51 protein-coding genes and 1 riboswitch (1 of these 52 running past the window's edge) are annotated in these 57,671 nt (G+C 35.3%); of the genes, 42 read left to right on the top strand and 9 right to left on the bottom strand.

Annotated elements, in window-relative coordinates:
- The 15 genes from IWX83_RS10900 to metF all read left to right on the top strand — a co-directional run.
- Positions 1-273, top strand: the 3' portion of a protein-coding gene (locus IWX83_RS10900; protein WP_196829657.1) for an OsmC family protein. The gene continues 153 nt to the left of window position 1, outside the view; 273 of the gene's 426 nt are visible here — the last part of the coding sequence; the start codon falls outside the window, past its left edge; it ends in the stop codon at positions 271-273.
- Between the two features lie 66 nt (positions 274-339).
- A complete protein-coding gene (locus IWX83_RS10895) occupies positions 340-1,512 on the top strand; it encodes a PLP-dependent aspartate aminotransferase family protein (protein WP_196829655.1) in 1,173 nt (390 codons plus the stop codon).
- A gap of 184 nt (positions 1,513-1,696) precedes the next feature.
- Positions 1,697-2,107: an Rrf2 family transcriptional regulator gene (locus IWX83_RS10890; protein ID WP_073355066.1), complete on the top strand. Its 411-nt coding sequence runs from the start codon at positions 1,697-1,699 to the stop codon at positions 2,105-2,107.
- A 117-nt stretch (positions 2,108-2,224) separates the two neighbouring features.
- A complete protein-coding gene (locus tag IWX83_RS10885) occupies positions 2,225-3,127 on the top strand; it encodes a sulfite exporter TauE/SafE family protein (protein ID WP_196829653.1) in 903 nt (300 codons plus the stop codon).
- Positions 3,127-3,828 (top strand): phosphoadenylyl-sulfate reductase, encoded by a 702-nt coding sequence (locus IWX83_RS10880; protein WP_196829651.1) that lies wholly within the window; start codon positions 3,127-3,129, stop codon positions 3,826-3,828. The genes IWX83_RS10885 and IWX83_RS10880 overlap by 1 nt, the downstream gene beginning before the upstream one ends.
- Positions 3,829-3,895: 67 nt before the next feature.
- Positions 3,896-4,795, top strand: coding sequence for a sulfate adenylyltransferase subunit CysD (cysD, locus tag IWX83_RS10875; protein WP_196829649.1), 900 nt, complete (start codon positions 3,896-3,898; stop codon positions 4,793-4,795).
- Positions 4,796-4,891: 96 nt separating this feature from the next.
- Positions 4,892-6,136 (top strand): sulfate adenylyltransferase subunit 1, encoded by a 1,245-nt coding sequence (locus IWX83_RS10870; RefSeq protein ID WP_196829647.1) that lies wholly within the window; start codon positions 4,892-4,894, stop codon positions 6,134-6,136.
- Between the two features lie 29 nt (positions 6,137-6,165).
- Positions 6,166-8,259 carry a HEPN domain-containing protein gene (locus tag IWX83_RS10865; protein ID WP_196829645.1) on the top strand — a complete coding sequence of 698 codons (2,094 nt, stop codon included), beginning with the start codon at positions 6,166-6,168 and terminating at the stop codon, positions 8,257-8,259.
- Complete coding sequence (gene cobA, locus IWX83_RS10860; protein WP_196829643.1) at positions 8,249-9,043, top strand: uroporphyrinogen-III C-methyltransferase; 795 nt, start codon at positions 8,249-8,251, stop codon at positions 9,041-9,043. Before IWX83_RS10865 ends, cobA begins: the two co-directional genes overlap by 11 nt.
- Complete coding sequence (locus IWX83_RS10855; RefSeq protein ID WP_196829642.1) at positions 9,030-9,632, top strand: bifunctional precorrin-2 dehydrogenase/sirohydrochlorin ferrochelatase; 603 nt, start codon at positions 9,030-9,032, stop codon at positions 9,630-9,632. The genes cobA and IWX83_RS10855 overlap by 14 nt, the downstream gene beginning before the upstream one ends.
- Positions 9,633-9,824: 192 nt before the next feature.
- The gene (locus tag IWX83_RS10850; protein ID WP_073355078.1) at positions 9,825-10,877 is read left to right on the top strand and encodes an NAD(P)/FAD-dependent oxidoreductase; all 1,053 of its coding nucleotides are present in this window, start codon (positions 9,825-9,827) and stop codon (positions 10,875-10,877) included.
- A 169-nt stretch (positions 10,878-11,046) separates the two neighbouring features.
- Positions 11,047-11,166, top strand: a riboswitch (SAM riboswitch).
- A gap of 296 nt (positions 11,167-11,462) precedes the next feature.
- Complete coding sequence (locus tag IWX83_RS10845; protein ID WP_196829640.1) at positions 11,463-12,512, top strand: homocysteine S-methyltransferase family protein; 1,050 nt, start codon at positions 11,463-11,465, stop codon at positions 12,510-12,512.
- A 130-nt stretch (positions 12,513-12,642) separates the two neighbouring features.
- Positions 12,643-13,305, top strand: a complete 663-nt coding sequence (locus IWX83_RS10840; protein ID WP_132066479.1) for a hypothetical protein — start codon at positions 12,643-12,645, stop codon at positions 13,303-13,305.
- Between the two features lie 404 nt (positions 13,306-13,709).
- Complete coding sequence (locus tag IWX83_RS10835; RefSeq protein ID WP_196829638.1) at positions 13,710-16,817, top strand: vitamin B12 dependent-methionine synthase activation domain-containing protein; 3,108 nt, start codon at positions 13,710-13,712, stop codon at positions 16,815-16,817.
- Between the two features lie 80 nt (positions 16,818-16,897).
- Positions 16,898-17,854, top strand: a complete 957-nt coding sequence (gene metF, locus IWX83_RS10830) for a methylenetetrahydrofolate reductase [NAD(P)H] (protein ID WP_196829636.1) — start codon at positions 16,898-16,900, stop codon at positions 17,852-17,854.
- A 190-nt stretch (positions 17,855-18,044) separates the two neighbouring features.
- On the opposite strand, the gene gldA is transcribed toward metF, so the two are convergent.
- Complete coding sequence (gene gldA, locus IWX83_RS10825) at positions 18,045-18,941, bottom strand: gliding motility-associated ABC transporter ATP-binding subunit GldA (RefSeq protein ID WP_196829634.1); 897 nt, start codon at positions 18,939-18,941, stop codon at positions 18,045-18,047.
- 190 nt (positions 18,942-19,131) lie between these two features.
- Here gldA and IWX83_RS10820 point away from each other — a divergent pair, with 190 nt between their 5' ends.
- The 14 genes from IWX83_RS10820 (at position 19,132) to queA (ending at position 33,968) form a co-directional block, all read left to right on the top strand.
- Entirely contained in the window at positions 19,132-20,379 is a 1,248-nt protein-coding gene (locus IWX83_RS10820; RefSeq protein WP_196829632.1) for a dicarboxylate/amino acid:cation symporter, read from the top strand.
- A 492-nt stretch (positions 20,380-20,871) separates the two neighbouring features.
- On the top strand, positions 20,872-21,699 hold the full coding sequence (locus IWX83_RS10815) for a prephenate dehydratase (RefSeq protein ID WP_196829630.1): 828 nt from the start codon (positions 20,872-20,874) through the stop codon (positions 21,697-21,699).
- 58 nt (positions 21,700-21,757) lie between these two features.
- The gene (locus IWX83_RS10810; RefSeq protein WP_196829628.1) at positions 21,758-22,906 is read left to right on the top strand and encodes a pyridoxal phosphate-dependent aminotransferase; all 1,149 of its coding nucleotides are present in this window, start codon (positions 21,758-21,760) and stop codon (positions 22,904-22,906) included.
- Positions 22,907-23,043: 137 nt separating this feature from the next.
- Complete coding sequence (locus tag IWX83_RS10805; protein WP_196829626.1) at positions 23,044-23,901, top strand: prephenate dehydrogenase; 858 nt, start codon at positions 23,044-23,046, stop codon at positions 23,899-23,901.
- A 68-nt stretch (positions 23,902-23,969) separates the two neighbouring features.
- On the top strand, positions 23,970-25,052 hold the full coding sequence (locus tag IWX83_RS10800) for a bifunctional 3-deoxy-7-phosphoheptulonate synthase/chorismate mutase type II (protein ID WP_073354229.1): 1,083 nt from the start codon (positions 23,970-23,972) through the stop codon (positions 25,050-25,052).
- 88 nt (positions 25,053-25,140) lie between these two features.
- A complete protein-coding gene (locus IWX83_RS10795) occupies positions 25,141-25,770 on the top strand; it encodes a hypothetical protein (protein WP_073354228.1) in 630 nt (209 codons plus the stop codon).
- Between the two features lie 124 nt (positions 25,771-25,894).
- The gene (rsgA, locus tag IWX83_RS10790; RefSeq protein ID WP_073354226.1) at positions 25,895-26,872 is read left to right on the top strand and encodes a ribosome small subunit-dependent GTPase A; all 978 of its coding nucleotides are present in this window, start codon (positions 25,895-25,897) and stop codon (positions 26,870-26,872) included.
- Positions 26,873-26,986: 114 nt separating this feature from the next.
- Positions 26,987-27,439 (top strand): D-aminoacyl-tRNA deacylase, encoded by a 453-nt coding sequence (dtd, locus tag IWX83_RS10785; RefSeq protein ID WP_196829624.1) that lies wholly within the window; start codon positions 26,987-26,989, stop codon positions 27,437-27,439.
- 124 nt (positions 27,440-27,563) lie between these two features.
- The gene (locus IWX83_RS10780) at positions 27,564-28,160 is read left to right on the top strand and encodes a Panacea domain-containing protein (protein ID WP_073354244.1); all 597 of its coding nucleotides are present in this window, start codon (positions 27,564-27,566) and stop codon (positions 28,158-28,160) included.
- On the top strand, positions 28,161-28,607 hold the full coding sequence (locus IWX83_RS10775; protein WP_196829622.1) for a hypothetical protein: 447 nt from the start codon (positions 28,161-28,163) through the stop codon (positions 28,605-28,607). It abuts the gene before it with no gap.
- Between the two features lie 78 nt (positions 28,608-28,685).
- Complete coding sequence (locus tag IWX83_RS10770; RefSeq protein WP_196829620.1) at positions 28,686-31,094, top strand: hypothetical protein; 2,409 nt, start codon at positions 28,686-28,688, stop codon at positions 31,092-31,094.
- Positions 31,095-31,118: 24 nt separating this feature from the next.
- The gene (locus IWX83_RS10765) at positions 31,119-31,445 is read left to right on the top strand and encodes a nucleotide pyrophosphohydrolase (RefSeq protein WP_073354219.1); all 327 of its coding nucleotides are present in this window, start codon (positions 31,119-31,121) and stop codon (positions 31,443-31,445) included.
- 100 nt (positions 31,446-31,545) lie between these two features.
- Entirely contained in the window at positions 31,546-32,769 is a 1,224-nt protein-coding gene (aroA, locus tag IWX83_RS10760) for a 3-phosphoshikimate 1-carboxyvinyltransferase (protein ID WP_073354218.1), read from the top strand.
- A gap of 149 nt (positions 32,770-32,918) precedes the next feature.
- Entirely contained in the window at positions 32,919-33,968 is a 1,050-nt protein-coding gene (queA, locus tag IWX83_RS10755) for a tRNA preQ1(34) S-adenosylmethionine ribosyltransferase-isomerase QueA (protein ID WP_073354216.1), read from the top strand.
- A 208-nt stretch (positions 33,969-34,176) separates the two neighbouring features.
- Here the strand turns inward: queA and IWX83_RS10750 are convergent, their stop codons facing one another.
- Positions 34,177-34,911: an SIMPL domain-containing protein gene (locus tag IWX83_RS10750; RefSeq protein ID WP_196829618.1), complete on the bottom strand. Its 735-nt coding sequence runs from the start codon at positions 34,909-34,911 to the stop codon at positions 34,177-34,179.
- A 188-nt stretch (positions 34,912-35,099) separates the two neighbouring features.
- Between IWX83_RS10750 and kynU the strand changes: the two genes are divergently transcribed.
- Together kynU and IWX83_RS10740 are read left to right on the top strand one after the other, a co-directional pair.
- Entirely contained in the window at positions 35,100-36,380 is a 1,281-nt protein-coding gene (gene kynU / locus IWX83_RS10745; RefSeq protein WP_196829616.1) for a kynureninase, read from the top strand.
- A gap of 94 nt (positions 36,381-36,474) precedes the next feature.
- A complete protein-coding gene (locus IWX83_RS10740; RefSeq protein ID WP_196829614.1) occupies positions 36,475-36,909 on the top strand; it encodes a glycine zipper family protein in 435 nt (144 codons plus the stop codon).
- Positions 36,910-36,989: 80 nt separating this feature from the next.
- Here the strand turns inward: IWX83_RS10740 and IWX83_RS10735 are convergent, their stop codons facing one another.
- Positions 36,990-38,522 (bottom strand): cryptochrome/photolyase family protein, encoded by a 1,533-nt coding sequence (locus IWX83_RS10735; RefSeq protein ID WP_196829612.1) that lies wholly within the window; start codon positions 38,520-38,522, stop codon positions 36,990-36,992.
- Positions 38,523-38,525: 3 nt separating this feature from the next.
- Positions 38,526-39,167, bottom strand: coding sequence for a flavin reductase family protein (locus IWX83_RS10730; protein ID WP_196829610.1), 642 nt, complete (start codon positions 39,165-39,167; stop codon positions 38,526-38,528).
- A gap of 168 nt (positions 39,168-39,335) precedes the next feature.
- Here IWX83_RS10730 and IWX83_RS10725 point away from each other — a divergent pair, with 168 nt between their 5' ends.
- Positions 39,336-41,726, top strand: a complete 2,391-nt coding sequence (locus IWX83_RS10725) for a penicillin acylase family protein (RefSeq protein ID WP_196829693.1) — start codon at positions 39,336-39,338, stop codon at positions 41,724-41,726.
- A gap of 61 nt (positions 41,727-41,787) precedes the next feature.
- On the top strand, positions 41,788-43,125 hold the full coding sequence (locus IWX83_RS10720) for an NAD(P)/FAD-dependent oxidoreductase (RefSeq protein ID WP_196829608.1): 1,338 nt from the start codon (positions 41,788-41,790) through the stop codon (positions 43,123-43,125).
- Between the two features lie 37 nt (positions 43,126-43,162).
- On the opposite strand, the gene IWX83_RS10715 is transcribed toward IWX83_RS10720, so the two are convergent.
- The 3 genes from IWX83_RS10715 to IWX83_RS10705 are packed head-to-tail and all read right to left on the bottom strand — an operon-like array spanning position 43,163 to position 46,399.
- Positions 43,163-44,422: an NAD(P)/FAD-dependent oxidoreductase gene (locus IWX83_RS10715; RefSeq protein ID WP_073354203.1), complete on the bottom strand. Its 1,260-nt coding sequence runs from the start codon at positions 44,420-44,422 to the stop codon at positions 43,163-43,165.
- A gap of 44 nt (positions 44,423-44,466) precedes the next feature.
- Entirely contained in the window at positions 44,467-44,829 is a 363-nt protein-coding gene (locus tag IWX83_RS10710) for a cupin domain-containing protein (protein ID WP_196829606.1), read from the bottom strand.
- Between the two features lie 49 nt (positions 44,830-44,878).
- On the bottom strand, positions 44,879-46,399 hold the full coding sequence (locus IWX83_RS10705; RefSeq protein WP_196829604.1) for a helicase HerA-like domain-containing protein: 1,521 nt from the start codon (positions 46,397-46,399) through the stop codon (positions 44,879-44,881).
- A 371-nt stretch (positions 46,400-46,770) separates the two neighbouring features.
- Between IWX83_RS10705 and IWX83_RS10700 the strand changes: the two genes are divergently transcribed.
- The 7 genes from IWX83_RS10700 to IWX83_RS10670 all read left to right on the top strand — a co-directional run bounded on the left by IWX83_RS10700 (position 46,771) and on the right by IWX83_RS10670 (position 53,378).
- Positions 46,771-47,589 carry a MotA/TolQ/ExbB proton channel family protein gene (locus tag IWX83_RS10700; protein ID WP_073354199.1) on the top strand — a complete coding sequence of 273 codons (819 nt, stop codon included), beginning with the start codon at positions 46,771-46,773 and terminating at the stop codon, positions 47,587-47,589.
- 89 nt (positions 47,590-47,678) lie between these two features.
- Positions 47,679-48,278: a biopolymer transporter ExbD gene (locus IWX83_RS10695; RefSeq protein ID WP_231379944.1), complete on the top strand. Its 600-nt coding sequence runs from the start codon at positions 47,679-47,681 to the stop codon at positions 48,276-48,278.
- A gap of 19 nt (positions 48,279-48,297) precedes the next feature.
- On the top strand, positions 48,298-48,846 hold the full coding sequence (locus IWX83_RS10690) for a biopolymer transporter ExbD (protein WP_073354195.1): 549 nt from the start codon (positions 48,298-48,300) through the stop codon (positions 48,844-48,846).
- 38 nt (positions 48,847-48,884) lie between these two features.
- Positions 48,885-49,682, top strand: a complete 798-nt coding sequence (locus IWX83_RS10685) for an energy transducer TonB (protein ID WP_196829602.1) — start codon at positions 48,885-48,887, stop codon at positions 49,680-49,682.
- 233 nt (positions 49,683-49,915) lie between these two features.
- Complete coding sequence (locus IWX83_RS10680) at positions 49,916-50,836, top strand: PstS family phosphate ABC transporter substrate-binding protein (RefSeq protein WP_196829601.1); 921 nt, start codon at positions 49,916-49,918, stop codon at positions 50,834-50,836.
- Positions 50,826-52,526 carry a tetratricopeptide repeat protein gene (locus IWX83_RS10675; RefSeq protein WP_370568413.1) on the top strand — a complete coding sequence of 567 codons (1,701 nt, stop codon included), beginning with the start codon at positions 50,826-50,828 and terminating at the stop codon, positions 52,524-52,526. Before IWX83_RS10680 ends, IWX83_RS10675 begins: the two co-directional genes overlap by 11 nt.
- Positions 52,527-52,745: 219 nt before the next feature.
- Positions 52,746-53,378 (top strand): 7-carboxy-7-deazaguanine synthase QueE, encoded by a 633-nt coding sequence (locus IWX83_RS10670; protein ID WP_073354189.1) that lies wholly within the window; start codon positions 52,746-52,748, stop codon positions 53,376-53,378.
- Positions 53,379-53,525: 147 nt separating this feature from the next.
- Here IWX83_RS10670 and IWX83_RS10665 read toward each other — a convergent pair whose 3' ends face one another.
- Complete coding sequence (locus IWX83_RS10665; protein ID WP_073354241.1) at positions 53,526-54,233, bottom strand: class I SAM-dependent methyltransferase; 708 nt, start codon at positions 54,231-54,233, stop codon at positions 53,526-53,528.
- A gap of 84 nt (positions 54,234-54,317) precedes the next feature.
- Here IWX83_RS10665 and IWX83_RS10660 point away from each other — a divergent pair, with 84 nt between their 5' ends.
- Complete coding sequence (locus IWX83_RS10660) at positions 54,318-54,812, top strand: YkgJ family cysteine cluster protein (protein ID WP_066082878.1); 495 nt, start codon at positions 54,318-54,320, stop codon at positions 54,810-54,812.
- A 62-nt stretch (positions 54,813-54,874) separates the two neighbouring features.
- On the opposite strand, the gene IWX83_RS10655 is transcribed toward IWX83_RS10660, so the two are convergent.
- The gene (locus IWX83_RS10655) at positions 54,875-56,089 is read right to left on the bottom strand and encodes an exo-beta-N-acetylmuramidase NamZ domain-containing protein (protein ID WP_196829599.1); all 1,215 of its coding nucleotides are present in this window, start codon (positions 56,087-56,089) and stop codon (positions 54,875-54,877) included.
- A 6-nt stretch (positions 56,090-56,095) separates the two neighbouring features.
- Between IWX83_RS10655 and IWX83_RS10650 the strand changes: the two genes are divergently transcribed.
- Positions 56,096-57,331: an ABC transporter permease gene (locus IWX83_RS10650; RefSeq protein WP_073354184.1), complete on the top strand. Its 1,236-nt coding sequence runs from the start codon at positions 56,096-56,098 to the stop codon at positions 57,329-57,331.
- Positions 57,332-57,671: the final 340 nt, after the last annotated feature.

Raw genomic sequence — 57,671 nt, 5'->3', positions numbered from 1 at the left:
TGCAGCGCCATTGACATGATTTCGATTTTGAAGAAACAGCGTCAGGAAATCACTTCTTTCAAAGCTGAGGTTGAGGGCGAGCGTGTACAAGTTGGAGAAGCAAAACCTTTTAAAAATATCCATGTGGTTTTTTATTTAGAAGGTGACATCAAGGAAGACAAAGCCGCAAAAGCCGCACAACTTTCTTTTGAAAAATATTGCTCGGTTTCTAAAACATTAGAACCAACCGCAACAATACATTACAAGGTAGTTTTGAATAATAAACCATTGTAGTTTAAGCAAAGTGTTTGGATTTTATGTTCCAACAACTTTAAACCTTAAACTTTAAACTAAAAAAGAATGAACGAAGAAGAATTTGGGTTTGAAACCCAAGCCATCCGCACCCAATTAGAAAGAACACAATTTCAGGAGCATTCTGTTCCATTGTATTTATCATCCAGTTTTGTTTTTGAAGATGCCGAAGACATGCGTGCTTCATTTACGGAAGAAAAAGAAAGAAATATTTACAGCCGTTTTAGTAATCCTAATACAACTGAGTTTGTAGAGAAAATTTGTAAAATGGAAGGCGCCAAAGCGGGATATGCTTTTGCAACCGGAATGGCAGCCGTATATTCTACTTTTGCAGCGTTGTTAAATGCTGGCGATCACATCGTTTCTGCAAGCAGTGTTTTTGGTTCAACGCATGCGTTGTTTAAGACGTATTTTCCAAAGTGGAATATTCAAACTTCCTATTTTGATATTAATAAGCCAGAAACAATAGAGGGTTTGATAAAACCAAACACTAAAATTCTATATGCCGAGTCTCCCACGAATCCTGCAGTGGATATTATTGATTTGGAGTTATTAGGAGCGATTGCTGAAAAACACAATTTAATCCTTGTGATTGACAACTGTTTTGCAACGCCCTATATCCAGCAACCTATAAAGTGGGGAGCCCATCTAGTTATTCATTCTGCCACAAAACTAATTGATGGTCAAGGACGTGTTTTGGGTGGTGTAACCGTTGGACAGGAAGATTTAATTCGTCAAATCTATTTGTTTGCAAGAAATACAGGACCTGCTTTATCGCCTTTTAATGCTTGGGTTTTATCCAAAAGTTTAGAGACGCTCGCAGTTCGCGTTGAGAAGCATTGCGAAAATGCATTGCTAGTAGCCGAATTTTTAGAAAAAAATCTGAATGTGAATAGCGTAAAATATCCGTTCTTGAAATCGCATCCAAAATATGAAATCGCCAAAAAGCAAATGTTACTAGGCGGTAATATTATTGCTTTTGAAATCAAAGGCGGGCTAGAAGCAGGAAGAGCATTTTTGGATAAAATAAAACTCTGTTCCCTTTCGGCAAATATTGGAGATACCAGAACTATTGTTACGCATCCAGCATCCACAACTCATAGCAAATTATCAGTGGATGAACGGTTAGCGGTAAGTATTATTGATGGTTTGGTGCGAGTTTCAGTAGGATTAGAAACCGTGAAAGATGTTATTGCTGATTTGGAACAGGCGCTTTCGTAAGATTTTAGATTGATGATTAGTGATTTTAGATTTCGAGTCGGATAATAATCGTTAATCATCAGTCACTATTCTTCATTCAAAAAGTATATTTTTGTTGTTACAATATTAAATACGTTTTGATTTCAAATTAATTTTCAATCTGAAATTAAAAAATCGTTAATCTTCAATCTTATATTTTTTTAACATGCTTTCAAAGAAAACAAAATACGGAATAAAAGCGTTGACTTTTTTGGCTCGCCAAGAAGATCAAACCCCAGTAGCAATTGCTGATATTGCCAAAAGTGAAACTATTTCGTTGAAATTTTTAGAAAGCATATTGTTGTTACTGCGTCACTCCGGATTTTTGGGTGCTAAGAAAGGAAAAGGGGGTGGCTATTACTTGATAAAAGAACCAAAGGATATCAATATGGCTCATGTCTATCGAATTCTCGAAGGGCCAATTGCACTACTTCCATGCGCTAGCCACAATTTTTATGAGCCTTGTGCTGACTGCTCCGATGAAACCACTTGCGCGGTGCGTAAGCTAATGACTGAAGTGCGTGACAATACGCTCTTGATATTGGAAAACAATACGCTGGCTGATATTGCTTTTTAGATAAATATCACAAAATAAATTTTGTAGTTAAGTTTAAATCTTTACTTTTGCAATATAATCTACTATTCCGATGGGGTAATAGATTAAAATAATAAAAAACAGTTGAATTTGAGAAGCATGAGCAAAGAGAATAAAGAGAATACTGTTGCCGTAAAAATCGAAACATCCTTCAAAGAGCGTCTGTGGGTTGTGATTCCGGTAGTTTTATTAGTTGGATTAATTGCTACACTGGTTTATAATCATCATGCTGAATTTTCTTGGAATGGATTTGTTGCTGGATTCGATACAGATTTTTTAATCTTTTTTTGTATCGGTGTTTTTGCACAATTAGTGGATGGGACATTAGGAATGGGTTATGGAGCGACTTCCACTTCTTTTTTATTGGCGTACGGCGTTCCGCCTGTAGTAAGTAGCACTGGAGTACATGTTGCCGAAATGTTTACTACGGGAGTATCGGCTATTTCGCATCATAAATTTGGAAATATCAATAAAAAATTAGTAAGACACTTGCTGATACCAGGTGTTTTAGGGTCAATCACGGGAGCCTATTTATTGTCAGATGTGATTGATGGGGATGTGATTAAGCCGTTTATTGCTGTTTACATGATTGTATTGGCTTGTATCATTATTAGAAAAGCAATGCAAAAAAATATTATAAAAAAGAAAACCAAACGTTTGGGTATTTTGGCCTCTTTTGGGGGATTTATGGATGCTGTGGGCGGGGGAGGTTGGGGTCCAATTGTGACTTCAACCTTATTAGGACGAGGCAGAAATCCGAGGTACACCATAGGTTCTGTGAATGCCGCTGAATTTGCCGTTTCATTCGCTAGCGGAATCACTTTCATGATTTTTGGGGGAATTGAAGGATGGCAAGTGATAATAGGACTGATTTTAGGAGGCGTTATAGCGGCGCCAATAGCAGCTTTATTAGTCAACAAAATCAAAAGACAACCGATGATGATTTTGGTTGGAATTTTAATTATTGTTTTGAGTTTACGAACATTATCTAAATTATTATAATGAATATAGCAAGTTTAAAGACTTTGTTAAATAGAACTGCAACTTTTTCACTAGAAGAAACACTTGCTTTTTTAGCGAGTGAATGTGAGGATAAAGTAGTTTTTTCCACTTCTTTTGGGCAAGAAGATCAAGTGATTACGGCTATAATTGCGAAGCAAAATTTGCCAATCACCATCTTTACATTAGATACAGGAAGGTTGTTTCAAGAAACATATGATGTTTTTCACAAAACAATGACCAAGTATAAAATAGATATTAAAACCTATTTTCCAGAAGCAACTGCAGTAGAAGAATTATTAAATGAAAAAGGTCCAAACAGTTTTTATGAATCCGTGGAGAATAGAAAAGAATGTTGCTTCATTCGAAAAGTAGCTCCATTGACTAAAGCCTTGAAAGGAAATTCAGTTTGGATCACAGGTTTAAGAGCCGAACAATCCGAAAACAGAAATGATTTAGATCTTTTTGAATACGACAGTAAGTTTGACATAATCAAATTCAACCCTTTGTTAAAATGGACTTTGAAAGAAGTTGAAGATTATTTAGAAGCGAATAATGTACCGCAAAACACCTTACACAAAAAAGGATTTTTTAGTATAGGTTGCGCGCCTTGTACCAGAGCAATAGCTGATGACGAAGATATTAGAGCAGGAAGATGGTGGTGGGAATCCAGTCATAAAGAATGCGGATTGCATCAGAAGTAATTATAAATTATAAATGGTTGTTGAAATCTTTTAATTTTTCAATCCTTTAAATCTTTAAATAAAAAAAATGAGTTCAATAGTAAAAACAAACGCTTTAGAAAGCGAAGCGATATATATATTTAGAGAAGTGATATCTCAATTTGACAAACCAGTATTGCTTTTTTCTGGTGGTAAAGATTCAATTACATTGGTGCGTTTAGCACAAAAAGCATTTTTTCCTGCTAAAATTCCTTTTCCATTGTTGCACGTAGATACGGGACATAATTTTCCTGAAACTGTTGAATTCCGAGACCGATTGGTAAAAGAATTGGGATTAGAGTTAATTGTTCGTAACGTACAAGACGCTATTGACGAAGGGAAAGTGGTAGAAGAATCAGGAAAATATTCTAGCAGAAATAGTTTGCAAACCACAACACTTTTAGATGCTATCGAAGAATTTAAGTTTGATGCGTGTATAGGTGGTGCGCGTCGTGATGAGGAGAAAGCAAGAGCTAAAGAACGTATTTTTTCTGTTCGTGATGATTTTGGTCAATGGGATGAAAAAAACCAACGTCCGGAATTGTTTGATATTTTGAACGGTAAAATTGAAAATGGTCAAAACGTTCGTGTTTTCCCAATTTCGAACTGGACTGAGCTTGATGTTTGGAGTTATATTGAGCAAGAGCAAATCGAAATTCCATCGATTTACTTTTCACACAAACGTAAAGTATTCTTGAGAGACGGTATGATTTGGTCGCATTCTCCATTTGTTTACCAAGAGGAAGACGAAGAAATCGAAGAGCGAATCGTTCGTTTTAGAACCGTTGGAGATATGAGTTGTACTGCAGCAGTCGATTCGTATGCAGCAACGATTCAAGAAGTAGTTGGAGAGATTCGTTCTTCGACTATTTCAGAAAGAGGAGCTAGAATTGATGACAAGCGTTCTGAAGCTGCGATGGAGAAAAGAAAACAACAAGGATACTTTTAGAGAACAGCAATTGAAAGATTTAAGGATTTAAAAATTAAAAGATTTAAGTAACGAAGTTAAACAACTTTAAACCTTAAACTTTAAACCAATAGTAGAATGGAAGTTTTAAAAATAGCAACAGCAGGAAGTGTAGATGACGGAAAGAGTACCTTAATCGGGAGATTATTGTACGATACAAAATCGTTGACTACTGATAAAATTGAAGCAATAGAAAAAAGCAGCAAGCAAAAAGGATACGATTATCTTGATTTTTCATTGGCTACCGACGGTTTGGTTGCAGAGAGAGAACAGGGAATCACGATTGATGTGGCGCATATTTATTTTTCGACAACCAAGAAAAGTTACATTATTGCAGATACTCCAGGTCACGTTGAATATACACGTAACATGGTTACGGGAGCTTCGACTTCGCAGGTTTCAATTATTTTGATTGATGCCCGTAAAGGGGTAATTGAGCAAACGTACCGTCACTTTTTTATCAATAATTTATTGAGAGTAAAAGAAGTGATTGTTGCAGTAAACAAAATGGATTTAGTTGATTATTCAGAAGAGGTATACAACAAAATCAAAGCTGATTTTCAGGCATTGAACAGCAAAAGTTCATTCAAAGAGCAAAACGTAAGTTACATTCCGTTGAGTGCTATCAATGGAGGGAACGTTGCAGATAAATCAGAAAACATGCCTTGGTATAACGGACAAACGGTTTTGGAACATTTAGAAGCTTTAGAACCAGAAGATGTTTTTGAAACAGGAAAAGCACGTTTCCCAGTGCAAACCGTTATCCGACCAAAAACAGAAGAGTATCATGACTTTAGAGGATATGCCGGAAAATTATACGGTAACAATATTAAAGTTGGCGATGCCGTAACGGTTCTTCCTTCTTTAACAGAATCTAAAGTGACCAAGATTCACTTTTTTGACAAACAATTTGATGAAGCGACTGCAGGTTCTTCGATTACTTTGGAACTGGAAAATGATATCAATGTAACAAGAGGTGATATGATTGTAAAATCAGATGAGTTGCCTAAAATTGAAAAAGAAATCAATACAACGATTTGCTGGATGGATAGCAAAAAGTTAGTTGCAGGTACAAAATATTTGGTACAACACAATACCAACAGAGTTTTGGTGAAAATTGAAAGCGTGAAAAACGTAATCGCAACCGATTATTCAGGAGTGACTCCAGCGACTCAATTGAGCATTAATGAAATAGGCGAAGTTACTATTAAATTAAGCAAAGCCTTGTATTTTGATGCTTACAATGACAATAAATCAAACGGCGCTTTTATTTTAATAGACGTTGCTACTAATACCACAGCAGGAGTTGGATTTATAAACTAAATATAACTTTTGCCAAAAACAACACACAGATGGAAAGTTTTAGAACCGAAATAGAAGACCCGATTGTCCAAAAAGACATTATCGATTTAGAAAGAAAAATTGCTTTATTCCGTGATGGAAAAATTGATGATGAGCGTTTCCGTAGCCTTCGTTTGGCTAGAGGAGTGTACGGTCAGCGTCAGGAAGGCGTACAAATGATTCGTATCAAATTGCCTTTTGGTAAAGTGACCAGCGAGCAATTGACGCGTATTACTAAAGTCTCTGACGAATATTCAACAGGACGTTTACACATTACAACGCGTCAGGATATCCAGATTCACTATGTAAGTTTGGACAGAACGCCACAACTTTGGGCTGAACTAGAAAAAGATGATGTTACACTTCGTGAAGCTTGTGGAAACACCGTAAGAAATATTACGGCTAGCGAAACAGCAGGAATCGATTCAGAAGAACTTTTTGATGTGTCGCCTTATGCGCACGCTATGTTTCAGTTTTTCTTGAGAAATCCGGTTTGTCAGGAAATGGGACGTAAATTCAAAATTTCATTTTCGTCTTCTGATAAAGATACGGCATTAAGTTATTTACATGATTTAGGATTTATTCCAAGAATTATAAATGGGGAAAGAGGATTCAAAGTAATGTTAGGTGGAGGATTAGGTTCTCAACCAAGCCATGCCGAATTATTGTCAGAATTTATTCCGGTGAACCAAATTATCCCAACAACTGAAGGTGTCTTGAGAATTTTTGACCGCTTTGGCGAAAGAGCTAAAAGGTTGAAAGCACGTATGAAATTCTTAATCAAAGATATTGGTCGTGATGAATTTTTACGTTTAGTCGATGAAGAGAAACTTGCCTTGTCACACCAAGTAGTTGAAATAGACACAACAGCTTTTGATGGTGCAATTCCAGCTCCTTTATTGGAAGCGCCAAAAGTAGCAATTGAAGACACAGTAGCTTTCGAAGCGTGGAAAAAATCAAATGTAATCGCGCAAAAACAAGAAGGATATTATGCCATTGGAATCAAAGTTTTACTAGGGGATTTTTATACCGATAAAGCTAGAGCATTGGCAGAACTAATAAAAAATTATGCAGCTAATGAGTTGCGTTTTTCTTTGAGACAAGATATTTTGATTCGTCACGTAAAAGAAGAAAATTTACCTTTTTTCTACCAAGAATTAGCCAAATTAGATTTTGTGGCTTTGGGTTATAATACCATTTCAGACATTACAGCTTGTCCGGGTACCGATACCTGTAATTTAGGAATTGCAAGCAGCACCGGAATCGCAGTAGAACTAGAAAGAGTTTTAAAAACAGAATATCCACAATACAGCAACAATCAGGAAATCACGATTAAAATCAGTGGTTGTATGAATGCTTGTGGGCAACATAATATGGCGGAAATTGGTTTTCAAGGAATGTCAATCAATGCTGGAAAATTAGTAGCGCCAGCACTTCAAGTATTATTGGGTGGTGGAAATTTAGGAAACGGATCAGGAAGATTTTCAGATAAGGTGATCAAAATCCCAAGCCGAAGAGGACCTGATGCTTTGCGTTACATTTTAAATGATTTTGAAGCGAATGGAAATGGACAATCATTCTTGAATTATTACGATGCCAAAGGCGAGAAATATTTCTATGAAATGTTGAAACCCTTAGCCGATTTGACGAATCTTACCGAAGCTGATTTTGTAGATTGGGGAAATGCTGATAACTACGTGAAAGCAGTTGGAATAGGAGAATGCGCCGGGGTTGTAATTGATTTAGTAGCTACTTTGTTATTAGAAGCCAAAGATAAATTGACTTTTGCGCAAGAAGCTTTCGAAGAAGGAAAATGGTCTGATGCTATTTATCACGCGTATGCCGGTTTTGTAAATGGATCCAAAGCCTTATTGCTTTCAGAAAACCAAAAAACAAATCATCAAGCTGGAATAATAGATTTATTTGATACTGTTTTTGTGGAAACCAATAAAATCCCATTGCAATCGACTTTAAAAGCTTTAGTATTTCAAATTAAAGATGAGGAACCCTCTAAAGAATTTGCTACAAAATACATTCAAGAAGCCATTGCATTTTTTGATACCATAGAAACATATAGAGCCAAAGACCTTCAAGATGAAAAATAAAATAGAACCTCAAGTTACTTTAGTAGGTGCTGGTCCTGGTGATCCGGATTTACTTACCATCAAAGGTGCAAAAGCATTGGCGGAAGCTAATGTAGTTTTGTATGACGCCCTAGCAAATGAAGAACTATTGTCTTATGCTCCTAAGAAAGCTTTGAGAATATTTGTGGGAAAGCGAAAAGGTTGTCATGAATATACGCAAGACGAGATCAATCAATTGATAGTTGACAATGCACTTACATACGGAAATGTGGTGCGACTAAAAGGAGGTGATCCATTTATTTTTGGTCGTGGAAGTGAAGAAATAGAATTCGTAGAAAGCTTTGGAATTCCTACATTTGTAGTGCCGGGAATTTCATCCTCTATTGCAGTTCCTGCGTCGCAAGGAATTTCGTTGACAAAAAGAGGAGTTTCGGAGAGTTTTTGGGTGATTACAGGGACGACTTCAGCACGAAAATTGTCTTCAGATGTAGTCTTAGCGGCTCAATCAACAGCAACCGTTGTGATTTTGATGGGAATGAGTAAATTGGACCAAATTGTAGCTTTGTTCCAAAAGGAATCTAAAGGAGAAATGCCCGTTGCGATTATTCAAAACGGAACAACTCCACAGGAGAAAGTAGGAATTGGAACGGTGGATACCATTCATAAAATTGTTGCAGAGAAGAATTTAAGTTCTCCAGCTATTATTGTAATCGGAGAAGTAGTAGGTGATGGTAAGAAAAACGTAGCTTTTTATAACGAATTGAAATCGCATCACAATAAGGTCTTGGTCTATGGAAAGGAATGAGTTATATCCAATATTTTTGAAATTACACAATCTCAACACACTTATTGTAGGTGGAGGAAATGTAGGTTTAGAAAAGTTGTCCTTTTTGTTAAAATCGAGTCCAAATGCAAATGTTGAGGTGGTGGCGCCGCGATTTTTACCTGAGTTAGAAACGTTGGCGGCAAGCCATTCAACAGTAAAGCTGACGTATAAAAAGTTCAATCGGTGGATGCTACGCAAACGCCACATGGTTATTGCCTGTACTAATGATTTAAAAGTGAATAAAAGGATTTATGATTTGTCCAGAAAAAGATATTTGATTTGCAACATTGCTGATACGCCGCCATTATGTGATTATTATTTGGGTGGAATTGTCACCAAAGGAAATGTGAAAATTGCTATTTCGACTAATGGAAAATCACCAACAACGGCCAAACGATTACGTGAGTTTTTTGAAGAAATAATTCCGGATGACATCAATAAAATGGTCGAAAACTTGAATGAATATCGCAAGACGCTGAAAGGAAATTTCGAAGAAAAAGTTCAAAAAATGAATGAAATTACCGAAGCGTTAAAAAGCCCCCTGACCCCCAAAGGGGGAAAATATTGAGGTGAAATATTATACTTAAAGTATTAACTTCAATTTCTGGTTCTCTCCTTTCGGGGGATAAGTGAGAGAAAAAAATGATATTTATCATTGAAATTTAAGAAAATTCACTGGTAATTTGTGGCGAATAAATAAATAAAATAACTCTTCCTTGTAGTTCCCCCTTTGGGGGCTAGGGGGCTAATTAATAAAAAAATGATTAAAACAGACATACTTATAATAGGAGCCGGACCTACAGGTTTATTTGCCGTTTTTGAAGCAGGATTATTGAAATTAAAATGCCATATATTAGATGCACTCCCGCAAGTGGGTGGTCAATTATCAGAATTGTATCCTAAAAAGCCAATTTACGATATTCCGGGATTTCCTGAAGTTTTAGCAGGGGATTTAGTGAATAATCTGATGGAGCAAATCAAGCAATTTGAGCCCGGATTTACTCTTGGAGAACGTGCAGAAACGATTGACAAGCAAGAGGATGGGAGCTTCATTGTTACCTCTAATAAAGGGACAAAAATTCAGGCTTCGGTAGTGGCTATTGCTGGAGGACTAGGAAGTTTTGAACCTAGAAAACCACTTATTGACGGAATCAATTTTTATGAAGGGAAAGGGATTAAGTATTTTATCAAGAACCCAGAAAAATTTAGAGATAAAAGAGTCGTTATTTCAGGTGGAGGAGATTCTGCTTTAGACTGGAGTATATTCCTTTCTAACGTTGCCTCTGAAGTGACTTTGATTCATAGAAGAAATGAGTTTAGAGGCGCATTAGATTCTGTTGAAAAAGTACAGGAATTAAAAGATGCTGGAAAAATACGGTTGATTACACCTGCTGAAGTAGTAGGGCTCAATGGAGCAGAACATATCGAATCTGTTGTACTTGATGAAAATGGTGCAAGAAGAACCATAGAAACGGATTATTTTATTCCGCTTTTTGGACTTACACCAAAATTAGGTCCCATAGGAAACTGGGGATTAGACATTGAAAAAAATGCCATCAAAGTAAATAACTCATTGGATTACCAAACGAACATTCCGGGAATTTTCGCAATAGGAGATGTAAATACCTATCCTGGAAAATTAAAATTGATTCTTTGTGGTTTCCATGAAGCGACTTTAATGTGCCAGGCAGCCTACCAAATTATCAATCCAGGGAAGAAATATGTATTGAAATACACGACAGTTTCTGGTGTTGATGGGTTTGATGGAACTCGTAAAGAGGCTCCAAAAGCGGTGGTGAAAGCCATAGTATAAAAAAGGTACAAAGTTACAAAGGTTCTGAGTTGCTAAGGTTGGTTTAAATCCTTGCAATTCAGAACCTTTTTTTTAAAATTTTTGCAACAAACTGCCTTAGAAACTTTTAAAAAAAACTTGCAATTGTTAGCGCTATGTCTTTACTTTGCACTGTTCCTATATTTATTGAAAGTTATCACGAAAGGCGGAGGGAAAGACCCGATGAAACCTTAGCAACCCTTTATCTTTAAAGAAGGTGCTACATTCTACTTTATGCTGAATTTGTTTCAGCATCTAAGATAGATAACACACGAATACTCACTTAGTATTTCTCAAACCTTTTCTTGACAACCTATCGATTTTAGCCTACTGAATTAATTTCAGTATCAGGAGCGAACAATTGGCGTTTTTTCTGCCAATACCGTTCCCGCTTTCCGTTGCAATCTTTCTCGTCCTGAACTTGTTTCAGGATCCTGAAACAAGTTCAGGACGAGAAAGGATTTTCACTGCAATCGGGGCTAAAGGGCTAAAATAGTGAACTTTTGTAATTATTAATCAAAAGAACGAATCTCAGTGCAGACCGGGATTTACAAGAAATAAACAATTATGTCAAGCATTTCAAAAGACAGTTTAGGGGTTCCCCATTCAGGGGCTAGAGGGCTTATTTATAAGGCTATAAAAGAAAGAATTCTTGTTTTAGATGGAGCCATGGGAACCATGTTGCAACGCTACAATTTTTCTGAAGAGGATTTTCGTGGCGAACGTTTCAAAGATTTTCCACATTCCTTGAAAGGAAACAATGATTTATTATCACTTACCCAGCCACAAGCCATAAAAGCAGTTCACGCAGCCTATTTTGAAGCAGGAGCAGATATCGTTGAAACCAATACGTTCTCAGGAACCACAATTGGTATGGCTGATTATCATCTAGAAGATTTGGTTTATGAATTGAACTATGAATCGGCACGAATTGCCCGTGAAGTAGCCGATGAATTCACAGCCAAAAATCCAGACAAACCTCGTTTTGTAGCCGGTTCCATAGGACCAACAAACCGTACGGCCAGCATGTCACCAGATGTAAATGATCCCGGTTACAGAGCCGTAACTTTCGATGATTTACGCATTGCCTACAAACAACAAGTCGAAGCCTTAATTGATGGAGGAAGCGATTTATTATTGGTGGAAACCATTTTCGACACTTTAAATGCTAAAGCAGCACTTTTTGCCATTGAACAAGTCAAAGACGAGCGTAATATTGATATTCCAATTATGGTTTCGGGAACGATTACCGATGCATCTGGAAGAACACTTTCTGGGCAAACGGTAGAAGCTTTTTTAGTTTCAGTTTCGCATATTCCGTTGTTGAGTGTAGGATTCAATTGTGCTTTAGGAGCTGATTTATTGAAACCTTATTTACAAACCTTGTCTCAAAATACGTCGTTCAATGTATCAGCACATCCTAATGCAGGATTGCCAAACGCCTTTGGAGAATACGATGAAACACCAGAGCAAATGCAAGCATTCATCAAAGAATATCTCGACGATAATTTAGTAAACATTATAGGCGGTTGTTGCGGAACAACCCCAGAACACATCAAGTTGATTGCTGATATTGCAAAGGATTATAGACCAAGAATTTCGACGGCGGTGATGTAGTCTCATCATTGCGAGGTTTTTTGAACGTTATTAATAGGTTTGAAATAGATACGTTCACGATGCTCTCAAAAGAGTGAGTTCTCAACGGAGTTAAGTTATAAATACTAAAAAACAACAATAAATTATTTAGATGATGAAAAAATATTTTACAATTACACTGTTGGTTCTAATTACAAATTTTAGTTATTCTCAATTTGGGACGAAATATGAAGAAGTTAAAGTGTTATTGAAAAATGGAAATGTAGTAAGTGGTTTTGGTAGAGTAAGTTTGTATCACATAGATTTTAAAGATGTAAATAAGAAAAATCATGAGAAGATTGGTTTTTCGGATATTAATAACTTAAAATTTACTGTTTATAGCGGAAAGAAGAATATTAATAAAAATGATTTTATTCTAGCTTCGCTCCTGTTAGAAAAGAATAGCACTGATAAAAAAAAGTATGTTCTAGCAGAATTGATTGTTGAAAAGGATAAGATTAAAATTTATGGAGTCCATGCTTTTGAAGGTGGTGGCGGTTTCTCCATGGGGCCTGGTTTAGGAGGTCAAGTGAGTGTAGTTAATTTGAGAGGAAATTTTAATTCTAACAGCTACTCAGATTATTATTGTTATTTTAATAATGAATCTATTCCTAGATTAATGTATCAAAAAGTTAATACATTCAAAACCTTTAGAGTAATGGCAGCAGAATGTTTTAAAGATTGTGAGGAATTAAGTGAAAAAATTAATACAAAAGAATTCACGAAGGAAAATATATTTGAAATTGCAAATTATTATAATGATAAATGTAAGTAGATTTCTTATGCTAGCGAGAGAAGGAAGAATCTATGTTATTCGAGGAGGTTGCTGAGATTCCCCACAAAGACAGAAAATGTTCATGAGAAATAAAGTAGTTTAGATTGTCATTTCGAGGAACGAGAAATCACATCACGTTAGCAACTAGTGAGATTCCTCCTTTGTCGGAATGACAAAAAGAAGCAAATAATATTGTTGTTATCACAGAACCGCGTGAGGGATAGTAGTGAAAAGCCCACAGCGAAGTGTAGCGATAGCGCAACGTAGTGAGGACTTGAAAGGAATAGCCCGTTCGCCGCAGCGAACACGCCCAAAAAACTGAAAAAGTGCTTTGTAAAAAGCAAATTATAAGATAAAATAACTTAGAACCTATGCAACTTAGGAACTTAGTAACTCAAAATAAAATGGCAGAAAAAGAAACTAGAAAAAACCTTGTTTTGGCTGGATTAGAGCCTTTGATTATTACGCCGGAAAGCGTTTTTGTCAATATTGGTGAACGCACGAATGTTACAGGTTCTAGAAAATTCCTTCGATTAATCAAAGAAGAAAAATACGAAGAAGCACTCAGTATTGCAAAAGAACAAGTGGAAGGTGGCGCACAAATCATTGATATTAATATGGATGAAGGAATGCTTGATGGCGAATATGCCATGACAAAATTCCTGAATTTAATTGCTGCTGAACCGGATATTTCTAGGGTTCCAATCATGATTGATAGCTCGAAATGGGATATTATTGAAGCGGGCTTGAAAGTGGTGCAAGGTAAGAGTGTGGTGAATTCTATTTCGTTAAAAGAAGGGGAAGAGCAATTTATACATCACGCCAAATTAATCAAGCGCTACGGTGCTGCAGTAATTGTGATGGCTTTTGATGAGGTAGGTCAAGCGGACAATTATGAGCGTAGAATAGAAATTTGCCAACGTTCGTATGATATATTAGTGGATAAAGTGGGATTCCCAGCTCAAGATATTATTTTCGATTTAAATATATTTCCGGTAGCAACAGGAATGGAAGAACACCGCTTGAACGCATTGGATTTCTTTAGAGGAACCAAATGGGTTCGGGAGAATCTTCCACATGCACATATTAGCGGTGGGGTGAGTAATGTGTCGTTTTCGTTTAGAGGAAATGATACGGTTCGGGAAGCAATGCACTCGGTTTTCTTGTACCATGCGATTCAAAACGGAATGACAATGGGAATTGTGAATCCAGAAATGCTTTCTATTTATGACGAAATTCCGAAGGATCTTTTAGAACGTGTTGAGGACGTAATTCTAAACAGACGTGATGATGCAACCGAAAGATTATTGGACTTTGCCGAAAATGTAAAAGGAGATGTAAAGAGCAATGAAAAAGCAGTTCAAGAATGGCGCTCGGGAACTATTCAGGAACGATTAACGCATTCGTTAGTAAAAGGAGTTGATGAATTCATAGAAATTGATGTTGAAGAAGCAAGATTAGCAGCGACAAAACCAATCGAAGTAATCGAAATCAACTTGATGGCGGGAATGAATGTCGTTGGGGATTTATTTGGTTCGGGGAAAATGTTTTTACCGCAAGTGGTAAAATCAGCAAGGGTTATGAAAAAAGCGGTAGCGTATTTATTGCCTTACATTGAGGCTAGTAAAGAAGCTGGCGACAAGCGAGGGAATGGCAAAATATTGATGGCAACTGTAAAAGGAGATGTACACGACATTGGAAAAAATATTGTTTCAGTGGTTTTAGCTTGTAATAATTATGAAATTGTAGATTTAGGTGTAATGGTACCTCCAGAAAAAATTATAGCTGCTGCAATAGAACACAACGTGGATATCATTGGGTTAAGCGGATTAATTACACCGTCATTAGACGAAATGGTATATCTGGCGAAAGAACTAGATAAACGAGGTTTGAAAATCCCAATAATGATTGGGGGAGCAACAACTTCAAGAGCCCATACTGCCGTAAAAATTGCGCCTCAGTACAGAGAAACAGTTATCCACGTAAACGATGCTTCGAGAGCAGTAACCGTTGCGGGAAGTTTACTGAATAAAGATAAAAAAATATATGCAAGTGATATTCGAGCGGAGTACGATGCTTTCAGAGAAACGTTTTTGAACCGTTCGCGAGACAAAAATTTCCTGACGATTGAGCAAGCTCGCAAAAATAAACTACAATTGGATTGGGATAAATACAACCCGATGAAGCCTAATTTTATTGGAACAAAAACAATCGAAGTCGATTTGGATGTTTTGGTTCCGTATATTGACTGGACACCGTTTTTTAGAACATGGGAATTGTTCGGGAAATATCCGGCTATTTTGACTGATGAGGTTGTAGGTGAACAAGCGACTTCCGTTTTTGCAGATGCCAAAGAAATGTTGGAGGTTATTTTGAAGGAAAAGAAATTGACAGCCAAAGGAATTTATGGAATTTTCCCAGCGAATCAGGTCAATGATGATGATATTGAAATATACGAAGCCCCCCCCGCCCCCGAAGGGGGCGCTACTGAAATGGTAGATAAGCAGGCTTGGGAAACTGCAAGTCCTGTTTTGTATGACAGGTTAAAAGTACGGGCAAAAGAGATGAGAAACAAGCCGACAGAAGCTGAAAAAATGCTGTGGAATGTTTTGTCTAATAAGGGGATTGAAGGGTTTAAATTTAGAAGACAACATATAGTAGGGGAATATATTGTTGATTTTGTGTGTTTAGAAAAAAAGTTAGTGATTGAAGTAGATGGTTCTATTCATAATGATCCTGAACAAATTGAACACGACAGAGACAGAACTATTTGGCTAGAAGCAAAAGGATTTAAAGTTGTCAGATATACAAACAATCAAGTTCTGAATAATTTAAATGGTACTATTGATACTATTAGTAAAGAATTATCGACAAAGGTAGAAGTTCCCCCTTCGGGGGTTAGGGGGCTCTTCTTAACGCTTCGTCAACAATCTCAAAAAACTAAAGGTGCTCCAAACATCGCATTGTCTGATTTTATTGCTCCGAAAGACAGCGGTAAAACAGATTATATGGGTGCGTTTTGTGTGACGACTGGTTTTGGGGTTGATGAATGGGCGGCTGAATTCGAAAGAGATTTGGACGATTACAACTCGATTATGGTCAAAGCATTAGCAGACCGTTTTGCAGAAGCTTTTGCCGAATACCTTCACGAAAGAATCCGTAAGGAAATTTGGGGTTACGCGGCCGATGAAAATTTAAGTACGGAGGCCATGATTGAAGAAGTGTACAAAGGTATTCGTCCTGCACCGGGTTATCCGGCTTGTCCAGATCATTTAGAAAAACCAACTATTTGGAAATTACTAAATGTGGAAGAAGAAATTGGTGTAACGCTGACTGAAAGTATGGCGATGTGGCCAGCTTCTTCGGTTTCAGGATATTATTTTGGAAATCCAGAAAGCAAGTATTTCGGACTAGGGAAAATAAAAGAAGACCAAGTCATCGATTATGCAAAACGAAGAAGTGTGTCCACCGAAGTAGCTATGAAATGGCTGAACCCAAATATTGCGGATTAAAAAAATGTTTAAGGTTTAAAGTTTAAAGTTGTTCGAAAGAAACCTTAAACCTTAAACCTTAAACTTTAAACAAAAAAAGAATGAAAGTAACACAACATATAGAAGCAGCAAAAGGAGAAACATTATTTTCCTTCGAAATTATTCCGCCTCAAAAAGGAAAAAGCATTCAGGAATTATACGATAATATTGATCCGTTGATGGAGTTCAAACCGCCATTTATAGATGTAACCACCTCTCGCGAGGAATTTATTTATGTCGATAAGGGTAATGGATTATTGGAAAAAAAACTAACCAGAATGCGTCCGGGAACACTTGGAATTTGTGCTTCAATCAAGCATAAATATAATGTCGACACAGTTCCTCATGTGCTTTGCGGTGGTTTTACCAAAGAAGAAACCGAGTATTTATTGGTCGATTGTCATTATTTGGGAATTGATAATGTGATGGCTTTGCGAGGTGATGCGATGAAAGACGAACAATCTTTTGTTCCTAAATTAGGAGGGAATGATTTTGCTGTTGATTTGGTCAAGCAAATTAACCAACTAAATTGCGGAAAGTACTTGCACGAGGTCATAGATGTTGATAATAAAGCCAATTTTTGTATTGGAGTTGCTGGATATCCAGAAAAACATTTGGAATCTCCGTCTTTAATTTCCGATTTGAAACGTTTGAAAGAGAAGGTAGAAGCCGGTGCGGATTATGTGGTGACACAAATGTTTTTTGACAATGCAAAATATTTTGAGTTTGTTGCCAAAGCCAGAGAAATGGGAATTACCGTTCCTATTATTCCAGGAATTAAACCAATCGCTGTACAAAGACACTTACAAGTATTGCCACAAATTTTCCGAATCGATTTGCCGGAAGATTTAATTCATGCAGTGGATCAATGTAAAAACAATGCAGATATCAGACAAGTTGGAATCGAATGGGCGATTCAACAATCATTAGAATTGAAAGCAGCGGGCGTTCCCGTGTTGCATTATTATTCAATGGGGAAATCAGAAAATATTAAGCAAATAGCGAGTAAGGTTTTTTAGAATTTAGTATTATTATATCAAAAGATTCCAATCTTTATAAAGGCTGGAAGCTTTTTTAATTTTAATAATTTTGTCATTCCGACGAAGGAGGAATCACACTTTATGAGATTCCTCCTTCGTCGGAATGACAAAACGAAGCTTTTTTATCTGAATACTGAATACTGAATAGTCGTAACTGAATACCTGACACTTATTTCGTAATTTCTCTAAAAACAGCCTCCAAATTTTTATTTTTCTGATTCAGTTGTAATGTTTTCAATCCGTTATCGTGAGCAAAATCGAAAACAGCTGGGCGCATGTCTTTATCGGATAGAAAAGTCAGTTCCCAAGAGCAATCATGTATATTTTTGAAAGATTTTAAATGGGGGATTTTTGCAATAGCTTGTTCTTCGATCTTGTAATCAAATTCCACTTCGATAACCTGTTCTTTGTCGGCAGAAATTAAGTTGTCCAGTTTTTTATCAGCTACAATTTTCCCGTTATTAATGATGATAACACGGTCGCAAATTGCCTCTACTTCCTGCATAATGTGTGTAGAAAGGAAAACGGTTTTGTCTTTTCCTGCGTTTTTAATCACATTTCGAATTTCCATTAATTGATTCGGATCTAAACCAGTTGTTGGTTCATCGAGAATCAAAACATCAGGATTGTGCAATAAAGCGTTTGCAAGACCTACACGCTGGCGATATCCTTTGGATAATTGTCCTATTTTTTTATGGCTTTCGGTTGTTAAACCTGTCAATTGAAGTACTTCTTCAATGCGCGATTTGGCTACTTTGTACACATCAGCATTGAAAGCCAAATATTCTCTCACATACAAATCTAAATATAACGGATTGTGTTCTGGAAGATAACCAATAGAAAGTTGCACTGCTTTTTGTTGGGTGTTCACATCGTTTCCATTTACGATTGCTATCCCTTCATCGGCAATGATATACGTGGTCAATATTTTCATTAAAGTCGATTTTCCAGCACCATTTGGACCTAAAAAACCAACAATTTCTCCTTTTTTGACAGAAAATGAAATGTTATCCAGTGCTTTTTGGGCACCGTAACTTTTGGATATATTACTAACTTCTATTGACATGGAATTTTATTTGGTACAAAAGTAAACAGAAAAAGTATTGATTTGTTGTTTCTTTTGCCACTGATTCAAAGGATTTTTGAGATTTTTTTAATTCAAATTTTCAAATGGCTATAAATTCCGATTTTTAAAGTCAAAAAATAGGTTATAACTAGTGGTATAGATTTATATATTTACAATAAAATAGAATACTATGGCAACAATACAAATTGGCAATTTCTTGAAGAATTACAAAAGTATATTATTGCTTCTTGGCGGAATTTTGGCAGGAAGTATATTGGGTTTAGTTTTTGGAAAAGGAGTAGAAGTGATTAAACCTTTGGGCGATATATTTCTGAATTTGTTGTTTACAGCCATTATTCCGTTGATTTTTTTTACGATTGCATCTTCGATTGCCAATTTAGAAAAAACAGAGAAACTGGGAAAATTATTTGTCATTGTTATAGGAGTGTTTTTAAGCACCGTGTTGATTTCGGCTATTTTGATGCTAGTTGCTGTCTTGTTATTTCCTATTCAACAGGATATTATTATTTCAAAAATTCCATTAGAAACCATTCAGGAAAGTAGCGCGGGTTCTCAAATAACCCAACTGCTAACTGCAAGTGATTTTTTTGAACTTTTGTCTCGGAAAAATATGTTAGCGCTCATTATATTTTCATTTTTGATAGGATTTGCTAGTTTGCAATCGGGTGAAAAAGGGAAAGATTTCAGTAGGTTTTTGAATTCAGGCAATGAAGTGATGAAACAGTTGCTGCACATCATTATGAAAACGGCTCCAATAGGATTAGGTGCTTATTTTGCATATCAGGTTGGGATTTTTGGACCGCAATTATTTGGCGCCTACGCAAAACCTTTGGGACTGTATTATGCACTTTGTGCTTTTTACTTTGTCGTGTTTTTTAGTTTGTATGCTTTCATTGCTGGGGGAAAAGTAGGATTTAAAGTGTTTTGGAAAAATAATATTACGCCTTCATTAACGGCATTGGGAACGTGCAGTAGCATTGCTACAATTCCTGCTAATCTGGAAGGTGCCGAACAAATGAATATTCCGGCTCACATCAGAAATGTAGTTATTCCACTGGGTGCGCCTTTGCATAAAGACGGTTCGAGTATGTCATCGATTATAAAAATTGCAGTTATTTTTGCCATGTTTGGAAAAGATTTAACCGAACCGAATACGTTGCTGATTGCGTTAGGAATTACGGTAATTGTTTCGGTTGTCGAGGGCGGAATTCCAAATGGAGGTTACATAGGAGAAATTCTCGCCATAACTGTTTATGGTTTTCCAATGGAACAAGCTTTGCCCGCAGCTATGATTATAGGAACTTTAGTAGATCCAATGGCAACTTTGCTAAATGCCAATGGCGATCTAGTATCAGCGATGTTGGTGACCCGAATTTCGGAAGGAAAAAAATGGCTTACCGAAAAATTAGTGGCCTAATTTGATGTTTATCTAAAAGTAGTATTGATTTAATCCTCTATAATAAAATCATTTTCATATTTTCTTGGCATTATAATAACTCTGATAGGCAGTGGTACGAGTTTGTCTTGTCTATAACTGGCATAAAATGGAGGTTAGAAAAGATTTAAAGGATATAAATTTCAAATACTCACTAACTAAATGAGATTTTTAAAGCCTTTTTTTAATTATTACATAATTAATAACTAGTTTTTTAGTGAATCCTTTTTTAGTGCAATAAAAGCCTTCTTTTTTTTGGGTTAGCTGGAAATTATGTATACATTCGCAGAGTAATTAATACAAAAAAACAACAACATGTTGAGTAACCGATTTTATTTTAGCAACTCTTATTATTTCTTCTGGAAGGTAGAAAGGGATTGTTGTATGGTTATTTAATTAGAAAAATTAAATTGATACTATAAACATACAATCCCGATGTAAATCGGGATTTTTTTTTGCTTAAAAGTGTGTAAAATGAATAAAATAATTGGAATACAGGGCATAACGGGTTCTTTTCATCATCAGGTGGCACAGGAATATTTCGATCAAAATATTGCTCTGGACGAATGTTTATCCTTTGAAGAGTTAGTGGATAACCTTCTTTCAGGGAAATCAGATCAGGCAGTTATGGCGATTGAGAATTCTATTGCGGGGCCAATTATTCCAAATTACGCTTTGATTGACAAAAATAATTTGCACATCATAGGAGAACATTATTTGAGAATTCATCAAAATTTAATGGCGTTAAAAGGGCAGAAAATGGAAGATATTCTGGAAGTTCATTCGCATCCTATGGCTATTTTACAATGTATGGAATTCCTTAAAAAATATCCAAATATAAAACTAGTTGAAGACAAAGATACTGCTGAAACCGCGCGTAGAATTCAGGAGAATCAGTTGAAAGGAATTGCTGCAATTGCCAGTAAAACCGCTTCTGAAATGTATGATTTGGAAATTTTAGCGCCTGAAATTCAAACGATTAAAAATAATATGACCCGTTTTGTAATCGTCAAAAAAGAGAATTCATTTGTACCAGAAGGCGAAATTAACAGAGCGTCCATCAAATTCGAATTGGATCACAAGCGGGGTAGCTTAGCGGCAGTTTTGAATGTGATGAGCGATTGTAAACTGAATTTAACCAAAATACAATCGTTGCCAAAAATAGAGACGCCTTGGAAATATTCCTTTTTTGTGGATGTTACTTTTGAAAAATATGAAGATTATGCTAAAGCAAAATCATTATTGGTCATTATGGCGGAATATTTCAAAGTATTAGGGGAATATAAAAATACAAAACAATAGCCACCTAGCTCAGTCCCAAAAAGGAGTAAGATTAGAGTAATAATATAAATGTAAGATCATGATCAAAACAGCTAAACGTCTCGATATAATTGAAGAATACTATTTCTCCTCAAAATTAAGAGAAGTAAGACAACTGGCTTCCGAAGGAAAACCCATTATCAATATGGGAATTGGAAGTCCTGATTTACAACCGTCACAAGCTGTAATTGATGCAGTGGTTCTGGCAATGCAAGATGAAAATGCGCATCAATACCAGAGTTATCAAGGATTGCCGGAATTACGTCAAGGTATGGCTGATTTTTACAAAAATAATTATGGAGTTGCGTTAAATCCAGCTAATGAAATCTTGCCCTTGATGGGGTCTAAAGAAGGAATTATGCATGTTTCACTGGCTTTTTTGAATGAAGGAGACCAGGTGTTGATACCAAATCCAGGCTACCCAACATATACTTCGGTGACTAATTTGGTGGGAGCAGTTCCAGTATATTATGATTTAAAAGAAGGCAATAACTGGGAACCTGATTTTGAGGCTTTGGAACAACTGGATTTATCGAAAGTAAAAATCATGTGGATTGGTTATCCGCACATGCCAACAGGAGCGAGAGGAAGTTTAGAATTGTTTGGAAAGTTAGTGGCTTTCGCCAAAAAATATAACATTTTATTAATCAATGATAATCCATACAGTTTTGTTTTAAATGACAATCCGATGAGTTTGTTGCAAGTGGCAGGAGCAAAAGACGTGGCTTTGGAATTGAATTCTTTGAGCAAGACTTTCAACATGGCGGGTTGGCGAGTGGGAATGCTGTTAGGAAATGCAGCTTGTATCGATGCTGTTTTGAAAGTAAAAAGCAACATGGATAGCGGGATGTTCTTTGGGATTCAAAAAGGAGCAATCGAAGCGTTGAAAAGCGATGCGATTTGGTTTGATTCTATGAACGAAATTTATAAAAAGAGGCGCGTTCTAACGGAGCTGTTGGCTGAGAAATTAGGATGTAAAGTGTACAAAGAAGGTGTTGGGTTATTTGTTTGGGCCAAATTGCCTGACGGAATAACCTCTGCAGAACAGTTTATTGATACAATATTGTATGAGAAATCTATATTTATCGCGCCGGGAACTATTTTTGGGAGCAATGGCGAAGGATACATACGATTTGCATTGTGTGTAAAAGAAGAAAAAGTACAGGAAGCTATTAGCAGATTTGCTTAAAAAAAGTCGTTTAAAGAAAAATAAATTTCTGGATAACGAGATTCCCTAGCCCTGATAGCAGTGGAAATCCTTTTATGCCGGGGTTCGGCATAAGAGATTGAAACGAATAGCAGGATTAGCTACAAAAAAAATAAGAGATGAAAGTATTTGTAATAGGAATAGGATTGATAGGCGGTTCGATGGTATTGGACATTAAAACGCTGCATCCGGAAGCCAAAATTTATGGGATTGATAACAACGAAAGTCATTTGGCTGAAGCCATAGCTATAGGGGTTGTTGATGCTAGTGCCACATTTGCGGATTTAGCTGATGCGGATTTCGTGATTGTTTCGGTTCCTGTGGATGTGACATTGACTGTTTTGCCGCAAGTTTTGGATGTAATTGGTGATCAAACGATAGTTTTTGAAGTGGGTTCCACTAAAATGCCTATTTGTCAAGCGGTTGCGAATCATCCTAAAAGAAGAAACTTTATCGCTACGCATCCTATAGCAGGAACGGAGTTTTCGGGACCTTCGGCAGCGATAAAAGGATTGTTTCAAGGGAAGACAAACATCATTTGTGAGGTAGAGAAAACGACTTTCAAATTGCAGGAAAAAGCGTTGGATTTGTTTAAAGAAATGGGAATGAGGATTCGTTATATGGATCCAAAATCACACGATAAACACATTGCTTATGTATCGCATTTGTCTCACATAAGTGCTTTTATGTTAGGAAAAACGGTAATTGACAAAGAGAAACACGAACAGGATATTTTTGATATGGCGGGTTCTGGTTTTGAAAGTACGGTTCGTCTGGCCAAAAGTTCGCCAGCGATGTGGACGCCAATTTTTAAACAAAATAGGAAACAGGTCGTAAAAACATTGGATGAATACATTTCGAATTTGTCAAAGTTTAAGGAATTATTAGAAAATGAAGATTACGATGCGATTTACAATGAAATGCAAAGTGTTAATAAAATAAAGGAAATATTAAACGGAATGAATGTTAAAAAGTGATCAGTGATAAGTCACAGTTTACATTAAAAACAACAACACAACAACTAAAAAAATAAAAATTAGAAAAGATGGAAAACAAGAAAGAAATGAGAAATTGGTTGAATGAATTTAATTTGACTCATCCATTAGTGATAGCAGGACCTTGTAGTGCTGAAACCGAAGAACAAGTGTTGAAAATAGCACATGAATTGAAAGATTCAGATGTAAGTATTTTTAGAGCAGGAATTTGGAAACCAAGAACGCGTCCAGGAGGATTTGAAGGTGTTGGAGAAATTGGATTGAAATGGTTGAAAAAAGCAAAAGAAGAAACCGGATTGTTGATGGGAACGGAAGTAGCCAATGCGGCTCACGTAAAATTAGCTTTGGAATATGATATCGATGTTTTGTGGATTGGAGCAAGAACTACCGTGAATCCTTTTGCAGTGCAAGAAATTGCAGATGCTTTGGCTGGTACTAAGAAAATTGTATTGGTAAAGAATCCAGTAAATCCAGATTTGTCTTTGTGGTTAGGTGGTGTAGAGCGTTTGTACAATGCCGGAATCGAGAAATTAGGGGTGATTCACAGAGGGTTTTCGACTTACGAAAAAACAAAATACAGAAACATTCCAGAATGGCAAATTGCTATTGAATTGCAAAATAAATTCCCTGATTTACCTTTAATTATAGATCCATCTCATATTACTGGAGACCGCAAAATGATTCTTGAAGTGACGCAAGAAGCTTTAGATTTGAATTATGATGGTATGATTATCGAAACACATATTGATCCTGATAACGCTTGGAGTGATGCTGCACAGCAGGTGACTCCTGATGCGTTGAAACAAATTTTTATTGATTTAAAAGTGCGAAAAACGGATGATGTATCAGATGAGTTTACGCAGAAAATGAAAAAATTGAGAGCAAATATTGATGTTTTAGATGCCACTTTGCTAGAACTTTTAGGCAAACGTATGAAAGTAGCGGATGAAATTGGTTTGGTTAAAAAAGCAGCCAACGTAGCAGTATTACAAAACAGCCGTTGGAATGAAATATTAGGTAAAATGATTTTGGATGGGGAGACCAAAGGACTTTCGGAAGAGTTTGTACTAAGAATGTTCAAAGCAATTCACCAAGAAAGTATCAGTCACCAAGACAAAGTGTTGAATGCGTAAAATAATTTTATAATAATTATGAAAACCTACAATTTATTTGTAGGTTTTTTTGTAGTATTGTGCAGTATTAAATTTAAAACTACATTTTATGAAAAAATTATTTGTACTGTCATTTGTATTCCTAAGTTTTCTAGGATATTCGCAAAAACAAGTATTTGAAAGTCCTGAACTTGCATCTTTAATAAAAGAGCATAAAACAGTTGCTATTTTGCCTTTTACAGTCAAAATTACTTATAAAAAGCAACCTAAAAATTTTAGTGTCGAGGGTAATAGAGATCAAGAACTTAAAATGTCTAAGTCAATCCAGTCCAGTATGTATACTTTTTTACTACGCAAAGCGGATTCTTATGCTGTAAATTTTCAAGACGTAGAAAAGACAAATATTTTACTTAAAAAATCTGGAATTGCAGATAAGTTGGATGAAATGACTAAGGATGAAGTTGCAAAAGCACTTGGTGTTGATGCAGTAATTAGCGGTACTTTCGAATCAGAACAGTCCAAATCTGAGGGAGCTGCTATTGCAACAGCCGTTCTTTTGGGGGGTTTTGGTGGAAAAACAGGATCTGGATCATTAACGATGACGATTAATAATGGTAAGGATGGCGAGATGTTATGGCGCTTTTTTAAGACTATGAATGATAATATCTCCATCTCTACAGATGATATTGTTGAGAGTATGATGAGAAAAGTGTCTAGAAATTTTCCTTATTTGAAATAATTTATCACTTATTATAAAATAATCCCTTCCACTAATACTAGTGGAAGGGATTTTCGTTTTAAGAGGGTTTAAAAAACATTAAATTTTAAACTTTAAACTTGAAACAAAATTTTACCTTTGCTCCATGACAGGACTCGTATACAAATCTACAGGAAGTTGGTACACCGTAAAATCCGAACAAGGTGATTTTATAGAATGCCGTATGAAAGGGAAATTCCGAATTAAAGGAATCAAAAGTACCAATCCCATTGCTGTAGGTGATATTGTAGATTATGAATTAGAAGAATCATCCGACACTGTTACAGGAACGATTCATAAAATTCATGACAGGAAGAACTATATCGTACGGAAATCAGTGAATTTATCACATCAGATGCATATTATTGCGTCTAATATTGACCGGGTTTTCTTGTTAGTTACAATCAATAATCCGCCAACGACTTTTAATTTTATTGACCGTTTTTTGGTTACTGCAGAAGCGTATGGAATTGAAACCGTTCTTGTTTTTAACAAAATAGATACTTTTGATGACGCTACGCTGGACGAACAGTTGTACATGCAACATGTGTATCAAGAAATTGGATACAAATGCTTGCGGGTTTCTTCTACTGAAATGAAAGGAATTGAACAATTAAAGGAAATGATGATTGGCAAAGTGAGTATGTTTTCTGGGCATTCTGGAGTTGGAAAATCAACTTTAGTGAATGCTATGGAACCGTCATTACATTTAAAAACAAAAACGATTTCTGAGGCTAGTAAACAAGGACAGCACACAACAACGTTTGCTGAGATGTATGATCTATCTTTTGATGCCAGAATTATCGATACACCAGGCATCAAAGGTTTTGGAATTGTGGATATGGAAAAAGAAGAAATCAGTGGTTATTTTCCTGAGTTTTTCAAATTGAAAGAGCAATGCAAATTCAACAATTGCTTGCACAAGGATGAACCGCATTGTGCCATAAAAGCAGCTTTAGAGAAAGATGAAATTGCATGGTCACGCTACAGAAGTTACCTTAAAATTCTGGAAGGTGATGATGAAAATTACCGCACGGACATTCACAATGAGGATAGAATCATTAGTGATAAAACGAGGGAATAAAAGCCCCCTAACTCCCGAAGGGGGAACGTTAAACTGTTAAAAATATAATCAGAAATCATGACAAATTTTTTTATTTACAATTTTGAGAATTCCCCTTTCGGGGGCTAGGGGGCTATGAAAGTAGTTCTCCAAAGAGTTTCCTCAGCCTCCGTAACAATAGATAGCAAAATCGTAGCGGATATTCAAAAAGGTCTATTGGTTTTAGTTGGTATTGAAGATGCCGATAATCAAGAAGATATTGATTGGTTGGTGAATAAAATTACGAACATCCGCATTTTTGGTGATGAAAACGATCTGATGAATTTATCTGTCAAAGATATAGACGGCGAAGTACTTGTAGTTTCCCAATTTACATTGCATGCGTTGACCAAAAAAGGCAATCGGCCTTCGTATATCAAAGCCTCAAAACCAGAAATTGCCATTCCTATGTATGAAAATTTTGTAAGCCATTTGCAAAAAGAACTGGGTAAAAAAGTGCAAACAGGTATTTTTGGTGCTGATATGAAAGTGTTTTTGTTAAATGATGGGCCAGTAACAATAGTAATTGACAGTAAAAATAGAGAGTAGGTTTTGTTAGAGTTACAATAATTAGTTGTATATTTAATCTTAATCTATAATAAAATATGTTACATTTGCACCCCGATTAAAATTCATGTTTCTGAAAATCAGTTCATTATTAATCAATCCAATTATGATAAATCACAATAAATATTCACGAAATCAAATAGATAAATTAGGCAATGGTTTAATTTATTTAATTGAAAAAATGGGCTTTCTTCCAAAGACAAGTTTGTTGAAACTAGTTTATATTTTAGATGAATTTTCTGTAAAGAAAAGAGGTTTTCCTATGTTTAATCTGCAATATGAGATTTGGAAATATGGGCCTGTTTGTCAGGATTTATACATTGAGTTTAATGACGGAACGTCACTTTTGAAAGAATACATTAAATCTGAAATTATTGATAACAAAACTCATATTTCTGCGGTTAATAGTTTTAATGATGATGAATTTTCTGATTCTGATATTGCTATTTTCGATGAAATTGTAACAACATTCTCAGGCAAAAACACCAATTATTTAGTTGATTATACACATCAAAAAAATTCTCTTTGGTACACAACCGCTCAAAAAAATGGTGTTTTAGACGCTTTGCTAAAGGAAGAAATCAATGCTACAGATTTTAAAATTGATTTTGCCGATTTAGTTTCATACGATGAGAATAAATTAGCATTCTACAAGGATCATTTAGAATTTTTGAACTTTACAGCATCTTTAAATCAAAGATAAATGATGTTTGAGAAAGGACATCTGTTTTATTTTAAAGAGTATATCTTTAAGAATGGAAACGAACCTAAAAACAAATTCTTTCTTGTTTTAAAAACAATCGAAAATGGATTTATAGCTGCTATTTTACCAACAAAAGTAGAATCACTTCCTGCTAACATCGAGAAAAATCATGGTTGTATTTCATTTCCTGAAAAGTGTATTTGTTGTTATTATATTCCTAAAGATGTTGTAGTTACAAACAATAATTTTTCTTTTAAGTTAGATACGTATTTGTATGCTCAATACGTCTTTGATGAATCAGAAGTTAATCTTTTGTCGACCTATCAAATTGAAGACATTGAGTTTAAAGGAAAATTAACTGATGAAGAATTTGACAAAATTATTGATTGTTTTTCAAACTCAGCTTTACTTTCCAGAAAATTTAGAAAAGATCAATTTAAATTATAATCAAAACACTTCTACTCGGAGTGTTTTTTATTTTACAATTCTTACATTTGTTTTTATCTGTAAAACAAATAAGATTGTATGACCCTTTACGAAAAACTACAAAAAGTATCTAGCGAAGAAGATGTGAAAGACATCTATATAAAGGCGTTGGGTCTCAAACAATACCAAAAAAACCTAATCGATATTCAAACTAAAGAAATATGGTTTGAAGCCAAAGATAACAGCAAGCTTTCTACCTACGCCATGTTTACCCAACTGATGCATTATGTACAAGATGCGTTAAATAAAGGCGATTATGTGCCGCCTTTTTTGTGTGTAATCGACACTAAGAAAGCTGCCATTATGAAAAGTACCGATGTTATTCCTTTTCTGGAAAAGAAAACCATCAAATGGGGAAAATCAGCGAGTCAATATACCCAAGAAGCACTCGATGCTATTTCGGCTCACATAGGTACGCACTTTGTTTCGTTTAATATAGAAACCCACGAAGAAGAATTTATTTCGACCATAAAAAATGCCATTGCCAAAGGCGATATAATTCGCACCGCCATTACCCCAGACAACTTGAAACAAGTTTTTGACAAATGGGTAGCAATGATAGGTCGAGAAATAAATGGCGTTGCCGAAGATGATTATGCCTTGTTGTTTTTTGCTGATATTATGCACGATGGTACCTCGTCAACGCACCTGAATTTGCCTGCCGAATTGATGCACAAAAACGGGGCACCAGTATTTGCCCTTGCCGGCAAAAACTACGAATTGGGCAACAAAGAAGGCTATCGCCAGTTTTGGACCATTTATCACAAACCACCAAAAGCAGAATACCGCAACTATTTGTTAGAACGTCGCGATAGTTTAATTCCCATGGACGAGCGCAGTTTTAAAGGAGCGTATTACACGCCATTGGCAGTGGTTGACAAAGCCTATGATAAACTAGCCGAAACCCTTGGCGAAAATTGGCAAAAAGACTATTTGGTTTGGGATATGTGTTGCGGAGTGGGCAATCTTGAAGTAAAACACTCCAACCCACGCAACATTTATATGAGCACACTAGACAGTGCCGATGTAGATGTAATGAAAGCCACCAAAACCTGTGTAGCAGCGCAACGATTTCAATACGATTATCTCAATGATGATATTACCGATGACGGAAAAATTGATTACACGTTAACTAATAAAGTACCCGAAGGCTTGCGCAAAGCGATTGCTGATGGTAAAAAGATTTTGGTATTGATTAATCCGCCGTATGCTGAGGCTACAAATTTTGAAAATATTGCCAAAGGAGTTACAGCTGAAAATAAAACAGGTGTTACAAAGACAAAAATAGCTTCATTATTAATGAGTGAATATGGAAAAGCTAGCAACGAATTGTTTACACAATTTTTAGCACGAATAGCAAATGAAATTCCAACAGCAACTATTGCTATGTTCAGCACGATGAAATATGTAAATGCTCCTAACTTTGAAAAATTTAGACAAGTTTGGATTGCCAAATATTTAGGGGGATTTGTAGTTCATAATAAAGCATTTGAAGGACTTACAGGTAAATTCCCAATTGGGTTTTTAGTTTGGAAAACGGCCAACAACCCTGACAGGGTTTTGAACCCTGTCAGGGTTAAAGAAATAGTAGTTGATGTTTTAGATAAAAATGCAACACCAATCGGAGAAAAAACATTTTATAATTTACCCAACAATACATTTCTTAATGTTTGGTTGAATAGACCAAAAACAAATAAAGATGAGGTTGTTCCATTAAGAAATTCAATTTCTCCTTCTCAAACAAATCCACGTGTAAAGACTTGGTCTGATAATGCGATTGCTTATATGTACTGTGGTGTAAATGATTTACAACATGCCGAACAACAAACAATTATATTTTCTTCTCCTTATGGTGGTGGAAATGGTTTTTATATTACAGACGAAAACTTGTGGCAAGCCTCTATAATTTTCTCTATTCGTAGATTAGTTACTCCAACATGGTTAAATGACCGTGACCAGTTTTTACAGCCCACAAAAGAATTAACAGAAGAATTCAAAACTGATTGTTTAATTTGGATGTTGTTTAATCGTTGTCAACGAACCGCCAGCGCCAACGACCTAGAATGGAACGACAAGAAATGGAATATCGTCAATCATTTTATACCTTTTACCGAAGAAGAAGTTGGCGCAACCGACCGTTTTGAAAGTGATTTTATGGTAAATTATCTCACGGATAAGATATTTTCTAATGAAGCTAACGCTATTCTAAGAGAAGGCAAAAAATTGTGGCAAGCCTATTTCTCCCAAACCGATGTTCGAAGCGTGAGAGAGGAATTAAAATTGAATCGTCCAGATGTTGGTTGGTATCAAATACGGAACGCAATGAAAAAGCGCAACGAAAGTGGCGATTTTCAACCCGTAAGTTTTAAATCCTTTGAAGAATCCTATAAAGATTTAACCGAAAAATTGCAACCTATGGTGTATCAATTAGGTTTTTTGAAAATTTAAAATTAATTTCATAAACAAAAAACAATGAACTTAAAAAATTCCCAACTCGACGTTGACACTTGGATCAAAGAACACGGCGTTCGTTACTTCAACGAATTGACTAATATGGCACAACTGACCGAAGAAGTAGGCGAAGTCGCCCGAATCATAGCCCGCCGTTATGGAGAACAATCAGAGAAAGAAAGTGATAAGAATAAAGATCTGGGAGAAGAATTAGCCGATGTGGTTTTTGTGGTATTGTGTTTGGCAAACCAAACTGGGATTAATCTGCAGGAGGCATTCGACAAAAAAATGGATTTGAAATCTGTTAGAGACAAAGATCGTCACAAAAACAACGAAAAACTCAAATAATTTGTGAAGTATAAATTATGAATTATAAATACGGAGTGGTAAATTGCGAACTTGAATTAGACCATTGATAATTCATAATTCATAACTCATAATTACAAACATGAATTTACTGTTACAAACTTCCCATTCTAATTTACAAGCCGAAATTGCAGTTACTGGCTCAAAAAGTGAAACCAACCGATTGTTATTATTACAAGCTTTATTTCCAAATATCACTTTAGCGAATACTTCGAACTCTGATGACAGCGAAGTAATGCAAAAGGCATTGAAAGGAAACGAGGAAGTAGTTGATATTCATCATGCGGGAACAGCAATGCGTTTTCTTACAGCATATTTTGCTGTAAGCGAAGGACGAGAAGTAGTTTTGACCGGCTCTCAACGAATGACAGAGCGTCCCATAAAAGTTTTGGTAGAAGCCTTGGAACAATTAGGGGCTAAAATCTCCTACGAGAAAGAAGTGGGTTATCCGCCTATCCGAATCAAAGGACAAAAAATCACCGCTTCTAAAGTGAATATTCCTGCCAATGTGAGTAGTCAATACATATCGGCATTATTATTAGTGGCGCCAAAATTGGAAAATGGTATTGAAATCACTTTGGTTGGCGAAATTACTTCAGTTCCTTATATCAAAATGACGTTGGCTTTGTTGAATGATTTGAACATCAAAACCAGTTTCGAAGGAAATGTCATTACCGTTTATCCAAAACAAGAAGTAGCATCAAAAGTTATGACCGTAGAATCCGATTGGAGTTCTGCTTCTTACTTTTTTAGTTTGGTTGCATTAGCTGAAAAGGCAACTGTTTCTTTGACCAGCTATAAAGAAACCAGTTTGCAAGGCGATTCGGCTTTGGTTGAAATTTATAAGCAAATGGGAGTTCAAACGCATTTTGAAGAAAACAAAATGATTTTAGTTAAACAGCCTGAATTTAAACCGCAATTTTTAAACTTAGAATTAAACAATACTCCGGATATCGCACAAACTATTGTGGTCACTTGTCTAGGGTTAGGGATTGGCTGCCATTTGACGGGGCTTCATACTTTAAAAATTAAAGAAACAGATAGACTTGAAGCACTTCGAATTGAACTAACAAAACTAGGTGCAAAAATCGCAGTTACCAATGAGAGCTTGACACTTGAGGCTTCAAACGAAATCAATCATAGTGTCAAAATTGCCACTTATAACGATCACCGGATGGCGATGGCATTTGCACCACTAGCTTTAAAAGTTCCGATTCTAATCGAAAATGCAGAAGTAGTTTCTAAGTCCTATCCTGATTTTTGGAATGATTTAAAAAGTTTAGATTTTGATATTTCAGAAAAATAATCGGTTTAAAGGCTAGTTAATCAACGGCTTTTGAAAATAAACAGCAAAACACTTGACAACGCCTATCTCACAATCGTATATTTGCACACGATTTAATAGCGTGTGATCAAAACTCATGCTTTAAAATCCATAACTCATAAATTTATCAAATGAAATTATCACATTTTCAATTCGATTTGCCAAAAGAACTTCTTGCCGAATATCCAGCTGAAAACAGAGACGAAGCGCGTCTAATGGTTATTGATCGTAAGAAAGGAACCATAGAGCACAAAATGTTCAAAGATGTTATCGATTATTTTGACGAAGGTGATGTTTTGATTCTGAATAATACTAAAGTTTTTCCAGCTCGTTTGTACGGAAATAAGGAAAAAACAGGCGCTAGAATCGAAGTTTTTTTACTTAGAGAATTGAATTCTGAGCAAAGACTTTGGGATGTTTTAGTTGATCCGGCACGTAAAATCAGAATTGGTAACAAATTATATTTTGGAGACGACGATTCATTAGTGGCTGAGGTTATCGACAATACCACTTCCCGTGGAAGAACCTTGCGTTTTCTTTACGACGGTTCGTATGAAGAATTCAGAAATAAATTAACAGAACTTGGAGAAACTCCAATCCCAAAATACATTTCCAGAGACGTAACTCCAGAAGATGCGGAGCGTTACCAAACTATTTATGCTAAAGAGGAAGGTTCCGTTGCAGCACCAACTGCAGGATTGCACTTCTCTAAACATTTATTGAAAAAACTAGAAATTAAAGGAATCAAATTTGCTGAAGTAACGCTTCACGTAGGTTTAGGAACTTTCAATCCAGTAGAAGTTGAGGATTTATCTAAACATAAAATGGACTCTGAGGAATTAAAAATAAGCCAGGAAGCATGTGATATTGTCAATGGGGCTAAAGCCAAAAAGAAACGTATCTGTACTGTAGGAACAACTTCCATGCGAGCCGTTGAAAGTTCTGTTTCTTCTCAAAACACTTTGAATCCTTTTGATGGATGGACAAATAAATTTGTCTTTCCTCCGCATGACTTTGCTATTCCAACGTGTATGATCACTAATTTTCACACGCCAAAATCAACATTATTAATGATGGTATCCGCATTTTGTGGTCATGATTTAATGAAAAAAGCATACGCAGAAGCAATTGAAGAAGGATATAAATTCTATTCTTATGGTGATGCAATGTTAATCATCTAAGCGGTATTCATTCCAGATCTTAAATAATAGAATCTCGTCAGTAATGGCGAGTTTTTTTTTGTTTTATTCTAAGTGAAGTCAAATTTGGGTGTCCCCGCTGAAAAAGCGGGTCGGGCTGTACGCTGTATCTTTATTTTCTTAAAGAAAGAAAATAAAGGATGCCGCTTCCATCCCTCACACAAAATTGTTGTGTAAAACACCCCTGAGTTTAATCCACTTGATACACCAATCGCACCGTAATATTAGCCGTTTTGTTTTTGGATTGCGTATTAAAAGAACCGCCATAAGAAAAATCTTCTGATGAGTTTTGACCAGTTATTTGAAAAACGCCCATGTCTGATTTTTTTAAATTTCCTAAACTTGCATCCGCATTTTCAGCAATATTTTTGGCTCTGATGCTCGCGTCTTTTGTAGCTTCGGCAATCATTTTTATTTTTAATTCAGCCAGCTTTGTGTAATAATATTCCGGTGGAGACGAATAGAATTCCACTCCGGAATTAATCAACTCACTGGATTGTCGGGATAATTCCTCAATTTTATTGACTTCCTTAGATTGAATGCTTACGCTTTGTGTCAACGTAAATCCAGTGAATATTTGCTGTCTTGTCGTTCCGTTTTCATTGAAGGTAGTTTCAAAATCCTTATTGAAATTTACCGCTGAGAAAACCATTTCATTCGAGGCAATTCCTTTGCCTGATAAATAGCTTTTTATTTTCTCTCTGTCAATATCTAATGCGGCATAAGCCTCCTTAAGCGTCATGCTTTTTTTAGAAAAAGAGCCACTCCAAACAATCAAATCCGATACGAAATCCTTCTTTCCGGAACCCGTCACACTGATGGTATCGTTGCTTTTATTGCGATTCTGAAAAGCATTCGAAAAGAGATAGGAGGAAATTACTAAAGCTATGGCAATAATAATTACGTTTAAACTGTTTTTAAGCATTGTTGAGTTTTTTATAGTCAATCAAATATAGTCAATTTAGGAGTGTGATGTTATTTTTACTACTCACAGATTTTTTATTTTAGTTCGTGAAAGGCTAATTTTTTTAACTATAGTTTTACATTCAATCCTTTTAAAGTCCTTTATCGATAGGTCTTTTTTTTGTACTTTTACAAAACAAAAAACAAATTATGATTTTCGAAAATACCCTTGAATTTGCACGACAGTTAGATTCGCAAGATCTATTACATAAGTACCAAGAAGAGTTTCTTTTTCCACAGGTAAATGGTAAAAAAGTGATTTATTTCACAGGAAATTCGCTGGGACTACAACCCAAAAGGACTAAAGCGTATGTAGATGAAGTGATGAATGATTGGGCAAATTTAGCTGTTGAAGGTCATTTTTATAGTCAAAAACCATGGTGGGATTATCACGAGCGCTTTGCACAACCACTGAGTAAGATTGTTGGGGCGCTGCCAAGCGAAGTTACGGTAATGAACACCTTGACCGTGAATCTTCATTTGTTGATGGTTTCTTTTTACCGACCTACAAAAACCAGGTATAAAATTATTTGTGAAGAAAAAGCATTTCCTTCGGATCAATATATGTTTCAAAGTCAGGTTCATTTTCATGGATATAAACCAGAAGATGCGCTTGTAGAAATCAAGCGTCGCGAAGGTGAACACAACATTCGTTTGGAAGATGTTTTGGCAAAAATTGAAGAAGTTGGTGACGAGTTGGCTTTGCTATTGATTGGTGGAGTCAATTATTACACAGGACAAGTTTTTGATATGAAAACCATAACTGCCGCAGGTCATAAAGCGGGAGCTTACGTAGGATGGGATTTAGCGCATGCTGCTGGAAATGTGAAACTAGAATTACACGATTGGAATGTGGATTTTGCAGCATGGTGCAGTTATAAATACATGAATTCAGGTCCCGGAAATGCTTCAGGATGTTTTATACATGAAAACCATCACAACAATTCAGAGTTGCCAAGATTCGCAGGATGGTGGGGACACAATAAAGAACGTCGGTTCAAGATGGAACAAAATTTCGATCCTATTCATGGAGCCGATGGTTGGCAAATTAGCAATTTACCTATTCTGTCATTAGCACCTTATTTAGCATCAGTGGACATGTTTGATGAAATTGGAATGGATGCACTACTGCAAAAAAGAGATAAGATCACTTCGTATTTAGAGTTTATTTTACAAGAGATTGATAAAGAAGTTGATAGTAGTTTCGAAATCATTACACCATCCAATCCATTAGAAAGAGGCTCCCAATTATCAGTATTGCTTCATGGTGAAGGACGAAGTTTATTTGACTATTTAATGAATAACGGTGTCATCACCGATTGGCGCGAACCAAATGTTATTCGATTAGCACCAGTTCCATTATATACATCCTACACGGATATGTATGAATTTGGTCAAATTTTGAAAACAGGAATTCTAAATAAAGCATAGCTTTGAATTATATAAGAAATAGTTTTAATTGTATAACTGTTTTTTAGGACTTTAAGCGTTCCTTTGTAGATTAGAAATTAATAAAAATCAAATTATGAAAATTATATATTTTATATTGTTGTCTTTAGTAGTCGTTTCTTGTCAAAATCAAGGAAAAATGGAAATTGAAAAAGCAAAACTAGCTACTGTAGATTCCATGAAAGTTGAAATGGAGAAACAAAGGGTTATTGATTCTATGCAAGTTGAAATGGTTAAGATTGAAGAAGCCAAAATTGAAACTCAAAAGGAAGTTGTTGTAGTTAATCAACAGGCACCTGGAACAACGACCACTACTACAAATTCAACGACAACAAGAAAGAAAGGATGGAGTAGTACAGCTAAGGGAGCTGTAATTGGCGCAGGAGTTGGTGCTGCTACCGGAGCAATTATCAGCAAGAAAAAAGTTCAGGGAGCTATAATTGGTGGTGTTGCTGGCGCTGGAATAGGTGCTGGTACTGGGGCAATTATCGACGGAAGCAAAAAAGAGTAAATGTATTTTTTTATATATAGTGAAGAGTGTTTAAGTTCCTAGAGAGCTTAAACACTCTTTTTTTTTGAGTCAATTTTTGTTTAATACGAATCCATATTTTCAATAATGGCATTTGCCTTCGTTTTGATCTTATACAATTCTTCAGGATTTATTTTATTTAATAAATTCAGCATCATGGACATTCTCTGATTTCCTTTAAAAAACTCTTTTTTCTCATCTAGAAAATTCCAATACAGTGAATTGAAGGGACACGCTTTATCTCCACATTTCTCCTTGACATTGTAATGGCACTTGGCACAATTATTACTCATTTTATTAATGTAACTTCCAGAAGATACATACGGTTTTGTAGCAATAATTCCACCATCGGCATATTGTGACATCCCGCGAGTATTGGGCATTTCGACCCATTCGATTGCATCGATGTAAACGCCTAAATACCAAGCGTCTACTTCGTCAGGATGAATTTGCGTTAATAATGTAAAATTGCCAATTATCATTAGACGCTGAATGTGATGCGCGTAAGCTTCGTCTAAACTTTGATTGATGGCGTGACTCATGCAATTCATTTTGGTATTACCCGTCCAGAAAAAATCAGGTAGTTTATTCGTGTTTTTCAAAACATTCAGATGGGCATAGTTTGGCATTTCTTTCCAATAGATTCCTCGAATGTATTCGCGCCAACCTAAAATTTGCCTTACAAATCCTTCTACTTGTGAGATGGAAATCTCAGTTTCATTGGCATGATAAAAAGTGATGACTGTCTCTATGACTTCTTTTGGTGACAGCATTTTACTATTCATAGCAAAAGACAAACGAGAATGAAAAAGGAATTTTTCATCGGTATGCATCGCATCTTCATAATCACCAAAATGTTTTAATAGATTTTTGCAGAAATAATCTAAAACCTCCAAAGATTGCTGACGAGAAGTAGGCCAACTGAAATTATTTGTATCGATGTTTCCAAAAGCTGTAATTCCTGCTTCTTTGATTTGGGCAACAACTTCAGAAACATGGGTATGGAAATTTTTTTCTGAAGGTACTGGAACTTCTCCTTTGTATTTCTTGCGGTTGTTAGCATCAAAATTCCATTGGTTGCCTAATGGAGTGCTGCCATCCATCAAAACATGATGTTTTTTTCGCATGTTCCGATAAAAATTTTCCATCAGCAACAACTTCTTTCCTTCAAAAAATTCAGAAAGTTCGTGACGCGTGGTATAAAAATGTTCCGAGTCAAAAGCTTCTGAGGCAATTTTTAATTTGGAACAAATTTTTTTTAGTTGTTCATCCAGTCGGTTTTCGTCAGGAAATTGGTATTCGAATTTTTCGATTTTATATTTTTCGATGCAAAGAGCAATTATTTTTTCTAAATCCTGTGGATTGGTACCATCGGTAATTTGAAAATAGACTGCTTGATGTCCCAAGTCTTTTATAGTTGTATAAAAATTCCTCATTGACAGAAAAAAGGCCACAACTTTTTGAATATGATGTTTTACATAATCTGTTTCCTGCCGCATTTCGGCCATAACATAAATCGTGTTTTCATCGTATTCTTGCAACCAAGAATGCTGTAAATCTAATTGATCACCAAGGATTAACCGCAGTTTTTTCATTTCTTATTTTTTGGAAAAGGAGGTGCTTGGAATTTCTTTTCTCGCATATTGGAAACGATCCACTAATTTGGGTAAACAATACCCATCTAGGCCATTTATTGCCACAACGTTCCCTCTATCAATTTGCAACCAACCGTCTTTATGTGCTAGTTCTTCCTCAAAAAATAAATTTTCGATAGAAGCGATTAGGTGAATGGTGTCGTTTTCTTTAATGTAGTATTCATTAACGTACTTGCAATACAATTGAACAGGACTTCCTTTTACAAAAGGGGTTTCAATACCATTTTTATATTCTTCTTCTAAATTAGTTTTATCAAACTCAGAAATTCCCAGTTCATAATTTGCTGACGTATGATGCGCATCTGCAATCATGTCAACAGTAATATGGTTCACTGTGAAATATCCTGTTTCTTTAATATTCTTGTACGTGTCTCTGGGCACCGTTGTTGGGCGCATTATGAATCCAATCAGCGCTGGGCTACTGCCTAGATGAGTGATACTGCTAAAAATGGCAACATTTGATTTGCCATCAACGGATTTTGTAGCAAGTAGATTAGCAGATTTGTAACCAGTGCAGGAATTGATTAAATTTAATCTTTCGATTTTTTCCATTTGATCTATAGCATCTTTTGAAATGTTTTTCATATTTACTGTTATTTACAACAAATATACTTTTTGTTTAATTAATTACGAAATTAATTAAACAAAAATTATATAATAATTTAGTGCTGTCTGTTTCGATAGCATACATTGAAATAAATAGTTTTAATTATCTGTCAAATCCTATATATTTGTTTTTCAATTTATCCAATGATGAAATTACTTAAAAAATCCTTTATTTTTTTGCTTGCTTTACTATTTGTTTTGGTGGTAGCAGTCCTTCTCTATGGTTTTTATCTGCAACCAAAATATGAAGGTAAAGTGCGGTTGAAAAATATTCAAAAGGAAACTACAGTTTATTTTGATGAATTTGGGGTGCCTCATATCTATGCCACTAACTCAAAAGATGCCATGGTTGCTTTGGGCTATGTTCATGCTCAAGATAGGCTTTGGCAAATGGAATTGATGCGCCGCATTGCTCCGGGACGATTATCAGAAATTTTTGGTTCGGTTGCTCTTAAAAATGACAAATTCTTCGCTGGCTTAGGAATCGAAGAAGCTTCTGCCAAAGCGATTGCGGATTTAGATAAAAATAGTCCCAGTTATCAATTGACAATGGCTTATTTGGAGGGTATTAATCAATACATGGAGGAAGGAACGACACCAATAGAATTTAGTTTGGTGGGCGTTAAAAAAGAAAAGTTTACCATAAAGGATGTCTATAATATTTTTGGATACATGTCTTTTAGTTTTGCGATGGCTCAAAAATCAGATCCGTTGTTAACTGATATTCGAAATAAATATGGAATGGATTATCTTAAGGATTTTGGAATTGATGGTGCCTTTAATACGACAAAAATTAAAAACGCAAAAAACAGGCCTCAAGAATATGCTGCTATTTCAAAGTCAGTGGCGCTACTTTTGGATCAGTCCCCTGTTGCTCCTTTTATAGGAAGTAACAGTTGGGTTATTGCTCCAAAGAAAACAAAGAACGGAAAAGTTATTTTTGCTAACGATCCACATATTGGATTTTCGCAGCCTGGAACGTGGTATGAGGCACATATCGTCACTCCAGATTTCGAATTATATGGCTGTTATCTAGCAGGAACACCTTATCCATTATTAGGCCATAATAGGGAATATGCCTATGGTTTAACTATGTTTGAAAATGATGATATTGATTTGTACCAAGAGCAAAATAATCCAGCCAATGCCAATGAATATAAGACACCAACTGGTTTTAGTACCTACGAAATTCGAAAAAAAACAATCAAAGTAAAAGATTCTACTGATGTAGTTTTGAATGTAAAAGTGACGCGCCACGGTCCTGTTATGAACGATTTAATTGATGGTTTACAGCAAGACAAACCTGTGGCAATGTCTTGGATTTATACACAACAACCCATTCAAATTCTCGATGCGGTGTATGCGCTTTCACACGCTAAAAATAAATCCGATTTTCAGAAAGGTGTTTCACTAATCGCCGCTCCAGGATTGAATGTTATGTATGGCGATGCCAAAGGAAATGTGGCTTGGTGGGCAACCGGGAAATTGTATAAGCATAAGGAAGGTGTAAATCCAAATTTTATTTTGGATGGTGCTAGTGGAAAGGATGATATAGAGCAATATCTGGATTTCTCCAAAAATCCTTCGGCGGTGAATCCTAGATGGAATTATGTCTATTCCGCAAATAATCAACCCGAACCAATTGACGGGTTTTTGTATCCCGGTTATTATCTTCCTGAAGATCGAGCCAAACGAATTACGCAATTATTGAATCCAAAATCAGATTGGGATATGGTTTCGGTAGGAAAAATGATTTTTGATAATACCTCTTCTGTAGCTCCAAAAGTTGTGAGGGATTTAATCTCAAATGTAAATCAGGAATCCCTTTCAGAAAATGAAAAAGAAGCCCTGAGTGTTTTAAAAGATTGGAAAGGAACTAATAATCTGAGTGATGTGGCTCCTACAATCTATAATAAATGGATTTTTAATTACTTAAAAAATACTTTTGAAGATGAACTTGGCGCTGAAAATTTCAAGATGTTTTTAGGAACGCACATCATGAAGCAAATTATAGCGAGACAAATTACGAATGAAAAATCACTTTGGTGGGATAATGTTAATACTAAAAATCAGAAAGAAACAAGAAGTCAGATTGTCTCCAAATCATTCAAAGAATCCGTTGTAGCTTTAGAAAACCAACTGGGAAATACCGTTTCGGATTGGACTTGGAATCGAGTGCATACAGTGGAACACCAGCACCCATTAGGAAAGATAGCCGCTTTGCGAAGTATTTTCAATGTGGGGCCTTTTGAAGTTTCAGGTTCAACGGAAGTAATTAATAATCTCTTTTTTGATTTTACGGAAGACGGCAATTACTTGGTCAAAGGAGGTCCATCCACAAGACGAATCATAGATTTTTCAGATATAGAAAATAGCTGGAGTATCTTACCAACAGGACAGTCTGGTAATCCACTAAGTGCGCATTACAGCGATCAGGCTGAGCTGTATAACATGGGTAAATTCAGAAGAATGATGCTGAATAAGAAAGAGATTGTTAGAACTTCGACTAAATTGATTTTTATTCCTGGTAAAAAATGATTTTTATAAAGGAGCTAAAATAATAAATGAGTAATTTTGCTTAACTTTTTATAAATAAATAATGCAAACTCCCATAAAAATAGCAGTTGTAGGTTCTGGATTAGTAGGATCTTTATTAGCTATTTATCTTCGTAAAGCGGGTCACATGGTACATGTTTACGATAGAAGTCCTGATATCCGAAAAATACAGTTTTCTGGTCGTTCCATCAATTTAGCGATGTCCAATCGAGGTTGGAAAGCTTTGGATGGAGTAGGAATAGGAAATGCCGTGCGTGAGATTGCAATTCCTATGGAAAAACGCGCGATTCACTTAGTGGATAAGCTTAATTTTCAAAATTACGGTCAAGAAGGAGAATCGATTTATTCTATTTCAAGAGGAATTTTGAATAGGAAAATGATTGATTTAGCCGAAGCCGCAGGAGCTGAATTCTTTTTTGAACATAAAATATGGGACGTTTCGCTAGATGATGCAACGCTACATATTGGAGAAACGGAGCGTGGTGCCTGGGAAGATAAAAAATATGATATGGTTTTTGGTGCGGACGGTGCTTTTTCTAGAATTCGTCACCGCATGCAGCGCCAAAGTATGTTTGATTATTCGCAAGAATTTTTACCCATTGGTTACAAGGAATTAAACATTCCTGCAAATGCTGACGGAACACATAAATTAGATAAAAATTCCTTTCATATTTGGCCTCGTGGCGAGTATATGTTGATTGCCTTGCCTAATTTAGACGGAAGTTTTACTTGTACTTTGTTTATGCCATTTGAAGGAGAAAATTCTTTTGAATCTTTAAAAGACATAAAATTAGTGGAAGCTTTTTTTGAAAAAAATCTACCTGACACAATAGATGTAATTCCAAAATTAGCAGAAGATTTCTTTAAGAATCCTACCAGTACGTTAGTGACAATGAAATGTTATCCATGGACTTATGAAGATAAAATTGCGCTTATTGGCGATGCCAGTCATGCAATTGTTCCTTTTTATGGACAAGGAATGAACGCCGGTTTTGAAGATATTTCCGTGCTTTACGAAATGATGGAAAAGTATGGAGATGATTGGAAAACAGTTTTCTCTGAATACCAAAAATCACGTAAACCAAATGCAGATGCGATTGCGGAACTTTCGTATCGTAATTTTTTAGAAATGAGCTCCAAGACTGCAGATGAAAACTTTCTTCTGCAAAAGAAAATCGAAAAATCATTCTCAGATAAACATCCAGAAAAATGGATTCCGCTTTACAGCAGAGTTACTTTTAGTGATCGCCCTTATACCGAAGCGTTAGCTATTGGCGATTATCAAAATTCAATTATGGATGAAATTTTAAAAGTAGAAAATATTGCAGAAATATGGGACTCTAAAGCTGTTGAAAATAAAATATTAGAACTGTTAAAATAAAAAAAGGACTCTTTGAAGGAGTCCTTTTCAGATTTATCTATTTATTTTTTGTCGCCGGTTTCAATAAGACTCGTAAAGTACTGTCATTATTAAAATAGCTGAACATCCAAGTAATGAATATAGAGAGTTTGTTTTTGACACTCAAAATCAACATTAAATGGATGAACATCCAAGTAAACCAAGCCAGTCTGCCTTGAAAACTAAATTTGGGTAAATCAACAACCGCTTTTCGCTTTCCTACCGTTGCCATAGAGCCTTTGTCGTGGTATTCATATTCAATTTTCGGTTTATTTTTCAAGCTAAATTTGAAGTTATTCGCTAGAACTTTGGCTTGTTCGATAGCTACGCTAGCCACTTGTGGATGTCCGTTAGGATATTTAGGAGTAGCCATAAAAGCAATATCGCCAAGTGCATAAACATTTTCCAGATTTACAATAGTATTGTAGCGGTCCACGAGAAATCGATTGCCTCTAGTTATACTTTCTTTAGGAATACCCTCAAGGGTATTTCCAATGATTCCCGCAGCCCAAATAACATTAGTTGATTTGATGATATCACCGTTCTGTAAGCTTACATTTTTGCCGTCATAATGGTTTACGATGGTGCTGGTTTTTACAATTACACCTAATTCTTCTAAATATTTGCGAGATGTTTTTTGAGAATCGATACTCATTGGGTTCAAGACGTTGGGAGATCCTTCGAGTAGAAAAATAGTCAATTTTGAAAAGTCTTTGTCAGGATAATCTTTTGGGAGAATGTTTTTTTTCATTTCCGCCAAAGCACCAGCAAGTTCAACTCCGGTAGGACCACCTCCTACAACTACAAAGTTCATTAAGGCTTGAAGTTCTTCCGGTGGAGCAATTAGAGCATCTTCGAAAGTTTGTAGAATTTGATTTCGAAGTTGAATAGCCTCAGGAACGGATTTCATTGGAAATGCAAATTTTTCAATTTCATCATTTCCAAAATAATTAGTTGTGCATCCAAAAGCGACTATAAGATGATCGTAATCAAAATCAGCAATAGAAGTTTTTAAAATTTTATTTTGTGAGTCAACACTTATGACGTCTGCAATCCGAATTCGCACATTTTTTGAATGCTGAAATACTTTTCTTAGAGGGAATGAAATACTTGCTGGCTCAAGTCTTGCGGTTGCTACTTGATACATTAAAGGTTGGAATTGATGGTAATTGTTTCTGTCGATTAATAAAACGTCAAAATCCGTGTTTTCTAAATCTTGTGCCAAGCGCAAACCGGCAAAACCAGCACCAATAATTACAATTTTCTTTTGAATTCCCATATTAAATTTATTTTTGAATTCTAAAGATACAATTTATTGCAGCATTAGTATTCTCTGTTAACGTTTTCTATAGAAAATGCGGGTTTACAAATGGCGATGTATTCGCAGGATTCGTCAAAAGGATTGGAGTATTGTACACGGGTGTTTCTTTCGATTTTGATAGATTGTCCTGCTTCTAGGATGATTGTTTCATCTTCAATGACAAATTGCTTTTTACCTTTAATAATATACGTGTATTCTTCAAAATCAGGAGTTTGAAATGGCTCACTCCAATTAGGTGGAGCAACCATGTGAGCAATAGAGATGTCATTATTACCTGTTGATGCCTTTCCATGATGCTCTTCGATTAATTTCCCATCAGTGGTTGGTACAATAAAAGGCTTGTTTTGAATAAAATATTTTTTCATAATTGAGCTGCATTTTTTAGAATCAACCTTACAATGCGGTCAGGTTGACTTATTTTTTAAACATTTTTGTCAAGATTCCAAAAGCGCCTCTGATAAAAGTGGCACTAGTTAGAACTTTTAAAACAGATTTTCCAAGAGCACTTGCTGTATCAGAACTCTGATTTTGTCGTTGTTGATCTTCTTGTGTTTGCTTGTGTATGGTTGTTTCCTCTTCGACAACAGCAATTTTTTTATTCAACATTTCATAAGCACTTTCGCGATCTATAAGTTCGCTGTATTTTTTTACTAATTTTGATTTGCTATTGATTTCTTGAATTTCGCTTTCTGTCAAAATGTCCATTCTGCTCATCGGAGCACGCATCATGGTGGCTGCGAGTGGCGTTGGAATTCCTTTTTCGTCTAAGGCGGTAACTAGTGCTTCGCCAATTCCTAAACTAGTTAGAATTTCATCAGTCTTGTAATATTCGGATGTTGGATAATTATCGGCGGTTTGTTTGATTGCTTTTCGATCATTGGCTGTAAATGCTCGCAAAGCGTGCTGAATTTTTAAACCTAACTGAGCCAGAATACCACTTGGAATATCCATAGGATTTTGTGTGATAAAATAAATTCCGATGCCTTTAGAACGAATTAATTTTACGATGGTCTCTATTTGCTCTAATAAAGTTTTGCTAGCTTCATTAAAAATCAGATGGGCTTCGTCGATGAAAATTACTAATTCTGGTTGGTCTGAATCTCCTTTTTCAGGCATTTGTTGATAAATTTCGGCTAATAAACTCAGCATAAATGTGGAGAATAATTTTGGTCTATCTTGAATATCAGTTAGTCTCAAAATATTGATGTATCCTTTTCCGTTTTCGTCAATACGCATTAAATCCTCTATGTCAAAAGACATTTCTCCGAAAAATAAGTCTGCTCCTTGTTGTTCAAGTTCAATTATTTTTCTTAAAATAGTTCCAGTTGTCGATGTGGAAATTTTGCCATATTGTTCTTCAATTTCATCTTTCCCTTCCTCGGTGATGTAATTAATTACTTTTTTGATGTCTTTTAAATCCAATAAAGGCATTTTGTGGTCATCACAATACTTGAAGATGACAGAAACCACACCAGCCTGTGTATCATTTAAATTTAGAATTCTGGAAAATAACACGGGTCCAAACTCAGATATAGTGGCGCGAAGTCGCACGCCATTTTGCTCAGACAAAGTTAATAATTCAACAGGAAAACGTGCAGTGGAATACGGAATGTTAATTTTAGCATGTCGTTCCATTATAAAAGGTTTTTCTTCTCCTTCCATTGCGATTCCGCTAAAATCACCTTTGATGTCCATCATTAAAACAGGTATTCCAAGGGTTGATAATTGTTCTGAAAAAACTTGTATGGTTTTAGTTTTCCCAGTTCCGGTAGCTCCCGCAATTAGGCCATGTCGGCTTATGGTCTTTAAAGGCACTTTTACAAATGTATTGGGTAAAGCTTCTCCGTCTAAAATCGCACCACCAAGAATAATGCTTTCACCTTTAGAACTATATCCTTGTGCTATTTGTTGAATAAATTTTTCCTTTGTGTCCATTATAGGTTGTTTTGAAATACGATGCAAGATATTATATTTTTCTAAAATTAACAATTTTGGTGTATACCGCAGTTTTCCTCCTTTTTTATTGTTAATACCGTAAAATAATAGTTTTCCTGCTAAATAGCATCTTATTGAATTATTATGTTAATTATTCATAAAAATATATATTATATTTTATAATAATGCCTAATTGTTTGCGTATATTGATATAAATGTAGTGTAAAAATCTATAAATATGTTTTTGAAATAAATTTAATTGTAATAAAATAAAAAAAAGTTTTTTTATTTGAACTAAAAATATAAATTTGCTCCACTACAAGTTTAATATAACTAAGATAAATTATTTAAAACTATTAAAATTAAAAAAAATGGCAAACGTTAAAAAAGAAAAAGGTGCAAACGGAGGAGGAATGATCTCAGGAATCATTATTGTAGCATGTATTTTTGTGGGATGGGTAATATGGAATTTTATAATGGGTAATGGTGCTAACTTCGAAGGCGGCGTAAATACAGGTCATCCACTGCCAGGTAATATGTTAGCAATGGTATATAAAGGAGGTCCTATTGTACCGGTATTATTAGGTTTGTTATTAATGGTTGTTGTGTTCTCATTTGAACGTTATGCTGTAATATCAAAAGCTTCAGGTACAGGGAATCTTGATCTTTTTATGAAAAATGTACAAAACGATATTAAAAGTGGTAATATTGAAGCAGCTATTGCTGCATGTGACAAACAAAAAGGCTCTGTTGCAAATCCAATAAAATCAGCTTTATTGAAATATCAAGAAGTTAAAAGAGAAGGTTTTGATAGCGAAGCTGCTGCAGAAACTATTCACAAAGAAATTGAAGAGGTTACTTCATTAGAGATGCCAATGTTAGAGAAACACATGACTGTGCTTTCTACAATGGTTTCATTGGGTACACTTGCAGGTTTGTTAGGTACAGTAACAGGTATGATTAAAGCATTTAGTGCATTGTCTGCTGCTGGTACACCAGATCAAGCTGCTCTTGCAAATGGTATTTCTGAAGCACTTATCAACACTGCAACAGGTATTTCTACTTCTGCTTTAGCAATTGTAGCTTACAACTTTTTTACTTCTAAAATTGATGATTTGACTTACTCTATTGACGAGGCAGGTAACACAATTGTAAATACTTACAGACACTACAGAAGTACACAAAAATAATTAATAATTTAATTTACAAGAAAATAGATAGTTGGAAAACGAAATCTATTTTCTTGTAGATATTAAAAAATATATTAATGGCTATAAAAATGAAAAAGAAAGCAGGGTCTACTGATATGACTGCAATGTGTGATGTTGCTTTCCTTTTGTTGTCGTTCTTTGTAATGACAGCTACAGCAAAGATACCGGAAGCATTGCCAGTAGATACGCCCGCTTCGGTTACTCAAACTAAGCTGCCAGATACTGATTTGGCTACAATAACTGTTGGGAAAGGGAAAGTATTCTTTGACCTAAAAGGAAGAGAAGTTCGTATAAAAGCGCTTGAATTAATGGGTCAAAAATATGGAGTTACCTTTACAGAGGAGGAAACTAAAACTTTTTCTTTAATGGAAGGTATTGGAGTTCCAATTACGAATCTAAAACAGTTGATTGGAATGAAAACCTCGGAACGCAATAAAGAGGGGTTGCAACCTGGAATCCCTAAAGATTCATTGGACAATCAACTGAAAGAATGGATCTACAATTCTCGCATAGCAAATATTGACGTTAACGACAAAGAATTGCAAATTGCTATCAAAGGAGATGCAAAAGAAGAATATCCTGCTATTAAACAAGTAATGGATATTTTACAGGATCAAAAAATCAATAACTTTAGTTTAGTTACTGGTCTAAGAGCAACAGAAAAATAATTAAAACACATACACTAAAATGGCTGAATTAAATACCGGCGACGGTGGAGGCAAAAAAGGTGGAAAAGTAAGAAGTAAAAAAGCAAATTCTAAAGTAGATTTAACTGCTATGGTGGATTTGGCATTCTTATTGATTACTTTCTTTATGCTTACCACGACCCTGTCTAAACCTCAATCTATGAGCTTGGGTTTGCCAGATAAGGAAGATGATAAAATCAAAGAAAAGCCCATTAAAGTTGACGAAAACCGTACGTTGACGGTGATGTTAGGTGATAATGACAAAATGGTTTATTATATGGGTTTATTGGCAACTCCAATTGCTGGTCCTAAGGATATATCTTATGGTAAAGAGGGTATTCGTAAAGAATTATTGAAAAGAAAATTATCAGTAATTGAATACACTGGTAACAAAGACAAAGGGTTAATCGTAATTATTAAACCAAGTAAAAAGTCAAGCTACCGTAATTTAGTAGATATACTAGATGAGATGAATATTGTGGGAGTACCTTCAAATGCAATTGTAAATGATTTCTCTCCAGAGGAATTAAAATTGTTAGAAGATAAATAAGATTTTCTTACTACTCAATAACCTAATAATTAAGAAAAATGAAATTAGATATATTCACAAACCAATGGCTTGATATTGTATTCGAGGGACGTAATAAGGCCTACGGCGCTTACGAACTTAGAAAATCAAATAACAAGACTGCAGTTAGAGCGCTTATTTTTGGTGCAATTGTTTTTGCGCTAGCAGTCAGTATGCCGCTTATTTTAAATTTACTACCTGATTCTACCGAAGCAGATGAAACTTTAGATAATAAAATTGTTACAATTAAATTGCCCCCTAAAAAGGAAGAGATAAAGAAGAATATCCCACCACCACCACCACCACCTCCAAAAGTGGATCAAATGAAGTTTGTAAAACCAGTCGTGGCTAAAGCGGAGGAAGTTACAGAGGAACCACCTAAAACTGTCGAAATAAAAGATAAAAAATTAGGTGCAGTTACGATCAAAGGAGATCCTGATGCAGTTTTAACTGTTGAACCAGTAGGTACAGGAACAGCTGCGGTAGTTGAAGAGGTAGATAATCAAATTTATAATACTGCTGGTATTGAAGTTAAACCTGACTTTCCAGGAGGGATTAATAAATTTTATAAATTTGTTGGTGATAACTATCAAACACCGGAAGAAGAAGGTTTAAAAGGTAAGGTTTACGTTACCTTCGTAGTTGAAAAAGATGGTTCATTAACAGATATCAAAGTAATTAGAGATATTGGTTATGGTACAGGAAAAGAAGCTATTCGAGTTTTGAAAAAATGTCCAAGATGGACGCCGGGTGAACAAAATGGTAAGAAGGTAAGAGTACTTTATTCGCTTCCAATCACTATTCAATCTGCAGATTAATGTTGAATAACATACTTAGTAATATTAGGAAGAAATCGCTTAAAGAGCGATTTCTTCTTGTTTTAGGAATTTTGTTTTTTCTGATATATCTTGTATTAGGTTTATTCATTATCTTCATGAAGAATTTCCCTTTAGATATGTCTCCAGCGTATAGAATCGCATTCGGAATTTTACTTATAGCTTATGCTTCATTTAGATTCTTCCGAATTATTAACGATAATAATAATTAGTTTATGAAAAAATTTGCTAAACTTCCATATTTTATTTTTTTCTTAGTACTAGTGTTAGGCTACTCTTGTAATCAAACTAATACGTCAAAGGAAGAGGAAACTATTTTGAAAGGTACTGCAACGGTCTTTGTTGATGAAACGTTGTCTCCTATAATAGAGGATCAGGTAGCCGTATTTGAGAATAATTATGAGGCTAAGATAAAGCTTGTTTCAAAATCGGAGTCTGAAGTCCTAAACTCTTTATTTAATGAAAAAGGAGCTATAGCGATTTTGTCTAGAAATTTGACAGCGGAGGAATTGAAAATTTTTAGATCGGGAAAAATTAACCCTAAAATAACGCCATTTGCTACAGATGCCATTGCGTTTATTGCTAATAAGAATAAGCAAGACTCGATAATCTCTCTTAAAGAGGTCATAAGTTTTATGCAAGGAAAGTCTACTCCATCAATTAAAGGATTGGTTTTTGACAATTTGAATTCAAGCACGGTGCGCTACATGAAATCTTTGGCAGGGATTGAGAGTATTCCTAAAAGTGGGGTTTTCTCCTTTAAAACCAATGATGAAGTGATAAAATATGTTTCGGAAAATTCAGATATGATTGGTGTTGTTGGTGTCAATTGGCTATCTCAGCCACAGCCAGCGATGCAAAAGTATGTTGATAATGTGAATGCTTTAAGAGTAACGGGTCTCGTAGGGAATGAATCCTACTTGCCATCGCAAAATAATATAGCAGAAAAAAAATACCCTTTGGCACGTGATTTGTATATAATCAACTGTCAAGGTTATTCTGGCCTAGGGATGGGGTTCGCTTCATTCGTCGGTGGAGATGTAGGACAAAGAATAATTTTAAAATCCGGGTTGTTACCTATACGTATTCCTGCGAGGAAATTTACAATAACTAAAAGCCAAAATGATGAAAAATAATTTAACTACAATGAACATGAATAAATTTACAACGTTAAGTGTTGCCTTATTGGCGTCAGCTTTTACGCTGCAAGCACAGGATATTAATCAAGCTAAAAAAGCGATTGATGCGGAGCAATTTGAAAGCGCAAAAACAATTTTAAAATCAATCATTAAAGCAAAGCCATCTAATGGAGCTGCATTTTTTACTTTAGGGAATGTTTATCTGAATCAAAATGTACAAGATTCTGCTAAGATTTATTTTCAAAATGGATTAAGCGCTTCTGATGGGGCTAAATTGAATCACATTGGTCTAGGTCAAATTGATTTAGATAAAAATGATGTTGCTGGTGCTCAAGCTAAATTTGCTTTAGCTACAGGCGACATGAGAAGAAAAGATTTCGAAGAATTTATTTATATCGGTAGAGCCTATATGAATGCGGTGAAACCAGATTACAAAAATGCAATCGCAGTTTTAAGTAGAGCTGCAATTAATAATGCGCAAGATGCTCAATTGCAACTGGCCTTAGGAGATGCTTATTATGGTGATGGTAAGCAAAATGAAGCTTATGTTGCATATAGAAGTGCTTTTCAGGCAGACAATACTTTGCTTAGAGCAAAAATGCAATTAGGTGTTTTGTTGAAAGGGGCTAAATCGTATGATGAAGCTTTAAAAGCGTACAATGAAGTAATTGCACTGAATCCAAATTATGGACCAGTATACAGAGAGTTAGCAGAAACGTATTATAAAATAGCACGTAACAAGCCATCTCAAGCTGCTTTAAATTACAAAACTGCAATAGGATACTACGATAAATACATGTCCTTAACAGATTATTCTATTCATTCTAGAATGCGTCGTGCCGATTTTCTTATTTTAGTAGAGGATTATGTAGCACTTGAAGCTGAAGCAAATAAAATGATAGAATTGGACAAAGTTAATCCAAGAATCTACCGTTATTTAGGATATGCTGCATACAAAAACGGTAATGTTGATGTAGCTATTAAATCATTGGACAGTTTTATTACTTCTCCAGGAAATAAAGCTATAGCATTAGATTATTTGTATTTGGGTTTAACTAAAATTAAAAAAGGAACTAGCGCTGATGGATTGTCAATTGATCCAATTGCTTTTCAAGCAGGTTTAGTGGATATCAAAAAAGCGATTGAAATGGAACCTTTAGCAGTCCAAGAATTAAGTGAAGTAGGTAAAAAATTATTTGCAGAAAAACTGTATACCGAAGCTGCTGCAATATTTGAATATGGTGCAAATACCAATGATTCTTCAAATTTCCTTGATGACAATGTTTATTTTGGTTTAGCGAATTACTACGCAAACATTAACAAAGAAAAAGGAGTGAAAGTTGATGTAGTTGGATTGGAAAAGGCTCTGGCAGCTTTTGATAAAGTGTTAGTAGCTTCGCCAACGTATTTAGAAGCTTATCTTTATAAAGCAAGAACCAACAGATTACTTGAAAAAGATGATGTTATGGTTAAGAATTATGAAGATTATGTAGCAAAAACTACAGAACTAGGAGCAGAAGAACTTGCCAAACCAGCCGTTAAGACTAAGATTATTGAATCTTACAATAATATGGCAGCAAGTTTTGCAAACACTGACAAGCCTAAAGCTATTGAGTACTTTAAAAAAACTCTTGCTTTAGATCCAGCAAATAGTTATGCTGCTGAGTCGATAAAGATTTTAAAATAGTTGAAATTTTTAAGGATAATAGAAACCGATAGTCATTTGATTATCGGTTTTTTTTGTGCTTAATATTTTAAGAGAATAATAGTTAAGGATAAAATTCTCATTTCTTACTATGGATTACATTGCTGATGGCTAACGCATTTTCGAAGTTTGTAATATTAGCTACCGATTTCAAATTAACTCCTTTTCAAATTAACTATCTTTGCACTTTAAAATAAAATAATGTTATCAAAAGAAATACAATTAGAAGTTAACAAAGGCGCGATGTTACCCTTGATGGAAGAATTTTATACCATTCAGGGAGAAGGATTTCATACTGGAACAGCAGCATATTTTATTCGAATAGGTGGTTGTGATGTTGGATGCCATTGGTGTGATGTAAAAGAAAGTTGGAATGCAGCATTGCACCCGCCAACGAGTATTGATTTGATAGTCGAAAATGCAAATAAGTATGCAGACACTGTCGTGGTTACCGGTGGAGAACCTTTGATGTGGGACATGACTTTGCTTACTCAAAAACTAAAAGAACAAAATTTAAAAGTTCATATTGAAACTTCAGGTGCTTATCCGCTCTCCGGAGCTTGGGATTGGATTTGTCTTTCGCCAAAGAAAAACAAATTGCCTACAGAAACCGTTTATGATAATGCGCACGAGTTGAAAGTAATTATTTATAATAAACATGATTTTGTTTTTGCTGAAGAACAAGCCGAAAAAGTAAATCCAAATGCTATTTTGTTTCTTCAACCAGAATGGAGCAAAAAAGAAGAAATGACACCGTTAATTGTGGATTATGTCATGAAAAATCCTAAATGGCGTGTATCATTACAAACACATAAATATTTGAATATCCCTTAAAAATTAAACCCCAAAACATTTAATCCTGTTTTGGGGTTTTTCGTTATAGTCCTTGTGTGAAACTATTGGTTTTTTGAATTGCCAGCTTGTTCACTTTTTTAGTATTGAAGGATTTATTTTTATCTTGTCTCCTTCTAGGGTATTACTTTAAAATGAAAGTTTTGCTAAATAATCATAATGTTCCCCTTCGAGAATTAATTGGCATTGAAATCCATTATCTAAAGCAGCATTTTGCAAAGTATTATAATCAATGAACATCCAATCGAATGGTTTTTCCTTCTCGCCTTTATAGGAGATGTTGAAAACTATTTCGCCATAATATTCGTTTTTTGAAGGTATCCACTTGCCGCCATCTTCATCATCATCAAACATATAAATGATATCAGAACTGTCCAGTAAAATTTGACCACCAGGAAGCAGTAATGATTTTAATTTTAAAAGAAAATTAGGGATGTTTTTTAACTTTCCGCACATGCCAGCACCGTTCATTAATAATAAAATAGTATCGTATTTTTCATCTTCTATCGTCATTACATCTTGAACTTGTGCATTTTTAAGTCCACGAAGCGTGCAGGCTTGAATGGCATTTGTAGAAATATCAATTGAGGTAACATGTAAATTTCTTTCGTTTTGTAAATACAAACTGTGACTTCCTGCACCACAACCTACATCTAGCACTTTTCCTTTAGCAAGTTCTAGTGCTTTTTGTTCCATTAATGGCATTTCGTCGTGCGAACGGAATAAATAAGCAACGGACATTTCATCTTCTTCAGAGATGGTAGTCTCAGTAATTAAATCCTCTGGAGAATTATTGGTTTGATAATCGAGTATGGCTTGGCCAAAAAGGTCTTTCATTGTTTGTAATTCTAAATTCAACATTCATAAAGCTATAATCCTCGTTCAAAAAGTGTTAGTTTTGCAAAAATTTAAACTTTCAATTTGAAACCTACTTTAAACGAACTTCCTAAAGAAGCCAAAGATAAGCATATCGAAAACAAAAAGTATTTCGATAAGCTGAAAAAAAAGACCCCGAAAAATTTAGATTATGTAATGCAGGATTTACATGATGCTGAATTCAAAAAAACAGATTGTTTGAAATGTGCTAATTGCTGCAAGACAACAGGGCCATTATTTACTTCTGCAGATATTGAGCGTGTGTCGAAATATTTGAGACAAAAGCCACAGCAATTTATAGAACAATATCTGCGTGTTGATGAAGACCAAGATTATGTTTTGCAAAGTGTTCCGTGTACTTTTTTAGATCATGAAAATGCATGTATGATTTATGACGTCCGACCAAAAGCATGTCGCGAATTCCCGCATACGGACAGAAAGAAGTTTCAGCAAATTACAGATCTAACGTTAAAGAACGTCGCAATTTGCCCAGCTGCTTTTAATATAGTAGAAGAAATGAAGAAGAAGTTGCCATTATAATTTACAATTATATCTCCCTATTGTGATTTTCAATCCTTTTCTGTCGAGTAAAGGATTAATTTTTAATAAATCAAATATTTTGCGTTCATTTTCTTAAACTTTTGCAAGCCGTCCTTCCAGCTTTCTCTGATTTCTTTTTCTGAAATTCCATTTTCTATTTGCCGTTGGAGGTTTTTAGTTCCCACTAATTTTGTGAAAAAAGAATTGAAGAATTTTGCTTTATCTAAGGTAGAGTTATATGCTTTTAGAAGCCATTTCAATTCCAGTTGATTCAGTTTAGTTTGAGTGGTTAGGTCCTCGCCAAAACATTTTACTCCATTATGCAATGGGTTTTTAGCACCTAAATTTGGTTTTGGTATAAAACTAAAGGTATTGTTGGGTAAATAAGGTGATCCGTAAATTTGAAATTGCTTCTCTGTACCTCTACCTACACTTACATTAGTACCTTCAAAAAGACACAAACTAGCATAAAGAGCAACGGCTTGATCGTTCGGAAGATTAGGTGATGGTTTTACTGGTAGACTGTAGTTTAGATTTCTATTGTAATTGAGACAAGGAATTACTGTTAGTTGACATTGAATTCCTTGTTTTAACCATTTTTCTCCATTTATCATTTGTGCGTATTCACCAATAGTCATTCCGTGAAGTACTGGTACGGGATGCATTCCTACAAAACTCGTAAATTCCTTTTCTAAAATTGGACCGTCTACAGTACTTATGTTTGGATTGGGTCTGTCTAAAATCAATAAAGGAATGTTGTTTTCGGCACAAGCTTCCATAATATAGTGTAAAGAGGAAATGTACGTGTAAAATCGTGCGCCCACATCTTGCAAGTCGAAAACCAAGATCTCTATTCCAGCTAATTGTTCGGAGCTGGGCTTTTTGTTATCCCCATAAAGCGAAATAATAGGCAATCCTATTTTATAATCTTTTCCGTCGACTACATGTTCACCCGCGTCCGCAGTTCCTCGAAAACCATGCTCTGGAGCAAAAATAGTTTGAATAGCTATGTTTTTTTCTAAAAAGAAATCAACCAAATGGGTTTTATTGGGTAAGATGCCTGTTTGGTTGGTTACAATACCAACTTTTTTATCTTTTAATAATGGCAGATAAGCATCAAAATTAGCAGCACCAGTTTTTACTGTTTGAAAGAGATTTTTTATTGTAGTTTTTGTATAGTTTTTTGTTTCTTCTTTAATCTTTATCGAACTTCCGCAAGACACGATTAGTAAAACAAATAATAAAAATGTATTTTTGAACACCAAACTAGATACCATATCAAATTGAATTTAGAATACTTTATTGCCAAACGACTTATCACTGCTAAAGATTATAAAAGTAGTATATCTGCGCCAATTATAAAAATTGCAATTTCGGCAATTGCCATAGGAATGATCATGATGATTGTTTCGGTAGCAACTGGGATTGGATTGCAACAAAAAATCCGAGAGAAGATTTCTGCCTTCAATGGCCATATTATTATTTCGAATTATGATAATAATCAATCGGAAGTTACACTTATTCCTATTTCTAAAAAACAAGATTTTTATCCAAAGTTCACTTCAGTTTCTGGAATAAGTCACATTCAAGCCATCGCAACCAAAGCAGGAATAATAAGAACCGAAACTGCTTTCGAAGGAGTAATCCTCAAAGGAGTTGGGCAGGATTACCAGTGGAATAATATTAAAGAATATCTGGTTTCAGGTAAATTGCCTGATTTCTCAAAAGAGCTTAATCAAGAGGTCTTAATTTCTCAATTCTTGTCTAAAAGGTTGAATCTAAAAGTAGGTGATTCTTTTAATACGTTTTTCATTAAAGAAAGTCAAAACAAACTACCAAACATCCGAAGATTTAAAATCACAGGTATTTTTAACTCTGGATTTCAGGAATTTGATGCCACTTATTTAATAGGAGACATTCGACACTTGCAGCGCATTAATAAATGGAGTCCCGATCAAGTGGGAGCTTTTGAGGTTTTTGTAGATGACTTTAATACTATTCAGGAAACAGGTGAGCAGGTTTATGCACAAACGTCTTCTACGTTAGATACCAAATCCATAATCGAAAAATACAGTTATATATTCGAATGGCTTCAATTGTTCGATTTTAATATTATAGTAATTTTAGCGGTCATGATACTTGTCGCCACCATTAATATGGTTGTTGCGCTTTTAGTGCTCATCCTTGAACGCACTCAAATGATAGGAATTCTTAAAGCTTTAGGGGCAAATAATTGGTCAGTTAGAAAAATATTTCTGTACAATGCCTTTTACCTTATAGTGAGAGGACTGTTTTGGGGAAACCTCATAGGGATATCGTTGTTGTTGATTCAGCAACATTTTGGTGTCATCAAACTCAATCCAGAAAATTATTATGTCAATCAAGCCCCAGTTTATTTGAACTGGGGATATATAGCCTTGCTTAATGCTCTTACAGTTGCTGTTTGTTTCTTGGTGTTGCTAATTCCATCCTATATAATAACTAAAATATCACCAGTAAAAGCCATCCGTTTCGATTAAACTTCATTTGGGCGTTTCCCTCTATAAAAAAGAGGCTATTATCTAAATGGGTAGTAGCCTCTTTTTTATAGAGGGTCGGGCTATTCGCTACAAGTCCTCGTCAAGTTGCGTTACACTTCACTTGCCTGCGGGCTTTTTGCTGCTATCCCTAACGCGGGGAGTTGTATAATTGATTTAGAATTCGGTGTACCTTATATATAGGTAGGTATAAATTGTCTTACTATAATAAGGACCGTAAGAAATAGACAAGGAACAACTGCCCAGGCGTCAAAAAAACCGAACCTATCTTAGACGGTACTGCGTTCAAGGACCTAATTTCAGTATTAATCCTGTCTGTGAT

Source organism: Flavobacterium sp. CG_9.1 (assembly GCF_015751645.1).
GTDB classification, from domain to species: Bacteria; Bacteroidota; Bacteroidia; order Flavobacteriales; family Flavobacteriaceae; genus Flavobacterium; species Flavobacterium xanthum.
Note: the sequence above shows the minus strand (reverse complement) of the source record. Positions and strands in the feature narration are given on the sequence as shown.

Excerpts from the sequence above, each read along its gene's own strand:
- IWX83_RS10895 (WP_196829655.1), top strand. The coding sequence starts at position 340 with ATGAACGAAGAAGAATTTGGGTTTGAAACCCAAGCCATCCGCACCCAA.
- IWX83_RS10890 (WP_073355066.1), top strand. The coding sequence starts at position 1,697 with ATGCTTTCAAAGAAAACAAAATACGGAATAAAAGCGTTGACTTTTTTG.
- IWX83_RS10885 (WP_196829653.1), top strand. The coding sequence starts at position 2,225 with ATGAGCAAAGAGAATAAAGAGAATACTGTTGCCGTAAAAATCGAAACA.
- IWX83_RS10880 (WP_196829651.1), top strand. The coding sequence starts at position 3,127 with ATGAATATAGCAAGTTTAAAGACTTTGTTAAATAGAACTGCAACTTTT.
- cysD (WP_196829649.1), top strand. The coding sequence starts at position 3,896 with ATGAGTTCAATAGTAAAAACAAACGCTTTAGAAAGCGAAGCGATATAT.
- IWX83_RS10870 (WP_196829647.1), top strand. The coding sequence starts at position 4,892 with ATGGAAGTTTTAAAAATAGCAACAGCAGGAAGTGTAGATGACGGAAAG.
- IWX83_RS10865 (WP_196829645.1), top strand. The coding sequence starts at position 6,166 with ATGGAAAGTTTTAGAACCGAAATAGAAGACCCGATTGTCCAAAAAGAC.
- cobA (WP_196829643.1), top strand. The coding sequence starts at position 8,249 with ATGAAAAATAAAATAGAACCTCAAGTTACTTTAGTAGGTGCTGGTCCT.
- IWX83_RS10855 (WP_196829642.1), top strand. The coding sequence starts at position 9,030 with ATGGAAAGGAATGAGTTATATCCAATATTTTTGAAATTACACAATCTC.
- IWX83_RS10850 (WP_073355078.1), top strand. The coding sequence starts at position 9,825 with ATGATTAAAACAGACATACTTATAATAGGAGCCGGACCTACAGGTTTA.
- IWX83_RS10845 (WP_196829640.1), top strand. The coding sequence starts at position 11,463 with ATGTCAAGCATTTCAAAAGACAGTTTAGGGGTTCCCCATTCAGGGGCT.
- IWX83_RS10840 (WP_132066479.1), top strand. The coding sequence starts at position 12,643 with ATGATGAAAAAATATTTTACAATTACACTGTTGGTTCTAATTACAAAT.
- IWX83_RS10835 (WP_196829638.1), top strand. The coding sequence starts at position 13,710 with ATGGCAGAAAAAGAAACTAGAAAAAACCTTGTTTTGGCTGGATTAGAG.
- metF (WP_196829636.1), top strand. The coding sequence starts at position 16,898 with ATGAAAGTAACACAACATATAGAAGCAGCAAAAGGAGAAACATTATTT.
- gldA (WP_196829634.1), bottom strand. The coding sequence starts at position 18,941 with ATGTCAATAGAAGTTAGTAATATATCCAAAAGTTACGGTGCCCAAAAA.
- IWX83_RS10820 (WP_196829632.1), top strand. The coding sequence starts at position 19,132 with ATGGCAACAATACAAATTGGCAATTTCTTGAAGAATTACAAAAGTATA.
- IWX83_RS10815 (WP_196829630.1), top strand. The coding sequence starts at position 20,872 with ATGAATAAAATAATTGGAATACAGGGCATAACGGGTTCTTTTCATCAT.
- IWX83_RS10810 (WP_196829628.1), top strand. The coding sequence starts at position 21,758 with ATGATCAAAACAGCTAAACGTCTCGATATAATTGAAGAATACTATTTC.
- IWX83_RS10805 (WP_196829626.1), top strand. The coding sequence starts at position 23,044 with ATGAAAGTATTTGTAATAGGAATAGGATTGATAGGCGGTTCGATGGTA.
- IWX83_RS10800 (WP_073354229.1), top strand. The coding sequence starts at position 23,970 with ATGGAAAACAAGAAAGAAATGAGAAATTGGTTGAATGAATTTAATTTG.
- IWX83_RS10795 (WP_073354228.1), top strand. The coding sequence starts at position 25,141 with ATGAAAAAATTATTTGTACTGTCATTTGTATTCCTAAGTTTTCTAGGA.
- rsgA (WP_073354226.1), top strand. The coding sequence starts at position 25,895 with ATGACAGGACTCGTATACAAATCTACAGGAAGTTGGTACACCGTAAAA.
- dtd (WP_196829624.1), top strand. The coding sequence starts at position 26,987 with ATGAAAGTAGTTCTCCAAAGAGTTTCCTCAGCCTCCGTAACAATAGAT.
- IWX83_RS10780 (WP_073354244.1), top strand. The coding sequence starts at position 27,564 with ATGATAAATCACAATAAATATTCACGAAATCAAATAGATAAATTAGGC.
- IWX83_RS10775 (WP_196829622.1), top strand. The coding sequence starts at position 28,161 with ATGATGTTTGAGAAAGGACATCTGTTTTATTTTAAAGAGTATATCTTT.
- IWX83_RS10770 (WP_196829620.1), top strand. The coding sequence starts at position 28,686 with ATGACCCTTTACGAAAAACTACAAAAAGTATCTAGCGAAGAAGATGTG.
- IWX83_RS10765 (WP_073354219.1), top strand. The coding sequence starts at position 31,119 with ATGAACTTAAAAAATTCCCAACTCGACGTTGACACTTGGATCAAAGAA.
- aroA (WP_073354218.1), top strand. The coding sequence starts at position 31,546 with ATGAATTTACTGTTACAAACTTCCCATTCTAATTTACAAGCCGAAATT.
- queA (WP_073354216.1), top strand. The coding sequence starts at position 32,919 with ATGAAATTATCACATTTTCAATTCGATTTGCCAAAAGAACTTCTTGCC.
- IWX83_RS10750 (WP_196829618.1), bottom strand. The coding sequence starts at position 34,911 with ATGCTTAAAAACAGTTTAAACGTAATTATTATTGCCATAGCTTTAGTA.
- kynU (WP_196829616.1), top strand. The coding sequence starts at position 35,100 with ATGATTTTCGAAAATACCCTTGAATTTGCACGACAGTTAGATTCGCAA.
- IWX83_RS10740 (WP_196829614.1), top strand. The coding sequence starts at position 36,475 with ATGAAAATTATATATTTTATATTGTTGTCTTTAGTAGTCGTTTCTTGT.
- IWX83_RS10735 (WP_196829612.1), bottom strand. The coding sequence starts at position 38,522 with ATGAAAAAACTGCGGTTAATCCTTGGTGATCAATTAGATTTACAGCAT.
- IWX83_RS10730 (WP_196829610.1), bottom strand. The coding sequence starts at position 39,167 with ATGAAAAACATTTCAAAAGATGCTATAGATCAAATGGAAAAAATCGAA.
- IWX83_RS10725 (WP_196829693.1), top strand. The coding sequence starts at position 39,336 with ATGAAATTACTTAAAAAATCCTTTATTTTTTTGCTTGCTTTACTATTT.
- IWX83_RS10720 (WP_196829608.1), top strand. The coding sequence starts at position 41,788 with ATGCAAACTCCCATAAAAATAGCAGTTGTAGGTTCTGGATTAGTAGGA.
- IWX83_RS10715 (WP_073354203.1), bottom strand. The coding sequence starts at position 44,422 with ATGGGAATTCAAAAGAAAATTGTAATTATTGGTGCTGGTTTTGCCGGT.
- IWX83_RS10710 (WP_196829606.1), bottom strand. The coding sequence starts at position 44,829 with ATGAAAAAATATTTTATTCAAAACAAGCCTTTTATTGTACCAACCACT.
- IWX83_RS10705 (WP_196829604.1), bottom strand. The coding sequence starts at position 46,399 with ATGGACACAAAGGAAAAATTTATTCAACAAATAGCACAAGGATATAGT.
- IWX83_RS10700 (WP_073354199.1), top strand. The coding sequence starts at position 46,771 with ATGGCAAACGTTAAAAAAGAAAAAGGTGCAAACGGAGGAGGAATGATC.
- IWX83_RS10695 (WP_231379944.1), top strand. The coding sequence starts at position 47,679 with ATGAAAAAGAAAGCAGGGTCTACTGATATGACTGCAATGTGTGATGTT.
- IWX83_RS10690 (WP_073354195.1), top strand. The coding sequence starts at position 48,298 with ATGGCTGAATTAAATACCGGCGACGGTGGAGGCAAAAAAGGTGGAAAA.
- IWX83_RS10685 (WP_196829602.1), top strand. The coding sequence starts at position 48,885 with ATGAAATTAGATATATTCACAAACCAATGGCTTGATATTGTATTCGAG.
- IWX83_RS10680 (WP_196829601.1), top strand. The coding sequence starts at position 49,916 with ATGAAAAAATTTGCTAAACTTCCATATTTTATTTTTTTCTTAGTACTA.
- IWX83_RS10675 (WP_370568413.1), top strand. The coding sequence starts at position 50,826 with ATGAAAAATAATTTAACTACAATGAACATGAATAAATTTACAACGTTA.
- IWX83_RS10670 (WP_073354189.1), top strand. The coding sequence starts at position 52,746 with ATGTTATCAAAAGAAATACAATTAGAAGTTAACAAAGGCGCGATGTTA.
- IWX83_RS10665 (WP_073354241.1), bottom strand. The coding sequence starts at position 54,233 with ATGAAAGACCTTTTTGGCCAAGCCATACTCGATTATCAAACCAATAAT.
- IWX83_RS10655 (WP_196829599.1), bottom strand. The coding sequence starts at position 56,089 with ATGGTATCTAGTTTGGTGTTCAAAAATACATTTTTATTATTTGTTTTA.